The 56,382-nt window shown below is 54.3% G+C and carries 55 protein-coding genes and 1 riboswitch (2 of these 56 only partly in view); of the genes, 28 read left to right on the top strand and 27 right to left on the bottom strand.

All coding sequences use genetic code 11. The features are described 5' to 3' along the window. Positions 1-531: the 3' portion of a nicotinamide riboside transporter PnuC gene (gene pnuC, locus OGX83_RS10440; protein WP_008784161.1), read on the top strand. The gene continues 189 nt to the left of window position 1, outside the view; 531 of the gene's 720 nt are visible here — the last part of the coding sequence; the start codon falls outside the window, past its left edge; its stop codon occupies positions 529-531. Here pnuC and zitB read toward each other — a convergent pair. Beyond that, positions 528-1,469, bottom strand: coding sequence for a CDF family zinc transporter ZitB (zitB, locus tag OGX83_RS10435; RefSeq protein ID WP_032942740.1), 942 nt, complete (start codon positions 1,467-1,469; stop codon positions 528-530). The genes pnuC and zitB overlap by 4 nt on opposite strands. A gap of 113 nt (positions 1,470-1,582) precedes the next feature. After that, positions 1,583-1,957, bottom strand: a complete 375-nt coding sequence (locus tag OGX83_RS10430; protein WP_003022994.1) for a YbgS-like family protein — start codon at positions 1,955-1,957, stop codon at positions 1,583-1,585. Between the two features lie 317 nt (positions 1,958-2,274). Between OGX83_RS10430 and aroG the strand changes: the two genes are divergently transcribed. Further along, a complete protein-coding gene (aroG, locus tag OGX83_RS10425) occupies positions 2,275-3,327 on the top strand; it encodes a 3-deoxy-7-phosphoheptulonate synthase AroG (protein WP_100272745.1) in 1,053 nt (350 codons plus the stop codon). A 108-nt stretch (positions 3,328-3,435) separates the two neighbouring features. On the opposite strand, the gene gpmA is transcribed toward aroG, so the two are convergent. The 7 genes from gpmA to modE form a co-directional block, all read right to left on the bottom strand. Further along, positions 3,436-4,188, bottom strand: coding sequence for a 2,3-diphosphoglycerate-dependent phosphoglycerate mutase (gpmA, locus tag OGX83_RS10420; RefSeq protein WP_003022999.1), 753 nt, complete (start codon positions 4,186-4,188; stop codon positions 3,436-3,438). A gap of 232 nt (positions 4,189-4,420) precedes the next feature. Beyond that, positions 4,421-5,461, bottom strand: a complete 1,041-nt coding sequence (galM, locus tag OGX83_RS10415) for a galactose-1-epimerase (RefSeq protein WP_234692235.1) — start codon at positions 5,459-5,461, stop codon at positions 4,421-4,423. Continuing rightward, positions 5,455-6,603: a galactokinase gene (galK, locus tag OGX83_RS10410; RefSeq protein WP_032942744.1), complete on the bottom strand. Its 1,149-nt coding sequence runs from the start codon at positions 6,601-6,603 to the stop codon at positions 5,455-5,457. The genes galM and galK overlap by 7 nt, the downstream gene beginning before the upstream one ends. 3 nt (positions 6,604-6,606) lie before the next feature. Beyond that, positions 6,607-7,653, bottom strand: coding sequence for a galactose-1-phosphate uridylyltransferase (galT, locus tag OGX83_RS10405; protein ID WP_032942745.1), 1,047 nt, complete (start codon positions 7,651-7,653; stop codon positions 6,607-6,609). Between the two features lie 9 nt (positions 7,654-7,662). After that, positions 7,663-8,679 (bottom strand): UDP-glucose 4-epimerase GalE, encoded by a 1,017-nt coding sequence (gene galE, locus OGX83_RS10400; protein WP_286588004.1) that lies wholly within the window; start codon positions 8,677-8,679, stop codon positions 7,663-7,665. A 217-nt stretch (positions 8,680-8,896) separates the two neighbouring features. Beyond that, positions 8,897-10,369, bottom strand: coding sequence for a molybdate ABC transporter ATP-binding protein ModF (gene modF / locus OGX83_RS10395; RefSeq protein WP_204191456.1), 1,473 nt, complete (start codon positions 10,367-10,369; stop codon positions 8,897-8,899). A gap of 67 nt (positions 10,370-10,436) precedes the next feature. Continuing rightward, a complete protein-coding gene (gene modE / locus OGX83_RS10390; RefSeq protein ID WP_032942748.1) occupies positions 10,437-11,225 on the bottom strand; it encodes a molybdenum-dependent transcriptional regulator in 789 nt (262 codons plus the stop codon). Between the two features lie 129 nt (positions 11,226-11,354). Here modE and OGX83_RS10385 point away from each other — a divergent pair, with 129 nt between their 5' ends. The 4 genes from OGX83_RS10385 to modC all read left to right on the top strand — a co-directional run bounded on the left by OGX83_RS10385 (position 11,355) and on the right by modC (position 14,212). After that, positions 11,355-11,504 (top strand): AcrZ family multidrug efflux pump-associated protein, encoded by a 150-nt coding sequence (locus tag OGX83_RS10385; RefSeq protein WP_020996536.1) that lies wholly within the window; start codon positions 11,355-11,357, stop codon positions 11,502-11,504. Between the two features lie 184 nt (positions 11,505-11,688). Continuing rightward, the gene (modA, locus tag OGX83_RS10380) at positions 11,689-12,462 is read left to right on the top strand and encodes a molybdate ABC transporter substrate-binding protein (protein ID WP_003831470.1); all 774 of its coding nucleotides are present in this window, start codon (positions 11,689-11,691) and stop codon (positions 12,460-12,462) included. After that, entirely contained in the window at positions 12,462-13,151 is a 690-nt protein-coding gene (gene modB / locus OGX83_RS10375; RefSeq protein ID WP_008784169.1) for a molybdate ABC transporter permease subunit, read from the top strand. The genes modA and modB overlap by 1 nt, the downstream gene beginning before the upstream one ends. A 2-nt stretch (positions 13,152-13,153) precedes the next feature. Beyond that, entirely contained in the window at positions 13,154-14,212 is a 1,059-nt protein-coding gene (gene modC, locus OGX83_RS10370) for a molybdenum ABC transporter ATP-binding protein ModC (RefSeq protein WP_003831474.1), read from the top strand. On the opposite strand, the gene OGX83_RS10365 is transcribed toward modC, so the two are convergent. After that, on the bottom strand, positions 14,213-15,031 hold the full coding sequence (locus OGX83_RS10365) for a pyridoxal phosphatase (protein ID WP_003831476.1): 819 nt from the start codon (positions 15,029-15,031) through the stop codon (positions 14,213-14,215). 165 nt (positions 15,032-15,196) lie between these two features. Between OGX83_RS10365 and pgl the strand changes: the two genes are divergently transcribed. Beyond that, positions 15,197-16,192, top strand: a complete 996-nt coding sequence (gene pgl, locus OGX83_RS10360; protein WP_020996535.1) for a 6-phosphogluconolactonase — start codon at positions 15,197-15,199, stop codon at positions 16,190-16,192. Positions 16,193-16,274: 82 nt separating this feature from the next. Here pgl and OGX83_RS10355 read toward each other — a convergent pair whose 3' ends face one another. Next, positions 16,275-17,558 carry a putative acyl-CoA thioester hydrolase gene (locus OGX83_RS10355; RefSeq protein WP_286588002.1) on the bottom strand — a complete coding sequence of 428 codons (1,284 nt, stop codon included), beginning with the start codon at positions 17,556-17,558 and terminating at the stop codon, positions 16,275-16,277. 224 nt (positions 17,559-17,782) lie between these two features. On the opposite strand from OGX83_RS10355, the gene hutI reads away from it, so the two are divergent. The 5 genes from hutI to hutH all read left to right on the top strand — a co-directional run bounded on the left by hutI (position 17,783) and on the right by hutH (position 24,096). Continuing rightward, a complete protein-coding gene (hutI, locus tag OGX83_RS10350; protein ID WP_174770543.1) occupies positions 17,783-19,006 on the top strand; it encodes an imidazolonepropionase in 1,224 nt (407 codons plus the stop codon). Further along, positions 19,003-19,944 (top strand): formimidoylglutamase, encoded by a 942-nt coding sequence (gene hutG / locus OGX83_RS10345; protein ID WP_168978487.1) that lies wholly within the window; start codon positions 19,003-19,005, stop codon positions 19,942-19,944. Before hutI ends, hutG begins: the two co-directional genes overlap by 4 nt. An 87-nt stretch (positions 19,945-20,031) precedes the next feature. Next, positions 20,032-20,751, top strand: coding sequence for a histidine utilization repressor (locus OGX83_RS10340; protein WP_003831502.1), 720 nt, complete (start codon positions 20,032-20,034; stop codon positions 20,749-20,751). 137 nt (positions 20,752-20,888) lie between these two features. Further along, positions 20,889-22,574 (top strand): urocanate hydratase, encoded by a 1,686-nt coding sequence (gene hutU, locus OGX83_RS10335; protein ID WP_174770541.1) that lies wholly within the window; start codon positions 20,889-20,891, stop codon positions 22,572-22,574. Between the two features lies 1 nt (position 22,575). Beyond that, complete coding sequence (gene hutH, locus OGX83_RS10330) at positions 22,576-24,096, top strand: histidine ammonia-lyase (RefSeq protein WP_111465897.1); 1,521 nt, start codon at positions 22,576-22,578, stop codon at positions 24,094-24,096. Positions 24,097-24,191: 95 nt separating this feature from the next. Here hutH and OGX83_RS10325 read toward each other — a convergent pair whose 3' ends face one another. After that, positions 24,192-24,668, bottom strand: a complete 477-nt coding sequence (locus tag OGX83_RS10325; protein WP_008784178.1) for a kinase inhibitor — start codon at positions 24,666-24,668, stop codon at positions 24,192-24,194. Between the two features lie 57 nt (positions 24,669-24,725). Beyond that, a complete protein-coding gene (gene bioA, locus OGX83_RS10320) occupies positions 24,726-26,015 on the bottom strand; it encodes an adenosylmethionine--8-amino-7-oxononanoate transaminase (protein WP_286587999.1) in 1,290 nt (429 codons plus the stop codon). A 76-nt stretch (positions 26,016-26,091) separates the two neighbouring features. Between bioA and bioB the strand changes: the two genes are divergently transcribed. The 4 genes from bioB to bioD are packed head-to-tail and all read left to right on the top strand — an operon-like array spanning position 26,092 to position 29,716. Continuing rightward, positions 26,092-27,132 carry a biotin synthase BioB gene (gene bioB, locus OGX83_RS10315; protein WP_008784180.1) on the top strand — a complete coding sequence of 347 codons (1,041 nt, stop codon included), beginning with the start codon at positions 26,092-26,094 and terminating at the stop codon, positions 27,130-27,132. Beyond that, on the top strand, positions 27,129-28,286 hold the full coding sequence (gene bioF / locus OGX83_RS10310; protein WP_258735711.1) for an 8-amino-7-oxononanoate synthase: 1,158 nt from the start codon (positions 27,129-27,131) through the stop codon (positions 28,284-28,286). The genes bioB and bioF overlap by 4 nt, the downstream gene beginning before the upstream one ends. Continuing rightward, positions 28,270-29,025: a malonyl-ACP O-methyltransferase BioC gene (bioC, locus tag OGX83_RS10305; protein WP_286587995.1), complete on the top strand. Its 756-nt coding sequence runs from the start codon at positions 28,270-28,272 to the stop codon at positions 29,023-29,025. The genes bioF and bioC overlap by 17 nt, the downstream gene beginning before the upstream one ends. Next, positions 29,018-29,716: a dethiobiotin synthase gene (bioD, locus tag OGX83_RS10300; protein ID WP_071445157.1), complete on the top strand. Its 699-nt coding sequence runs from the start codon at positions 29,018-29,020 to the stop codon at positions 29,714-29,716. Before bioC ends, bioD begins: the two co-directional genes overlap by 8 nt. Here bioD and OGX83_RS10295 read toward each other — a convergent pair. Continuing rightward, entirely contained in the window at positions 29,682-30,404 is a 723-nt protein-coding gene (locus OGX83_RS10295; protein ID WP_008784184.1) for an ABC transporter ATP-binding protein, read from the bottom strand. The genes bioD and OGX83_RS10295 overlap by 35 nt on opposite strands. A gap of 768 nt (positions 30,405-31,172) precedes the next feature. Between OGX83_RS10295 and uvrB the strand changes: the two genes are divergently transcribed. Then, on the top strand, positions 31,173-33,194 hold the full coding sequence (uvrB, locus tag OGX83_RS10290; protein WP_008784186.1) for an excinuclease ABC subunit UvrB: 2,022 nt from the start codon (positions 31,173-31,175) through the stop codon (positions 33,192-33,194). 293 nt (positions 33,195-33,487) lie between these two features. Here uvrB and yvcK read toward each other — a convergent pair whose 3' ends face one another. Continuing rightward, complete coding sequence (gene yvcK / locus OGX83_RS10285; protein ID WP_003831525.1) at positions 33,488-34,396, bottom strand: uridine diphosphate-N-acetylglucosamine-binding protein YvcK; 909 nt, start codon at positions 34,394-34,396, stop codon at positions 33,488-33,490. Positions 34,397-34,725: 329 nt separating this feature from the next. Continuing rightward, positions 34,726-34,871, top strand: a riboswitch (molybdenum cofactor riboswitch). Between yvcK and moaA the strand changes: the two genes are divergently transcribed. The 6 genes from moaA to OGX83_RS10255 all read left to right on the top strand — a co-directional run bounded on the left by moaA (position 34,859) and on the right by OGX83_RS10255 (position 38,306). Beyond that, a complete protein-coding gene (moaA, locus tag OGX83_RS10280; protein ID WP_032934386.1) occupies positions 34,859-35,848 on the top strand; it encodes a GTP 3',8-cyclase MoaA in 990 nt (329 codons plus the stop codon). Its footprint overlaps the riboswitch before it by 13 nt. A 19-nt stretch (positions 35,849-35,867) precedes the next feature. After that, positions 35,868-36,380, top strand: a complete 513-nt coding sequence (gene moaB / locus OGX83_RS10275) for a molybdenum cofactor biosynthesis protein B (RefSeq protein WP_003035187.1) — start codon at positions 35,868-35,870, stop codon at positions 36,378-36,380. Positions 36,381-36,382: 2 nt separating this feature from the next. After that, a complete protein-coding gene (gene moaC, locus OGX83_RS10270) occupies positions 36,383-36,868 on the top strand; it encodes a cyclic pyranopterin monophosphate synthase MoaC (RefSeq protein ID WP_003035188.1) in 486 nt (161 codons plus the stop codon). Further along, positions 36,861-37,106, top strand: coding sequence for a molybdopterin synthase sulfur carrier subunit (gene moaD / locus OGX83_RS10265; protein WP_003831530.1), 246 nt, complete (start codon positions 36,861-36,863; stop codon positions 37,104-37,106). The genes moaC and moaD overlap by 8 nt, the downstream gene beginning before the upstream one ends. A gap of 1 nt (position 37,107) precedes the next feature. Continuing rightward, entirely contained in the window at positions 37,108-37,560 is a 453-nt protein-coding gene (moaE, locus tag OGX83_RS10260; protein ID WP_008784190.1) for a molybdopterin synthase catalytic subunit MoaE, read from the top strand. 41 nt (positions 37,561-37,601) lie between these two features. Beyond that, entirely contained in the window at positions 37,602-38,306 is a 705-nt protein-coding gene (locus tag OGX83_RS10255; protein WP_003831536.1) for a Bax inhibitor-1/YccA family protein, read from the top strand. A gap of 100 nt (positions 38,307-38,406) precedes the next feature. On the opposite strand, the gene OGX83_RS10250 is transcribed toward OGX83_RS10255, so the two are convergent. The 3 genes from OGX83_RS10250 to OGX83_RS10240 are packed head-to-tail and all read right to left on the bottom strand — an operon-like array spanning position 38,407 to position 41,368. After that, positions 38,407-39,369, bottom strand: a complete 963-nt coding sequence (locus OGX83_RS10250; protein WP_103284921.1) for a lysylphosphatidylglycerol synthase domain-containing protein — start codon at positions 39,367-39,369, stop codon at positions 38,407-38,409. Beyond that, positions 39,369-40,610 carry a cardiolipin synthase ClsB gene (clsB, locus tag OGX83_RS10245; RefSeq protein ID WP_103284922.1) on the bottom strand — a complete coding sequence of 414 codons (1,242 nt, stop codon included), beginning with the start codon at positions 40,608-40,610 and terminating at the stop codon, positions 39,369-39,371. Before clsB ends, OGX83_RS10250 begins: the two co-directional genes overlap by 1 nt. Continuing rightward, positions 40,607-41,368, bottom strand: coding sequence for an endonuclease/exonuclease/phosphatase family protein (locus OGX83_RS10240; protein ID WP_057066507.1), 762 nt, complete (start codon positions 41,366-41,368; stop codon positions 40,607-40,609). Before OGX83_RS10240 ends, clsB begins: the two co-directional genes overlap by 4 nt. A gap of 131 nt (positions 41,369-41,499) precedes the next feature. On the opposite strand from OGX83_RS10240, the gene OGX83_RS10235 reads away from it, so the two are divergent. Beyond that, the gene (locus OGX83_RS10235; RefSeq protein WP_003831542.1) at positions 41,500-41,910 is read left to right on the top strand and encodes a YbhQ family protein; all 411 of its coding nucleotides are present in this window, start codon (positions 41,500-41,502) and stop codon (positions 41,908-41,910) included. Here OGX83_RS10235 and OGX83_RS10230 read toward each other — a convergent pair. The 5 genes from OGX83_RS10230 to cecR all read right to left on the bottom strand — a co-directional run bounded on the left by OGX83_RS10230 (position 41,872) and on the right by cecR (position 47,618). Further along, on the bottom strand, positions 41,872-42,978 hold the full coding sequence (locus tag OGX83_RS10230) for an ABC transporter permease (protein ID WP_008784194.1): 1,107 nt from the start codon (positions 42,976-42,978) through the stop codon (positions 41,872-41,874). The two genes, OGX83_RS10235 and OGX83_RS10230, sit on opposite strands and share 39 nt — an antisense overlap. A 115-nt stretch (positions 42,979-43,093) precedes the next feature. Further along, positions 43,094-44,227, bottom strand: coding sequence for an ABC transporter permease (locus OGX83_RS10225; protein ID WP_003831545.1), 1,134 nt, complete (start codon positions 44,225-44,227; stop codon positions 43,094-43,096). Then, a complete protein-coding gene (locus OGX83_RS10220; RefSeq protein ID WP_060682507.1) occupies positions 44,220-45,956 on the bottom strand; it encodes an ATP-binding cassette domain-containing protein in 1,737 nt (578 codons plus the stop codon). Before OGX83_RS10220 ends, OGX83_RS10225 begins: the two co-directional genes overlap by 8 nt. Then, positions 45,949-46,944, bottom strand: coding sequence for a secretion protein HlyD (gene hlyD / locus OGX83_RS10215; RefSeq protein WP_008784196.1), 996 nt, complete (start codon positions 46,942-46,944; stop codon positions 45,949-45,951). Before hlyD ends, OGX83_RS10220 begins: the two co-directional genes overlap by 8 nt. Beyond that, the gene (gene cecR, locus OGX83_RS10210) at positions 46,941-47,618 is read right to left on the bottom strand and encodes a transcriptional regulator CecR (protein ID WP_003831550.1); all 678 of its coding nucleotides are present in this window, start codon (positions 47,616-47,618) and stop codon (positions 46,941-46,943) included. Before cecR ends, hlyD begins: the two co-directional genes overlap by 4 nt. Before the next feature lie 221 nt (positions 47,619-47,839). Between cecR and rhlE the strand changes: the two genes are divergently transcribed. The 4 genes from rhlE (at position 47,840) to OGX83_RS10190 (ending at position 53,679) form a co-directional block, all read left to right on the top strand. After that, positions 47,840-49,186: an ATP-dependent RNA helicase RhlE gene (gene rhlE / locus OGX83_RS10205; protein ID WP_060682506.1), complete on the top strand. Its 1,347-nt coding sequence runs from the start codon at positions 47,840-47,842 to the stop codon at positions 49,184-49,186. Between the two features lie 96 nt (positions 49,187-49,282). Then, complete coding sequence (gene dinG, locus OGX83_RS10200; RefSeq protein ID WP_071445151.1) at positions 49,283-51,433, top strand: ATP-dependent DNA helicase DinG; 2,151 nt, start codon at positions 49,283-49,285, stop codon at positions 51,431-51,433. A gap of 29 nt (positions 51,434-51,462) precedes the next feature. Then, the gene (ybiB, locus tag OGX83_RS10195) at positions 51,463-52,431 is read left to right on the top strand and encodes a DNA-binding protein YbiB (protein WP_048214626.1); all 969 of its coding nucleotides are present in this window, start codon (positions 51,463-51,465) and stop codon (positions 52,429-52,431) included. 162 nt (positions 52,432-52,593) lie between these two features. Then, positions 52,594-53,679, top strand: coding sequence for a malate/lactate/ureidoglycolate dehydrogenase (locus OGX83_RS10190; protein ID WP_286587993.1), 1,086 nt, complete (start codon positions 52,594-52,596; stop codon positions 53,677-53,679). Positions 53,680-53,776: 97 nt separating this feature from the next. On the opposite strand, the gene ybiJ is transcribed toward OGX83_RS10190, so the two are convergent. The 4 genes from ybiJ to OGX83_RS10170 form a co-directional block, all read right to left on the bottom strand. Beyond that, entirely contained in the window at positions 53,777-54,037 is a 261-nt protein-coding gene (gene ybiJ, locus OGX83_RS10185) for a DUF1471 family protein YbiJ (protein WP_286587991.1), read from the bottom strand. A gap of 300 nt (positions 54,038-54,337) precedes the next feature. Beyond that, positions 54,338-54,604 carry a DksA/TraR family C4-type zinc finger protein gene (locus tag OGX83_RS10180; protein WP_008784204.1) on the bottom strand — a complete coding sequence of 89 codons (267 nt, stop codon included), beginning with the start codon at positions 54,602-54,604 and terminating at the stop codon, positions 54,338-54,340. Positions 54,605-54,679: 75 nt separating this feature from the next. Further along, the gene (gene ybiX, locus OGX83_RS10175; RefSeq protein WP_174770534.1) at positions 54,680-55,357 is read right to left on the bottom strand and encodes a PKHD-type hydroxylase YbiX; all 678 of its coding nucleotides are present in this window, start codon (positions 55,355-55,357) and stop codon (positions 54,680-54,682) included. Positions 55,358-55,400: 43 nt separating this feature from the next. Next, positions 55,401-56,382: the end of a catecholate siderophore receptor Fiu gene (locus OGX83_RS10170; protein WP_071445276.1), read on the bottom strand. The gene runs 1,304 nt beyond the window's last position; the window shows 982 of its 2,286 coding nt (coding positions 1,305-2,286); its start codon lies off the right edge, out of view; its stop codon occupies positions 55,401-55,403.

Here is a 56,382-nt window from a genome sequence, read left to right as displayed (position 1 = left end):
CAGATCCAGCTCTATGCAAGCCTGTTGCTGCAAGTTTTCTTCTTTGCCGCCAACATCTACGGCTGGTATGCCTGGTCCAGGCAAACCAACCAGCATGAAGCGGAACTGAAAATTCGCTGGCTGCCGTTACCAAAAGCGATCGGCTGGCTGGCGGCTTGCGTGGTGGCGATCGGCCTGATGTCGGTCTATATCGATCCGGTCTTTGCGTTCCTGACCCGCATTGCGGTGAACATTATGCAGGCATTAGGATTGCAGGTTGTTGTGCCTGAGTTGCAACCCGATGCATTCCCGTTCTGGGACTCCTGCATGATGGTGTTGTCGATTGCGGCGATGATCCTGATGACGCGTAAGTACGTTGAAAACTGGCTGCTGTGGGTGATCATTAACGTAATAAGCGTAGTGATTTTCGCCCTGCAAGGCGTATATGCCATGTCGCTGGAGTATATGATCCTGACGGTTATCGCCCTGAACGGTAGCAGGATGTGGATTAACAGCGCGCGCGAGCGGGGTTCCCACGCGCTGTCCCATTAATGGTGATGGTGTGAATGGCCGGATACCCCCTGATACAGGTGGCAGTCCGGCCCATTACACGGCTGATACTCCATCTGGATCGTGGCGTGTTCAATCTGGTAGTGATGGATAAGGAAATGCTGAATACGCTCCAGCAGCGCGTCGTGATCGTGCGGCGGGACCACCTGCACATGCAGCGTCATTACCGGTTTTTCACCCACCATCCAGACATGGACATGGTGCACATTGCGGACTTCGGGGATATCCCGGCTGAGATGGCGCTGCAGTGCGGCGATATCCAGCGTCAGCGGGGCGCCTTCCAGTAATTCATTAACGCTATCCTTTAACAGTCGCCAGGCGCTACGCAGTACCAGCACGGAAACCAGAATCGAGAGAATCGGGTCCGCAGGCGTCCAGCCCGTCCAGATAATAATCAGCGCAGCGATGATCGCCCCGACCGAGCCGAGTAAATCGCCCATCACATGTAGTGCCGCGGCGCGGACGTTCAGGTTTTTCTCCTCACTGCCGCGGTGTAGAACCCAAAAAGCCAGCACGTTAGCCAGTAAACCCGCGACAGCTATAACCATCATCATGCCGCCAGCCACGGGGCGGGGCGTATGGAAGCGCTCAATGGCTTCCCAGACGATTAAAATGGTGATCACGACCAATGCGATGGCGTTAACAAACGCGGCCAGTGTCGTGAGCCTCAGCCAGCCGAAGGTGTGTCGTATTGTGGGCGGGCGATGGGAAAACCGGACGGCCAGCAGCGCAAAAAGGAGCGCTGCGGCATCAGTGAGCATATGCCCGGCATCGGCCAACAAGGCCAGTGAACCTGAAAGTATGCCACCCACCACTTCAACCAACATAAATCCGGCTGTAATGCAGAATGCAAACATCAAGCGGCGGGCATTATTGTCCTTGGGTTGCTCAGAAGAAGTATGAGTATGCGAGTGCGCCATTATGCCATCCCTTTGTTATTCTCATCTTTACTGTATGCCATCATACCGTTTTTGGGATGATAAAATTAAAAAGGAGAGCTATTGCTCTCCCATTATTAGCTTTATTTTCAGCGTTACTGCGTAGTGCCATCAGTTTTTGTCTCAGCATCATTGTTAATGCCGTTTCCGGTCTCAACCTTCTTATTCACATCAGGGCAGCGACCGTCCTTACACATGGTGTTTTTGTGCATCTCGTCTTTGGTCATCCCTTCATGGTTCATTGATGAACCGTTCGGGTGCAGCATTGTGCCACCCGAATTCACGTTACTGTTGTCGACATTATTTGGTGCCACGTTTTCGCGTGCGTCTGGGGCGACCTGACCGGCATCCGCCGAGGAATTTGCCTGGCCGTTATTGGACTGTGTATTGGTTTCAGCAGCCAGCGCCGCGCCGCTGGCGAGGCTGAGTGTAGCGGTAAGAAAGAGTGAAGCCAGCTTTGTCATATGCATAATATGCTCCTGTTATGGTCGATATGTCGGATAACGTCTTCCAACAGTGCATGTGCCAGTTACATCATCAATATGTGGTTAATAGTTTTGCCAGAGAAATTAAACCCAGCATAGAATCTTGAAATTTATGAAAATTAAAGCTGTTACAGTTATAAATTGTAGGTTGGATCTCGTTTTTCGCTACTTTATTGCGTTTTTTTGGCCAATTCCAGGATTAATCCGTCCAAAGTGTAAAACCCCGTTTACACTTTATGACTGAAGATATAGATTGGAGGGATTGCATTCATTTATATAAGTATGGCAACGCTGGAATAATCATGAATTATCAGAACGACGATTTACGCATTAAAGAGATCAACGAGTTATTACCGCCAGTCGCATTGTTGGAAAAATTCCCCGCTACTGAAAATGCCGCAAACACGGTGGCTCATGCCCGTAAGGCGATTCATAAAATCCTGAAAGGGAGTGACGATCGCCTGCTGGTAGTGATTGGGCCTTGCTCTATTCATGATCCGGCAGCCGCCAAAGAGTATGCCGCTCGCCTGCTGGCACTGCGTGAAGAGTTAAAAGGCGAGCTTGAAATCGTTATGCGGGTCTATTTTGAAAAACCGCGAACTACCGTCGGCTGGAAAGGGCTTATCAACGATCCGCACATGGACAACAGCTTCCAGATCAACGATGGGCTGCGCATTGCGCGTAAACTGCTGCTGGATATCAATGACAGCGGATTGCCTGCTGCGGGTGAATTCCTCGATATGATTACGCCGCAATACCTCGCCGACCTGATGAGCTGGGGCGCGATTGGGGCACGTACCACAGAATCTCAGGTGCACCGCGAATTGGCGTCTGGTCTGTCCTGCCCGGTTGGCTTTAAAAATGGTACTGATGGCACGATAAAAGTAGCGATTGATGCGATTAACGCCGCAGGAGCGCCGCACTGCTTCCTGTCTGTGACCAAATGGGGTCATTCGGCGATCGTAAATACCAGTGGTAATGGCGATTGCCATATTATTTTGCGCGGCGGCAAAGAGCCGAACTACAGCGCTCAGCACGTTGCCGACGTGAAAGAAGGTCTGATCAAAGCAGGGCTTTCAGCGCAGGTGATGATCGACTTTAGCCATGCCAACTCCAGCAAGCAGTTCAAAAAGCAGATGGATGTCGCGAAAGATGTTTGCGGACAAGTTGCTGGGGGCGAAAAAGCAATTATTGGCGTGATGATCGAAAGCCATCTGGTAGAAGGCAATCAAAACCCGGATAGCGGTGAGCCGCTGACCTACGGTAAGAGCATCACCGACGCCTGCATTGGCTGGGAAGATACCGATGCGGTGTTGCGCCAGCTGGCGGATGCGGTAAAAGTGCGCCGCGGTTAAAAAATTCATCCGGGCTACGCTCAGTAGGCCGGATAAGGCAACGCCGTCATCCGGCAATAAAAAAGCGTGGAGCATTCCACGCTTTTTTCGTTTGACCCAAGATGAAAATTACTTCGCTTTACCCTGGTTCGCAACGGCTGCTGCTTTTGCTGCGATCTCGTCAGCATTACCCAGATAGTAATGTTTGATTGGTTTGAAGTTTTCGTCGAACTCATATACCAGCGGTACGCCGGTCGGGATGTTCAATTCAAGGATCTCATCTTCGCCCATGTTATCCAGGTATTTAACCAGCGCACGCAGAGAGTTACCGTGAGCGGCGATAATTACGCGCTCACCGCTTTTCATGCGCGGCAGAATGGTTTCGTTCCAGTAGGGGATAACGCGATCGATGGTCAGCGCCAGGCTTTCGGTAACCGGCAACTCTTTGTCGGTCAACTTCGCATAACGCGGATCGTGACCCGGATAACGCTCGTCATCTTTGGTCAGTTCCGGTGGCGTTACCGCAAAGCCGCGACGCCATTGCTTAACCTGCTCGTCACCGTATTTTTCAGCGGTTTCAGCTTTGTTCAGACCCTGCAGCGCGCCGTAATGACGTTCGTTCAGTTTCCAGGATTTTTCAACCGGCAGCCAGGCCTGATCCAGTTCGTCCAGTACGTTCCACAGGGTGTGGATGGCACGTTTCAGCACAGAGGTATAAGCAAAATCGAAGCTGTAGCCTTCTTCTTTCAGCAGTTTACCTGCCGCTTTTGCTTCGCCCACGCCTTTCTCTGACAGATCAACGTCATACCAACCGGTAAAACGGTTTTCGTTGTTCCACTGACTTTCACCGTGACGTACCAGAACCAGCTTAGTTACAGCCATACACTCACTCCTATAAATCATATTGAATGATAATAATTCTCATTATATTGCCGTAAAGCGTCAGCGGCAATGCTTACGCATAACCATAGCGAAAATAGCACCACAGTGTAAGGTTCTTGTGAATTCAAGGTTGCGATTTTGTCTTTGAGTGGTGGGGATTTGAGCGGTTCTACTGTGATAAACAAATAACAGGCCCGCTACGTTACGTCATCGGGCCTGTGAGGGGAAAGGATCAGACTGGAATAAACTGATATTCCGTCACGCTGGCATACTCTTCACCCGGGCGTAAGAAGCAGTCCGGCTGCTGCCACTCTGGATGGTTTGGGCTGTCCGGGAGAAACTCACTTTCCAGCGCCAGACCTTGCCAGTCTTCGTAGGCGTCTGGCCCGCGAGATGGTGTACCGCCGAGGAAGTTGCCGGAGTAAAACTGCAATGCTGGGGCGGAGGTGTATACCACCATCTGCAGTTTTTCATCCTGGGACCACAGTCGAGCGACCGGCGTACGCGCATTGCCCTGTGCCTGAAGCAGGAAGGCGTGATCGTAACCTTTCACCTTGCGCTGATCGTCATCGGCAAGAAATTCACTGCTGATGATTTTAGGCGTGCGGAAATCGAAAGTGCTACCAGCGACGGATTTCAGCCCGTCATGCGGGATGCCCATTTCATCAACCGGCAAGTACTCGTCCGCCATAATTTGCAGCTTATGCTGGCGCACATCCGTTTTGTTACCGTCGAGGTTAAAATAAACGTGATTCGTCAGATTCACCGGACAGGGCTTATCGACCGTGGCGCGGTAGGTTATCGAAATACGATTATCGTCAGTCAGGCGATACTGCGCGGTGGCGCATAGATGGCCAGGGAAACCCTGGTCGCCATCGTCAGATGTTAAGGTGAACAGCACCTGACGGTCATTCTGATTGACTATCTGCCAGCGACGTTTGTCGAAACCGTCTGGCCCGCCGTGCAGCTGGTTGTCGCCCTGACTTGGTATCAACTCAACGGTTTCGCCGGCAAAGGTATAGCGGCTGTTGGCGATACGGTTAGCGTAGCGACCAATTGAAGCGCCGAGAAACGCAGCCTGCTCCGGGTATTGTTCCGGACTGGCGCACCCGAGCAATGCTTCGCGCACGCTACCATCGCTAAGCGGAATACGTGCAGAGAGCAGGGTTGCGCCCCAGTCCATGAGCGTGACCACCATCCCTGCGTCATTGCGCAAGGTGAGCAGGCGAAACGGCTGACCGTCCGGAGCCTGCACAGGGATTTCGTTTAACATTGTCCGGCTCCTTGAGAAGGTTTGCAGACGTAGAATGTTTCTTTGATACCGGTTTTTGCTTCGTACTGCTCGGCGACAGCCTGCTGAACGGCAGGTACCAAATCTTGTGGGATCAGCGCCACGATGCAGCCGCCGAAGCCGCCGCCGGTCATACGGACACCGCCTTTATCGCCGATGGTCGCTTTGACAATCTCTACCAACGTATCAATTTGCGGCACGGTAATTTCAAAGTCATCGCGCATTGAGGCGTGAGATTCCGCCATCAGCTGGCCCATGCGCAGCAGGTCGCCTTTTTCCAGCGCCTGTGCGGCTTCAACGGTACGCGCATTTTCCGTGATCACGTGGCGAACGCGTTTGGCGACAATCGGATCCAGTTCGTGGGCGACAGCGTTGAAGGCTTCAAGGCTGACATCACGCAGCGCTGGCTGCTGGAAGAAACGCGCACCGGTTTCACACTGTTCGCGACGGGTATTGTATTCGCTACCGACCAATGTGCGTTTAAAGTTACTGTTGATGATCACCACCGCTACGCCCTCAGGCATGGAAACGGCTTTGGTGCCCAGCGTTCGGCAGTCGATCAGTAGCGCATGATCTTTCTTACCAAGTGCCGAGATCAGTTGATCCATAATGCCGCAGTTACAGCCGACAAACTGGTTTTCAGCTTCCTGGCCATTCAGGGCAATCTGCGCGCCGTCGAGCGGCAGATGATAGAGCTGCTGGAATACCGTACCCACAGCGACTTCCAGTGAGGCAGAAGAGCTTAAGCCCGCACCCTGCGGGACGTTACCGCTGATCACCAGATCCGCGCCGCCAAAGGCGTTATTGCGCTTTTGCAGATGTTTCACTACGCCACGCACGTAGTTTGACCACTGCTGGCTGTCATGAGCGATAATTGGCGCATCAAGCGAGAACTCATCAACCTGATTGTCGTAATCAGCGGCGATCACACGGACTTTTCGATCGTCGCGTGCCGCACAGCTGATAACGGTTTGATAGTCGATAGCGCAGGGCAGAACGAAGCCGTCGTTATAATCGGTATGTTCACCGATCAGGTTCACACGACCCGGTGCCTGAATAGTATGGGTGGCAGGGTAGCCAAATGTTTCAGCAAACAGAGATTGTGTTTTTTCTTTCAGACTCATTATTTAAACTCCGGATTCGCGAAAATGGATGTCGCTGACCGCACGCAGTCGTTCAGCCGCTTGTTCTGCCGTCAGGTCGCGCTGGGTTTCTGCCAGCATTTCATATCCGACCATAAATTTACGCACGGTCGCGGAACGCAGCAGCGGCGGGTAAAAGTGTGCGTGCAACTGCCAGTGTTGGTTTTCTTCACCGTTAAACGGTGCGCCGTGCCAGCCCATAGAATAGGGGAATGAGCACTGGAACAGGTTGTCATAACGACTGGTCAGTTTTTTCAACGCCAGCGCCAGGTCAGCACGCTGTTCGTCGGTCAAATCGGTAATTCGCAACACGTGCGCTTTCGGCAGCAGCAGCGTTTCGAACGGCCACGCGGCCCAGTAAGGGACAACTGCCAGCCAGTGCTCGGTTTCAACGACCGTACGGCTGCCGTCCGCCAGCTCACGCTGGACGTAATCAACGAGCATCGGCGCGCCTTGTTCGGCGAAGTACGCTTTCTGCAGGCGATCTTCACGTTCGGCTTCGTTAGGCAAAAAGCTGTTGGCCCAAATTTGTCCGTGTGGGTGCGGGTTTGAGCACCCCATCGCTGCGCCTTTATTCTCAAATACCTGCACCCAGGGATAGGTTTTGCCTAAGTCTTCAGTCTGTTCCTGCCACGTTTTCACAATTTCTGTTAGCGCAGGGACGCTGAGTTCCGGCAGCGTTTTGCTGTGATCGGGCGAGAAGCAAATTACACGGCTGGTACCGCGCGCGCTCTGGCATCGCATTAACGGATCGTGACTGTCCGGCGCGTCCGGGGTATCGGACATCAGCGCCGCAAAGTCATTGGTAAAGACATAGGTCCCGGTGTAATCCGGGTTTTTGTCGCCGGTAACGCGCGTATTGCCAGCGCACAGGAAGCAGTCCGGGTCATGTGCAGGCAGTACCTGCTTAGACGGAGTTTCCTGCGCCCCTTGCCACGGGCGTTTGGCGCGATGTGGTGATACGAGGATCCACTGCCCGGTGAGCGGGTTAAAACGGCGATGTGGATGATCGACAGGATTGAATTGCGTCATGATTGGTCCTTAATCCGAATATCCCTGCGGGTGGCGTGACTGCCAGTGCCAGGTATCTTGTGCCATTTCATCCAGTGTGCGGGTCACGCGCCAGTTGAGCTCGCGATCGGCTTTGCTGGCGTCAGCCCAGTAGGCCGGAAGATCGCCATCACGGCGCGGGGCGAAATGGTAATTCACCGGTTTACCGCAAGCTTTGCTGAAGGCGTTGACCACGTCCAGCACGCTGCTACCGATGCCTGCACCGAGGTTGTAAATATGTACGCCCTGTTTGCCCGCCAGTTTTTCCATGGCAGCAACATGGCCGTCGGCGAGATCCATCACGTGGATGTAGTCGCGTACGCCGGTGCCATCTTCAGTAGGGTAGTCATTGCCAAATATGGCAAGAGATTCGCGACGGCCAACGGCAACCTGCGCGATGTAAGGCATCAGGTTGTTTGGAATACCTTGCGGATCTTCCCCCATATCTCCCGATGGATGAGCGCCAACCGGGTTAAAGTAGCGCAGCAGGGCAATGCTCCAGTCGGGCTGTGCTTTTTGCAGATCGGTCAGGATCTGTTCCACCATCAGCTTGCTTTTGCCGTACGGACTTTGCGGCGTGCCGGTGGGGAAGCTTTCAACGTAAGGAATTTGCGGCTGATCGCCATAGACGGTCGCGGAGGAGCTGAAAATGAAGTTTTTCACGTTGGCAGCGCGCATTGCATTCACCAGACGCAGAGTGCCGTTGACGTTGTTGTCATAGTACTCCAGCGGCTTGGCAACGGATTCTCCAACGGCTTTTAAACCGGCAAAATGGATGACCGTATCAATGGCATGATCGTGCAGAATTTCGGTTATCAGCGCTTCGTTACGGATGTCTCCTTCCACGAAGGTCGGATGCTTGCCGCCTAAACGCTCAATGACGGGCAGTACGCTACGCTTGCTGTTGCAGAGATTATCCAGGATCACCACTTCGTGACCGTTTATCAGCAACTGCACGCAAGTGTGGCTTCCAATGTAACCGCTACCACCTGTAACCAATACTCTCATAATTCGCTCCGTTAAGCCTATGGTATGCAATAACCATAGCATAACAAAGATGCGAAAAGTGTGACACGGAATAAATTAGTGGAATCGTTTACACTCCGGTGTTTTCACTCGATGCTGCCAGTTACTTTATTATAAATCATTATGTTAGGTTGTTATTTCAGCACTTGTCTGAAAAAAAAGCAGAAAAAAGGGCGTGATAAACGCCCTGGCATGAAAATTAACGCAGAGAGGTTTGTCGATAGGCGTAGATATCACCCTCGGGTACAAACTCTAGCCGATGGGTAATGCAGGCCGGGGCATCTTCGGCGTGATGAGAGACAAACAAAAGCTGAGTTTCACCTTCACCGATCAGGACATCCACAAACCGACGGATCAGTTGACGGTTGAGCGGATCTAATCCTTGCAACGGTTCATCGAGGATCAGCAACGTAGGATGTTTCACCAGTGCACGAACAATCAATGCCAGCCGCTGCTGCCCCCAGGAAAGACTATGAAATGGCGCATCCGCGGTACGTTTATCGATGCCCAGAATATCCAGCCACTGTTGTACCAGCTTGTGCTGTCTGTCGGAGACGGCCTGATAAATGCCGATTGAATCGAAATAACCGGAGAGAATAACGTTGCGAACTGTCGTACTTACCCGGTAATCCAGATGCAGGCTGCTGCTGACATAGCCAATATGTTTTTTGATATCCCAGATAGTTTCACCGCTGCCCCGGCGGCGGCCAAACAGGGTCAGGTCGTTGCTATATCCCTGGGGATGATCGCCAGTGATTAAACTGAGCAGGGTTGATTTCCCCGCACCGTTGGGGCCGATGATTTGCCAGTGTTCCCCCGGATTTACCCGCCAGCTCAGATGATGCAGGATAGGGCGATCGTTATACGAGACGGTGCCGTCGTTAAGCACAATGCGCGGCTCGTTATCTGACAACGTGTGGCGCACCGAAGGCTCATCCGGTTCGGGTAACTGGATGCCTTCCAGCCGTTCGCTATGTGCAAGCTGAGCGATTAATGCCTGTTGCAGAAGGTCGGGTTTTGCACCGGTTTCCGTCAGCGTGCAGTCGGCAAGTACGCCGGCAAACTGCACGAATTCGGGAATTTCATCAAAGCGATTAAGCACCAGTACCAACGTTAAACCGGCCTGGTGCAACTCAGCGAGCAACTCAGCTAACTGGCGACGGGACGCCACGTCCAGCCCGTCAAAGGGTTCATCAAGGATCAGCAAATCCGGTGTGGACATTAATGCCTGGCAGAGCAGGGTTTTGCGTGTTTCACCGGTGGAAAGGTATTTGAAACGCCTGTTGAGCAGGGCAGAAATGCCAAACTGCTGCGCCAGCGCAGCGCAGCGGGCGGGGTCGTGAACTTCGTCCTGAATTATTTCTGCGGTAGTGCGCCCGGTGTCGTCTTCACCGGGACTAAGAAGATCGGTGTTGTTTCGCTGCCACTCGTCGCTGACCAGCTTTTGGAGCTGCTCAAAGGAGAGTCGGGTAATACGTGTGAACTGGCTGCGGCGTTCGCCTTTCAGGAGCGGCAACTCGCCCGCCAGCGCGCGGGCCAGCGCAGATTTCCCGCTGCCGTTAGAGCCAACAAACGCCCAGCTATCACCCGCGTTTAACGTCAACGCATCTAACTGGAGCGTTTTTGTGTCGCTAAGACGAAACGTGCCTTGCGAAATTTGCAACGATGACATTTTGTATCCCATTATTTGCAGCGATGAATAACAGGGATACGTGTTCTTCAGGCTGATGTCAATTAACTCAGCACAGTGTGGCGATAATCACCCTGTCCGCATTAAAATATGCTGTGACGTTAGCGCCTTCCGTTAATGTGTGGGCCTGCTCTATCGGCAAAGTCGCGCACAGCGTCTGGCCGTCTGGCAAGGTCATCAACACTTCGCACTGCTCCGCTCCGCGTTCGATATGGCTGATTGTGCCCTGCAACTGGTTATCGGCGGCCTGAGCGATGGCGTCGTCCTGAGTGATTCCTACCCACGGCGCTTTCAACAGAATCAGTACTTCTTTGCCTTCCTCAAGCCCGAGACGCTCGCCGCTTTGTGCAGTGATTGCCACTTTCAGGCGCGTTTCGCCATCCGCCAGCAGCACGTCGACATGCTGTTGAACCTGATCGTGGTCGCGGGCGGTAATGGTGCCAAACCACTGGTTACGGGCGCTGGTTTGCAGCGAAAAGCGAGAGATCGCCGCCAGCAGGCTATTGAGCGGCAGTGCGTCGTCATCGCTCAAAACATCGAAGGCTTTCTGTTGAATTTGCGCTAATAAATCATACAACTGGATTAAGCGTTGGCCGTAGCGCGTTAACACCGCGCCGCCGCCGCCTTTGCCGCCAGTGGCGCGCTCAACCAGCGTCTGCTCGCTGAGCTGATTCATTTCGTTAATCGCATCCCAGGCGCTTTTATAGCTGATACCTGCATCCTTCGCGCCCTGACTGATGGAGCCGGAAAGCGCAATGTGCTTAAGCAGAGAAATGCGACGGGGATCGGCAAACAGTTTTTGCTGAAGTTTCAGCGTAAGAAGGATTTCGGCCTGCATCACAAGCTCCTGGCAAAAGGGGTATTGTGACGGAAAACCGCGCGCGCGCAAAGCCAACCGCACAAAAGGGGAGTGCTTTTCTGTGTTATGTGGTTAGAATACAACTAAGGACTATATCTGGAGTTGACCATGTTAGAGTTATTGAAAAGTCTGGTATTCGCCGTAATTATGGTTCCTGTGGTGATGGCTGTCATCCTGGGGCTGATTTACGGACTGGGTGAAGTGTTCAACATCTTCTCCTCTATCGGTCAGAAAGACCAGTCCAGACAGAATCATTGATTCCCCAAACGCCCGCTCAGTCGGGCGTTTATATTTTTTGCCTGCCAACTCGTTTTCTCAAGATCTTGCTTTCCCTGCCGATATTTTCTTTGTGTAACCTCTAATTGGTATCAATAACCACTGGGAAAATCCTGGTTTACTCGTTATATTTGCGCCTACATAACGAAACGCAAAGGAGTTACAGATGGCACGTACATGGTTACGCTTGTTTGCAGGGGCAACACTTTCTCTTACCGTTGCCGGGCATGCGCTGGCGGATGAAGGAAAGATTACCGTTTTTGCAGCGGCTTCGCTGACCAACGCGATGCAGGACATTGCAACGCAATATAAAAAAGAGAAGAACGTTGATGTTGTCTCCTCTTTTGCTTCTTCTTCCACACTGGCGCGTCAGATTGAAGCAGGCGCACCGGCCGATCTGTTTATTTCTGCCGATCAGAAATGGATGGACTACGCGGTAGACAAGAAGTCGATTGATACCGCATCGCGTGAAACGCTGTTGGGTAACAGTCTGGTGGTGGTTGCGCCGAAAGCCAGCGCACAGAAAGACTTCACCATTGACAGTAAAACCAACTGGACCAGTCTGTTGAATGGTGGACGCCTGGCTGTTGGCGATCCAGAACATGTTCCGGCGGGCATTTATGCCAAAGAAGCGCTGCAAAAATTGGGTGCATGGGATACCCTGGCCCCGAAACTGGCTCCTGCTGAAGACGTGCGCGGTGCGCTGGCGCTGGTAGAGCGTAACGAAGCGCCGCTGGGGATCGTCTATGGTTCCGATGCTGTCGCCAGTAAGGGCGTAAAAGTTGTTGCGACTTTCCCGGAAGATTCGCACAAAAAAGTGGAATACCCTATCGCGATTGTTGATGGGCACAAAAACGCAACGGTTAGCGCGTTCTATGATTACCTGAAAGGACCGCAGGCTGCTGAAATCTTTAAACGTTATGGATTTACGACCAAGTAATGATACTGACCGATCCTGAATGGCAGGCCGTCATCCTGAGCCTGAAAGTTTCTTCCCTGGCTGTGTTGTTTAGTTTGCCGTTTGGGATCTTCTTTGCCTGGCTGCTTGTGCGATGCAAGTTTCCGGGCAAAGCGCTGCTCGACAGCGTTCTGCATTTGCCGCTGGTTCTGCCGCCGGTCGTGGTAGGCTATCTGCTGTTGGTCGCCATGGGGCGGCGCGGATTCATTGGCGAATGGTTGTACGACTGGTTTGGCATTACCTTTGCCTTTAGCTGGCGCGGTGCGGTACTGGCTGCGGCGGTGATGTCTTTTCCTCTGATGGTACGGGCAATTCGTCTGGCGCTGGAAGGTGTCGACGTCAAGCTGGAGCAGGCGGCCCGCACGCTGGGAGCCGGACGCTGGCGTGTATTCATGACCATTACGCTACCGCTGATGCTGCCCGGCATTATTGTCGGTACGGTGCTGGCGTTCGCGCGTTCCCTCGGGGAATTCGGCGCAACCATTACTTTTGTTTCCAACATTCCTGGCGAAACCCGCACCATTCCTTCGGCGATGTATACCCTGATCCAGACTCCCGGCGGCGAAAGCGCGGCGGCGAGGTTGTGTATCATTTCTATTGTTTTAGCGCTGATTTCGCTGCTGATTTCTGAATGGCTGGCGCGTATTAGCCGTGAGCGGACGGGGCGATAATTATGCTGGAACTCAATTTCTCCCAGACGCTGGGGACGCATTGCCTGACGCTCAACGAAACGCTGCCAGCCAGCGGCATCACCGCTATTTTTGGCGTTTCCGGCGCGGGCAAAACCTCACTGATTAACGCCATCAGCGGCCTGACGCAGCCGCAGTCCGGACGTATCGTGCTCAACGGTCGGGTCTTAAACGACGTCGAGAACGGTATCTGTTTAACGCCGGAAAAACGCCGGGTGGGCTATGTTTTCCAGGATGCGCGCCTGTTCCCGCACTATAAAGTGCGCGGCAACCTGCGTTACGGAATGGCGAAAAGCATGGCCGGACAATTTGATAAGCTGGTGGCGCTGTTGGGCATTGAACCGCTGCTTGACCGTCTGCCTGGCGGTCTTTCTGGCGGTGAAAAGCAGCGTGTTGCCATCGGTCGGGCGCTGCTGACCGCGCCTGAGTTATTGCTGCTTGATGAGCCGTTAGCCTCACTGGATATACCGCGTAAACGCGAACTGCTGCCTTACCTGCAACGCCTTGCACGTGAAATCAATATTCCGATGCTGTATGTCAGCCACTCGCTTGATGAGATTTTGCACCTGGCGGATAAAGTGATGGTGCTGGAGAACGGGCAGGTCAAAGCGTTTGGTTCGCTGGAAGATGTCTGGGGTAGCAGCGTGATGCACCCCTGGCTGCCTAAGGAACAGCAAAGCAGTATTCTGAAAGTCAGCGTGCTGGAACATCATCCACACTATGCGATGACCGCGCTGGCGCTCGGCGATCAGCATCTGTGGGTCAATAAGCTGGAGCAACCGCTGCAAACCGCGCTGCGTATTCGTATTCAGGCATCTGATGTTTCACTGGTGCTCCAACCACCCCAGCAGACCAGTATTCGTAACGTTCTCCGGGCAAAAGTCGCGCAATGCTATGACGATAACGGTCAGGTGGAAGTTCAGCTTGAGGTGGGCGGTAAGACGCTGTGGGCGAGGATTAGCCCATGGGCCAGGGATGAACTGGGTATCAAACCTGGCCTGTGGCTGTACGCGCAAATTAAGAGCGTATCGATTACCGCCTGATTACAGCAGGTGGGAGTAGATAAATTTCGCGATGCTGTCTGTGGTGTTGTCGCCAATCACGATGTTGGCGCGGGCTTTGACCGCGTCATCCGCGTTGCCCATCGCCACGCCGGTACCTGCGGCTTCCAGCATGCTGATGTCGTTAAAGTTATCGCCAAAGGCAATCACGTTTTCCATTGACCCGCCCTGTGCTTCAATCCACTGGGTAAGGCGTCGTCCTTTGCTGTTGCCTTTACGTGCAATGTCGACCTGATCATGCCAGGACCATTCACACTCCAGTCCCAGCTGTTGCTCAACGTACTGGCCAAACTGCTGCAGTTTCGGAATATCTTCGTCGGTCAGGGCAAATTTCCAGACGGCGTTGACGTCATGTGCGGCCTGCGCCAGCGAAGGAACCTGGGTGAAGGTCGGGCGCTGTTCCGGCGGCAGAGTTTGCGCCCAGTTAGCGGTACGCACCACATGCCCGGTTGGGCGCTCATACAGCATGGCCTCATCCACATACATCAGCCCGTGGATCTGATGTTCATCCAGCATTTCGATCAGCTGTAATGCCTGGTCTACCGGGAGGGGATCGGATTCCAGTACCTTTTTTGCCTGATAATCATACAAGTAGGTACCGTTACAGCAAATTGCAGGTGTATCCAGCGCCAGTGCCTGATAAAAAGGATGAATAGCAACGTGATGGCGACCTGTGACAATGATAAGTTGGTAGCCTGCTTCTCTGGCGCGCGAGAGCGCTTCGAGGGAGGATGGCAGCAAGGTTTTTTTCGGGGTCAACAGGGTACCGTCTAAATCCAGGGCAATCACGCGTGCGGTCATAGTTTTTTCCAGATTAAGGTTGAGAATTTTGTCTGCTGGAATGGTACACCGAGACGGGAGCCGGACAAAATTCTGAGCCTTAATTAAGCATTCACCGTTAAAAGCGTCTACCTTAGGCGTGTGTCAGGCAATTGCAGCCACCTGCCAAAAAGCAAAGGAGTATTCATGAAGCAAACCGTTTATACCGCCAGCCCTGAAAGTCAGCAAATCCACGTCTGGAGCCTGAATCACGATGGTTCTCTGACGCTGACGCAGGTGGTTGATGTACCGGGTCAGGTACAGCCGATGGTCGTCAGCCCGGATAAGCGTTACCTCTATGTTGGTGTGCGCCCGGAGTTTCGCGTGTTGGCTTATCGTATTGCGCCTGATGACGGAGCGCTGACCTTCGCAGCAGAGTCAGCGCTGCCGGGTAGCCCGACGCATATTTCTACCGATCATCAGGGACGTTTCGTGTTCGTTGGCTCTTATAACGCGGGTAGCGTGAGCGTCACGCGTCTGGAAGATGGCCTGCCGGTGGAACTGGTTGACGTGGTAGAAGGTCTGGATGGTTGCCACTCAGCCAACATCTCTCCGGATAACCGTACCCTTTGGGTTCCGGCGTTGAAACAGGATCGTATCTGCCTGTTTGACGTTAGCGATGATGGCCATCTGGTTGCGCAGGAACCGGCTGAAGTGACTACCGTTGAAGGCGCGGGCCCGCGTCATATGGCGTTCCATCCGAATAAGCAATATGCCTACTGCGTGAACGAGCTGAATAGCTCTGTTGATGTCTGGGAGCTGAAAGATCCGTACGGCAAGATTGAGTGTGTGCAGACGCTGGATATGATGCCTGCTGATTTCGCGGATACCCGTTGGGCAGCAGATATTCACATCACACCGGATGGTCGTCATCTGTATGCCTGTGATCGCACCGCCAGCCTGATTACGGTCTTTAGCGTCTCTGAAGATGGCAGCGTGTTGACCAAAGAAGGTTTCCAACCTACCGAAACTCAGCCACGCGGTTTTAATATCGATAACAGAGGTAAATACCTGATTGCAGCCGGGCAAAAATCGCACCATATCGCGGTATACGAGATTGCTGGCGAACAAGGACTGTTGACGGAGAAAGGTCGTTACGCGGTAGGACAAGGCCCGATGTGGGTGGTTGTTAACGCGTACTAATATTGCGTCTAATGCCGGATGAGTATCCGGCACATTGCCCGGCAGAGCATGAATCTGCCGGGTTTACATCAGAGAATGACGTTTACTGCTTAGGTTCAGCAACCACTTTGCTACCGATACCGCGGTTGTTGTATTCCCACATACGGTTGAAGTTGGTGTCGTTCAGGTTACGCTGGAGTTCACCTTTGTCATCTTCCGCACCGGTATTACCGGCAAACGGGCGTTTTGCGATAACGCTGTCAGCCCATGGTTTTGCCATGTTAAAGCCTTCGTTAATCACGCTGTCACGAATCACGACCTGACCGTTAGTGTTGGAATCGACATCCAGCGAGCGGCCTAACTGCGCCACGCCATCGCCACTTGCCGTGAAGCGGCTATTAATCGCCAGGAAACCGTAGTAGATGTTTGACAGGGTAGCCGGTGCGAACACATAGGCTTCCTGCTGGGTACGGGAGTTCACTACGCGGAAATCGGTGTTATCGAACACTACGGCACCGCGACCGGAAACGATATCCACATCGCCTTCAATGTAGCTGTTGGTAACCAGCGTACGCGGCTGACGATCGTTTTCCAGACGGTTTTGTACGCCGCTATTGGTCACGAAGAAGGTATTCTGGCGGCCCAGGATATTGACCTTGTTGATCTGCACTTTATCGCCATCGGTACGCAGTGCAACGGCCGGGTGGTTACCCGCATCAACGCTGTCACCCAGGTTGTTTTCGATGGTCAGGTTCTGCAATTGCAGACCGTTATTTTGCGACCAGACGACAGCAGAACACATCACGCCAATATTCGTGCCACGTTTGTTCTGGCAATTATCAAACATATACCACGCAGGTTTACCCGGCATATATTTACCGGCTGGGTTCACCGTACGACGCCAGTCCGCGGTGCTCATGTCACCGTCAATGGCCTGGCCAATTTTCACATCAAGCGGTTTTTCGCCCATGCCGTACAGCGTCAGGCTACCTGTTGCTGCCGGGATATATACCGTACCCTGGTACTCGCCTGGCATAATCGCGATGTACTGACGTTTGTTAGTACGTTTGATGATTGCTGCATCAACAGCGGCCTGAATGCTGGTATGGGTGACGCCCTGAGTCCCTGCCGGGCCAACGACGAAGTCAGGCTGTGCGGGCAGAGAAATAGAAGAAGGGCTCCACGGCGCGGTGTTTGGCGTCAGCGCGGAAAAATAGTGCGCAGTAACGAAGTTTTTCGCTTCATTGGCCGACAAAATTGGGCGCGAAGAGGTTCCTGGCGCGGTTTGATCGGAAGGAATTTGATCGGGCGGCGTAGAGCTACAGGCGGTCAGCGTCACGCCAAAAGCCATTGCCAGCGCCAGACGGGAAACTGATGATATGTTCACAGGTTGCTCCGGGCTTTGAAAGTTATCCATTAAAGCCTGCTTTTTTATACTAAGTTGAGCGAAACGGGAAGGCGAAAAGGTAAAAAGTTGTTTTTTATCGCAGCAATGTCTGGCGCGGAGAGTCTTTATATCACAAATAGATAACAATTATGGTTCTTCAGGTTGACAACATCCCTATAATCAAAAATAAATGTCTATACAACCTATGACAAGTGGTGAGTCGAATGCAGCAATTCTTCCCTGATGATGTTATCTGGCGCAATGTTCGTCTGGCGACTATGGACCCTGAACGTGGTACCCCATATGGGCTGTTGGATGGTCACGCGCTGATCGTCCGCCAGGGCAAGATTCGCGATATCGTCCCGGAATCATCGTTATATCTCACGCATGACAATACTTTTGATATGCAGGGCAGGCTGATTACGCCTGGCCTGATTGATTGCCATACGCATCTGGTCTTTGGCGGAAACCGCGCAGGTGAGTGGGAGCAGCGGCTAAATGGTGTCTCCTACCAGCAGATAAGCGCTCAGGGTGGGGGGATCAATGCCACCGTATCGGCGACCCGCAGCGCCACGGATGAACAACTCTTACACGTAGCCCATCAGCGGATGGAACAGCTGATCAAAGAAGGTGTTACGCTGGTGGAAATAAAATCCGGCTACGGCCTGGATTTGCCGACAGAAGAGAAAATATTGCGCGTGGTGGCAGCGCTGGCGGCAGAGAATATCGTTGAAATCAGCCCGACGCTGTTGGCCGCGCATGCAACTCCAGCGGAATACCGGGATGATCCTGACGGCTATATTACGCTGGTGTGTGAGACCATTTTGCCGCAATTGTGGGAACAAGGGCTGTTTGAGACCGTCGATCTGTTCTGTGAAAGCGTTGGTTTTTCATTGGCGCAGAGTGAGCGGGTGTTTCAGGCTGCACAGGCGCTGGGCATCCCGATTAAAGGCCATGTCGAACAACTGTCATTGCTTGGCGGCGCACAGTTGGTAAGCCGCTACCAAGGGCTATCCGCCGATCATATTGAATACCTCGATGAAGCGGGCGTGGCGGCGATGAGCCAAAGCGGTACGGTCGGCGTGCTGCTGCCCGGCGCATTCTATTTCCTCAAAGAGCAGCAGCGCCCACCGGTAGCGTTGCTGCGTCAATATCAGGTACCGATGGCGGTAGCGACAGATTTTAACCCCGGTACCAGTCCGTTTATCAGCCTGCACTGGGCAATGAATATGGCCTGTGTTCAGTTTGGCCTGACGCCGGAAGAAGCATGGGCGGGCGTAACCCGTCATGCGGCCCGGGCGCTTGGGCGTCATGCCACCCACGGTCAATTGAAGGTCGGGTTTGTGGCCGATTTTGTGGTGTGGGATGCAACCCTCCCGGTCGAGATCCTGTATGAACCCGGGCGCAATCCGCTCTACCAACGCGTATTCAAAGGACAAATAGCATGACCAACTGGCAACCAGCCTCACCTGCGCTGTGGCAGGGACGTGATGACCGCGCCGAATCGCCGAATGCGCTGCGCCTGTTTCAGACTATCACCCTGAGCCCGACGTTTAGCCCAGAAATGTACCGCGAGCAGATAGCGTTGCTCGGGTTTGCCTGCGACGAAGGCGTTAAACGTAATCAGGGGCGTACGGGCGCCGCCGGAGCACCCGATGTGCTACGCAAGGCGCTGGCGAATTTAGCCAGCCACGATGGGCACAATCGGCTGGTGGATCTGGGAAATATTGTGGCGCAGGCTCCCGATCTTGAGGGTGCGCAGCAGGCGTTACGTAATGCGGTACAGCGCTGTCAGCACGAGAACATGCGTACCTTTGTTTTGGGCGGGGGACACGAAACTGCCTTTGCGCATGGCGCGGGCGTACTGGGTGCGTTCCCGCAGGCGAAAGTGGGGATAGTCAACTTCGATGCGCATCTCGATTTGCGCAAAGCTGAACAAGCTACATCCGGTACGCCATTTCGCCAGCTGGCGCAGCTTTGCGATGAACAGCAGCGTGAATTTCACTATGCCTGTATCGGCGTCAGTCGGGCGGCAAACACCCAGGCGCTTTGGGATGAGGCCCAGCGGCTCGGTGTTACCGTGGTGGAGGATCTGCATTGCGATACGGCGCAGGCGCAGTTAGCGCAGTTCATTGCCAATCTGGATGTCATCTATCTGACAATCGACCTCGACGTGCTGCCGGTGTGGGAAATGCCCGGCGTGTCGGCCCCCGCCGCGCTTGGCGTACCGTTGGCGACGCTGCTGAGACTGATTGAGCCTCTGTGTCGTAGCGGTAAACTCCTGGCGGTGGATATGGTTGAATTTAATCCACGCTTTGACGATGATGGCAGAGCAGCACGCGTGGCGGCGCGATTAGGCTGGCAAATCGCCCATTGGTGGCACTGATATACCTGATGGCGTTGCGCTTATCAGGTTCGGGTAATGCCTGTAAACTCTACCCACTCACATTTTCAGCTTAAGGAAGGCTCACGCATGCTCCCATCCCGTTCTGCTCCGGCTCCTTTTTACGAAAAGGTCAAACAGGAGATCAGCGAAAAAATTGCCAGCGGTATCTGGCAGCCTCACGATCGCATTCCTTCTGAGGCAGAGCTGGTGGCGCAATATGGTTTCAGCCGCATGACTATCAACCGGGCGCTACGTGAGTTAACGGATGAAGGTTTACTGGTGCGTTTGCAGGGCGTCGGGACGTTTGTCGCCGAGCCAAAAGGCCAGTCCGCGCTGTTTGAAATCCGCAGCATCGCGGATGAAATCAACGCCCGTCAGCATCAGCACCGGTGCGAAGTACTGACGCTGGAAAAAACCCAGGCCAACGCGCAGCAGGCTTTGGTGTTAAACGTCAAAGAAGGCACATCCATTTTTCACTCTGTCATGGTGCACTACGAGAACGATCTGCCGGTACAGATTGAAGATCGCTGCGTGAATGCCGAAATTGTGCCGGAGTATCTGGCGCAGGATTACAGTCAGACCACGCCGCACGCATACCTGTCACTGATCGCCCCGCTGACGGAAGGTGAACATATTGTTGAAGCGGTACGTGCCAGCGCTGAAGAGTGCGCGCTGCTGAATATCAAAGAACACGATCCCTGCCTGCTGATCCGCCGTAAGACCTGGTCTGCGTCGTCCATAGTCTCTCATGCCCGCTTGCTGTTCCCGGGTTCCCGCTATCGCCTGCAAGGACGGTTTATGTCCTGATGTCGGGATATCAAAACCGTGATTGCTGACGCAATATAATAAAAATGTATCTTAATTGTTAAAATCATCCTTGCGATGACTTGTATAGACAAGTATATATTTCTTATCTATCCGACGTTCGCGAGGAGTTTTCTGTCATGTCCCATAGCAAATATCGTCAGCAGGATATTCGTGCCCCACGCGGCACCACCTTAACGGCCAAAAGCTGGCTGACCGAAGCGCCGCTGCGCATGTTAATGAATAATCTGGATCCCGATGTGGCGGAAAATCCGCATGAGCTGGTGGTATACGGTGGGATTGGCCGCGCCGCGCGGGACTGGGAATGTTATGACGCCATCGTCAATGCGCTGACCAAACTGGAGACCGATGAAACTCTGCTGGTCCAGTCTGGTAAACCGGTAGGCGTATTCAAAACTCACGACAACGCACCGCGCGTGCTGATTGCCAACTCCAACCTGGTGCCACATTGGGCTACCTGGGAACACTTCAACGAACTGGACGCCAAAGGGCTGGCGATGTACGGCCAGATGACCGCCGGGAGCTGGATCTACATCGGCAGCCAGGGCATCGTGCAGGGGACTTATGAAACTTTCGTTGAGGCCGGGCGTCAGCATTATCAGGGTAACCTCAGCGGACGCTGGGTGCTGACCGCCGGGCTGGGCGGCATGGGAGGAGCACAACCGCTAGCCGCTACACTTGCGGGTGCGTGTTCGCTGAACATTGAATGCCAGCAAAGCCGAATTGATTTCCGTCTGCGTACCCGTTACGTCGACGAGCAGGCGACATCGCTTGACGATGCGCTGGCGCGTATCGACAAATACACCCGCGAGGGTAAAGCCGTCTCCATTGCGCTGTGTGCTAATGCCGCCGACGTTGTGCCGGAACTGGTGAAGCGCGGTGTGCGCCCGGATATGGTCACCGACCAGACCAGCGCCCACGATCCGCTGCATGGTTATCTGCCGTGCGGCTGGAGTTGGGAAGAGTATCAGGCAAAAGCGGTGTCCGATCCTCAGGGCACGGTGCAGGCGGCGAAACGTTCAATGGCAACGCACGTTGAGGCGATGCTGGCGTTTAGCAAAATGGGTGTGCCGACGTTTGATTACGGCAACAACATTCGCCAGATGGCCAAAGAGATGGGCGTGGAAAATGCCTTTGATTTCCCGGGATTCGTACCTGCTTATATTCGCCCCCTGTTCTGTCGCGGCATAGGCCCGTTCCGTTGGGTGGCGCTGTCGGGCGATCCGCAGGATATTTATAAGACAGATGCCAAAGTGAAAGAGATCGTGGCTGATGATAAGCACCTTCATCACTGGCTGGATATGGCGCGTGAGCGGATTAACTTCCAGGGCTTACCAGCGCGTATCTGCTGGGTCGGCCTGGAGTGGCGACAAAAGCTGGGGCTGGCGTTTAATGAAATGGTGCGCTGCGGTGAAGTATCCGCGCCGATTGTTATTGGCCGTGATCATCTGGACTCCGGTTCTGTTGCCAGCCCAAACCGCGAAACAGAAGCTATGCGCGACGGTTCAGACGCCGTATCCGACTGGCCGCTGTTGAACGCGCTGCTTAACACCGCCAGCGGAGCAACCTGGGTGTCGCTTCATCATGGCGGCGGGGTTGGCATGGGCTTCTCTCAGCATGCCGGGATGGTGATTGTTTGCGATGGTACCGATGAGGCCGCGGCGCGCATCGCCCGGGTATTACATAACGATCCGGCTACCGGGGTGATGCGCCACGCCGACGCCGGGTATGACATTGCGGTGGAGTGCGCCGTTGAAGAAGGGCTGAATTTGCCAATGATTGCTGCGACGCAGGAGAAACACTGATATGAACACCATGACACTCACCCCGGGCCATCTGAGTTTTACCCAGCTACGTGAAATCTGGCAGCAGCCGGTCAAACTGAACCTGGATGCCGGGGCGATTGATGCAATCAACGCCAGCGTCGCCTGCGTCAATAATATTGTCGCTGAAGGCCGTACGGCGTATGGCATTAATACCGGCTTTGGCCTGTTGGCTCAGACCCGTATCGCCACGGAAGATTTGCAGAATTTACAGCGTTCGCTGGTGCTTTCCCATGCGGCAGGCGTTGGCGAGGCGCTGGATGACGCAATGGTTCGCCTGATTATGGTGCTGAAAATCAACAGCCTGGCGCGCGGTTTTTCCGGCATTCGTTTGAGCGTGATTGAAGCGCTGATTGCGCTGGTGAATGCCGAGGTGTATCCACTGATCCCGGCGAAAGGGTCGGTGGGCGCATCGGGCGACCTGGCGCCGCTGGCACATATGTCGTTGACGCTACTGGGCGAAGGTAAAGCGCGCTGGCAGGGGGAATGGCTCCCGGCTACCGACGCGCTGAAAAAGGCCGGACTGGAGCCGATCACGCTGGAGGCGAAAGAGGGACTGGCGCTGCTCAACGGCACTCAGGCTTCCACCGCCTTTGCACTGCGCGGGTTAATTGAAGCTCAGGAACTGTTTGCGTCTGCAACGGTGTGCGGGGCGCTGACCACAGAAGCCGTGCTGGGCTCCCGTCGTCCGTTTGACGCGCGTATTCATGCCGCGCGAGGGCAGCGTGGGCAGATTGATGCCGCAACGCTATACCGTCATGTGTTGACCGACTCCAGCGCGCTTTCGCAGTCGCATCATAACTGTGAAAAGGTGCAGGACCCGTATTCTCTGCGCTGTCAGCCACAGGTGATGGGGGCGTGTCTGACACAAATGCGCCAGGTGATGGATGTTCTGCTGGTTGAAGCCAACGCGGTTTCCGACAACCCGCTGGTGTTTGCCGAAGAGGGCGATGTGATCTCCGGTGGGAATTTCCATGCTGAACCGGTGGCGATGGCGGCAGATAATCTGGCGCTGGCGATTGCGGAAATCGGCTCGTTGTCAGAGCGGCGCATTGCGCTGATGATGGACAAACATATGTCGCAGTTGCCGCCGTTCCTGGTGAAAAATGGCGGGGTTAACTCCGGTTTTATGATTGCTCAGGTAACCGCCGCCGCGCTGGCGAGCGAGAACAAAGCGCTGGCGCATCCGCACAGCGTGGACAGCTTGCCGACATCCGCCAACCAGGAAGATCATGTTTCTATGGCTCCGGCGGCGGGACGCAGACTGTGGGAGATGGCAGCAAATACGCGCGGTGTGATTGCCGTGGAGTGGCTGGCGGCGTGTCAGGGGATTGACCTGCGTGAAGGGTTAACCTCCAGTCCGTTGCTGGAGCAGGCGCGACAGGCGCTGCGCGAGCAGGTTGCACACTACACGCAGGATCGCTTTTTTGCCCCGGATATTGAGTGCGCGACCGAGCTGTTAGCGCAAGGAACGTTGCTGCAATTGCTGCCTGAATTTCTGTAGAAAATTGCCTGATATCGACGCTGACGCGTCTTATCAGGCCTACGGTCTGCTTTGTAGGCCGGATGAGGCGAAGCCGACATCCGGCACAACACAGCTTAGCTAAACATCGCCGTAATCGAGGCGCTGGCGAGCGAGTGGAAATGGACGTTAAATCCAACCATCGCGCCGCTGGCACCTTCATCGACATCAATACGCTCCACATCCAGGGCGTGAACCGTAAAGATATAGCGGTGGGTTTCACCCTTCGGCGGCGCAGCGCCGCCATAACCGGCTTTACCAAAATCTGTACGGGTCTGAATCACCCCATCCGGCAGTGCAACCAGCCCGGAGCCGAATCCTTGTGGGAGTACGCGGGTATCAGCCGGCAGATTTACCACCACCCAATGCCACCAGCCGGAGCCGGTTGGCGCATCAGGATCAAAGCAGGTCACGACAAAGCTTTTGGTTCCTGCGGGTACGTCATCCCACGCCAGGTGGGGGGAAATATTATCCCCGTCATACCCCATGCCGTTAAAGACGTGGCGATGCCCAAGCTTATCGCCATCGCGCAAATCGTTACTGATTAGTTTCATGCTGACTCCTCTCGTTAGCCAAAAAGTGTAGCCAGAAACCGCAGAGCTTACCGCTGATTAATCGCTAAAAAATGTTGCATTGCGCACAGCCTCGTTCACGGCCTGCGTCAGGCGACGTAACTGATCGGGCTGGATAATGTACGGCGGCATCAGGTAGATGAGCTTGCCAAACGGTCTTATCCACACGCCCTGTTCGACAAAGAACTTCTGTAACGCTGCCATATTCACCGGATGGGTGGTTTCGATGACGCCGATGGCGCCGAGCACGCGTACGTCCGCGACCCAGCAGGAATCTACCGCCGGGGCGAGTTCTGCCCGCAGTTGCGCTTCAATGGCCGCTACTTGTGCGCGCCACTCGCCGGTTTCGATTAACGACAGGCTGGCGGAGGCGACGGCGCAGGCCAACGGATTGCCCATAAAGGTCGGGCCGTGCATGAAGCATCCGGCTTCACCGTTGCTGATGGTTTCCGCAACCTGGCGGGTGGTGAGGGTTGCAGAAAGGGTCATCGTTCCGCCGGTTAACGCTTTGCCCAGGCATAAAATGTCCGGAGTGATGTCGGCATGCTCGCAGGCAAACAGCTTGCCTGTACGACCAAATCCGGTGGCGATTTCATCGGCAATCAGCAGGATCCCTTCACGGTCGCACATCTTACGGATGCGTTTTAACCATTCGGGATGATACATGCGCATACCGCCAGCGCCCTGTACGATTGGCTCTAGGATCACCGCCGCAATTTCGTGGCGATGCGCGGCCATCAGACGGGCAAAAGGCACCATATCCAGTTCGTCCCACTCGCCGCCTATGCGGCTTTGTGGGGCTGGGGCAAACAGGTTCTCCGGCAGGTACCCCTTCCACAGACTGTGCATTGAGTTGTCAGGATCGCAGACCGACATCGCGCCGAAGGTATCACCATGATAACCATTACGAAATGTCAGGAAACGCTGGCGGGATTCGCCTTTAGACTGCCAGTATTGCAGCGCCATTTTCATTGCAACTTCTACTGCGACCGACCCTGAATCCGCGAGAAAAACGCACTCCAGCGCCTCTGGGGTCATCGCCACCAACTGGCGGCACAGCGCAATGGCCGGGGCATGGGTAATGCCGCCAAACATTACATGCGACATGGCATCAATCTGCGTTTTCATCGCGGCGTTCAGCTGCGGGTGATTGTAACCGTGGATTGCCGCCCACCAGGATGACATGCCGTCAATCAGCTTCTCACCGCTGGCTAAGATCAGTTCGCAACCTTCGGCACGCGCCACCGGATAAACCGGCAACGGGGAGGTCATGGAGGTGTATGGGTGCCAGATATGGCGTTGGTCAAACGCAAGATCGTCCGTTGTCATAATCGACTTGTAAACCAAATTAAAAAGATTTAGGTTTACGAGTCTACACCAAACTAACAACGAAACGTATACCAATATGGCTCATTCTTCTCGCTGGACAATGTCGCAAGTCACCGAATTATTTGAAAAACCGCTGTTGGATCTGCTGTTTGAAGCGCAGCAGGTTCATCGTCAGCATTTCGATCCGCAGCAGGTACAAGTTAGTACGCTGCTGTCGATTAAGACCGGTGCTTGCCCGGAAGATTGCAAATACTGCCCGCAAAGCTCCCGCTATAAAACCGGTCTGGAAACAGAACGGTTGATGGAGGTTGAACAGGTACTGGACTCGGCACGTAAGGCGAAGCAGGCCGGTTCAACGCGGTTTTGCATGGGCGCGGCGTGGAAGAACCCGCATGAGCGCGATATGCCGTACCTGGAACAAATGGTTCAGGGCGTGAAAGAACTGGGGCTGGAAGCCTGTATGACGCTGGGCACGCTGGACGAATCTCAGGCCCAGCGCCTGGCCAATGCGGGTCTGGACTACTACAACCACAACCTCGACACCTCGCCGGAATTTTACGGCAATATCATCACCACCCGCTCGTACCAGGAGCGCCTGGATACGCTGGATAAAGTGCGCGAGGCGGGCATTAAAGTTTGCTCCGGCGGGATTGTTGGGCTGGGCGAAACGGTGACCGACCGCGCGGGTCTGCTGCTGCAATTAGCGAATCTGCCGACGCCGCCGGAAAGCGTGCCGATCAACATGCTGGTGAAAGTGAAGGGCACGCCGCTTGCCGATAACGACGACGTAGATGCTTTTGATTTTATTCGTACTATCGCCGTGGCGCGTATCATGATGCCGACCTCATACGTGCGTCTTTCTGCCGGGCGCGAGCAGATGAACGAACAAACCCAGGCGATGTGCTTTATGGCCGGGGCCAACTCGATTTTCTACGGCTGCAAACTGCTGACCACTCCGAACCCGAACGAAGATAAGGATTTGCTGTTATTTCGCAAGCTGGGTCTTAACCCGCAGCAAACGGCGGTACTGGCGGGCGATAACGAACAGCAACAACGTCTGGAGCAGGCGCTGCGTACCCCGGATACCGACGATTACTACAACGCGGCAACCGTATGACCTGGCAGCAAAAAATTGACGATGCGCTAACAGCGCGTCGTCGTGCTGATGCGTTGCGTCAGCGCTATGCAGTGACGCAGGGTGCCGGGCGCTGGCTGCAGGCCGACGGTCGCCAGTATCTGAATTTCTCCAGCAACGACTACCTCGGCTTAAGCCACCATCCGCAGATTATCTGCGCGTGGCAGCAGGGCGCTGAGCATTTTGGCGTCGGCAGTGGCGGCTCGGGCCATGTCAGCGGTTATTCCGTTGCTCATCAGGCGCTGGAAGAAGACCTGGCGCAGTGGCTCGGCTATTCCCGGGCGCTGTTGTTCATCTCTGGTTTTGCCGCCAATCAGGCGGTCATTGCCGCACTGATGGGAAAAGATGACAAGATTGTTGCCGACAGGCTCAGCCATGCCTCGCTGCTGGAGGCTGCCAGTCTTAGCCCTGCCGTGTTACGTCGCTTTACTCATAACGACTCGCAACATCTGGATCGTCTGCTGACAGCCCCCTGTCCGGGGCAGCAGCTGGTGATCACCGAAGGCGTGTTCAGCATGGATGGCGACAGCGCGCCGCTGGCAGAAATCCACGTGGTGGCGAAACGGCAGGGCGCGTGGCTGCTGGTGGATGATGCGCATGGGATTGGCGTAAGCGGTGAGGAAGGGCGTGGTTCGTGCTCCCGACAGCAGGTGAAACCTGAGCTGTTGGTGGTGACATTTGGCAAAGGGTTCGGCGTCAGCGGTGCGGCGATCCTGTGTTCTGATAGCGTGGCCGATTATCTGCTGCAGTTTGCCCGTCATCTGATCTACAGCACCAGCATGCCGCCAGCCCAGGCTCAGGCCTTGCGCGCCGCGCTGGCGGTGATCCGCAGCCGCGAAGGCGATGAGCGCAGAGAAAAGCTGGCGATGCTGATCCAGCGTTTTCGCGCAGGAGTGAATACTACGGATTTGACGCTGGCACATTCAGACAGCGCTATTCAACCGCTGATCGTTGGCGACAATCATAAAGCCTTGCAACTGGCACAGACGTTACGGCAACAGGGGTGCTGGGTGACGGCGATTCGTCCACCGACGGTGCCGGTTGGGACGGCCAGGCTGCGGATTACGCTGACCCAGGCGCATGAAGTCCAGGATATCGACAACTTACTGGAGGTGCTGCATGGCGCAGGTCAATAAGCAGGCGATTGCCGCTGCGTTTGGTCGCGCGGCCACGCACTATGAGCAACATGCGGAGCTTCAGCGTCAGAGCGCCGATGCGTTACTGGCGCAACTCAATGGCCGGGCGTTCTCACGGGTTTTGGACGCGGGCTGTGGGCCTGGGCGTATGAGTCGTTACTGGCGGGAGCAGGGGAGCGAGGTCTGTGCGCTGGATCTGTCGGCGCAAATGCTTACGCAAGCGCAGCGTCACGATGTCGCCCATCACTATCTGCTGGCGGATATCGAAGCCATTCCGCTGGCCGCTGCCACTTTCGATCTGGCCTGGAGCAATCTGGCCGTGCAGTGGTGCAACGACCTGCGCGGCGCGTTACGCGAGCTATACCGGGTGGTGCGTCCTGGCGGGACGGTGGCGTTTAGTACGCTGGCGCAAGGGTCGATGCCGGAACTTCGTCAGGCGTGGAGAGCGGTTGATGATCGGGAGCACGCCAACCGTTTTTTGCCCGTGGAGCAACTGGAAAACGCTCTGTGCGGCTGGGACGTTGAATACCAGTCTCATGCCGTCACGCTGTGGTTTGACGATGCGCTGAGTGCCATGCGCTCGCTAAAGGGCATTGGCGCGACGCATTTGCATGATGGACGCGAGCAGCGTGTGCTGACCCGCTCGCAGTTGCGCCAGTTACAGCTCGCCTGGCCCTGTCAGCAGGGTAAATATCCGCTGACCTATCATCTTTTTTTGGGAGTAATTCAACGTGACTAACACATATTTTGTCACCGGGACGGACACCGAAGTAGGTAAAACTATCGCCAGCTGTGCGTTGCTTCAGGCGGCGGGACAGCTGGGGTTGCGAACGGTCGGCTATAAGCCGGTGGCGTCAGGCAGTGAAATGACGGCTGAAGGTCTACGAAACAGCGATGCGCTGGCTCTACAGCGCAACAGCGTTGTGGCAGTGGATTATGCGGCCATCAATCCGTATACCTTCGCCGAACCTACCTCACCGCATATCATCAGTGCTGACGAAGGACGCCCCATTCAGGCTTCAGTGATGTCTGCGGGTTTACGCTTGCTTGAAGAACAGGCTGACTGGGTATTGGTGGAAGGAGCAGGCGGATGGTTTACGCCACTTTCACCAACGCTGAGTTTTTCTGACTGGGTAAAAGCGGAACAACTGCCGGTGATTCTGGTGGTTGGCGTTAAGCTCGGTTGTATCAACCATGCCATTTTGACCGCCCAGGCGGTGCAGCAGGCCGGGCTGACGCTCGCCGGATGGGTTGCCAATGATGTGATGCCACCTGGCAAGCGTCATGCTGAATATATGGCGACGCTAAAGCGTGCGCTTGCGGCTCCGCTACTGGGGGAAATACCCTGGCTGGCAGAAGAGCCGGAACGAGCATCGACAGGTCGTTATATCGATCTTAGCGTTTTGTCTCTGGCATCCACCAGTCGTTGATTAGCGGGTCGCTGAATTGTGTTATTTGTCCTTGAGCCACGTTGCGGCCACGATGTAACAAGCAATAGCAGTCGGCGACCCGACGAATGAACGGCAGGCTCTGCTCCGCGAGCATAATGGCGATGCCAAGCTCCTGGCTTAGCCTCACAATCAGATTCCCCAGTTTGTGGATATACGCCTGGCCACTTCCTCGTGTCGGCTCATCGAGAATCAGCAGGCGCGGGCGAGTGACCAGCGCACTGGCGAGTGCAAGCTGGTGCTGATTTTCCTCTGACAATGCCACCCCTTTGGCCTGACGCAGTACAAACAGCTGCGGAAACAGGCGGTAAATATCGCTGCTGTTCATCGCTTCGCTTTCCTCGACCGCCTGGCGCGCAATGTGCAGATTTTCCTCTACCGTCAGCTGCGAAAAAATTCGCCGTTCCTGTGATACACAGTTAATACCCAGCGCAATGCGCTTTGCCGCCGGAATCTGAAGCAGATCGCAAGGTGGTGCGCCAGCCTGATGCCAGAACATGGTTCCGCTCTCAATCGGTAAATTGCCGATGATGCAATTGGCCAGCGTGGTTTTTCCCATCCCTGGAAGACCCAGCACGGCGGTACATTTACCGGGCAACAGGTCGAGATCGACATCCCAAAGCGAGTGTTGATTACCGTAATAGTGATTCACTGCACGAAGACTCAACATAGATTTCTCCCTCATGATGATATCCGCCTTGCGGGCTGATGGTCGGGAGAAAACTGCAAATCTCTTGCCAGAAGCGGAATTAGGGGAAAATACAGCAGAATAGCGTATTGAGCGGGTTGCGGTATCCGGCTTGTTGTGGATGAGCGCCGCAGTGTGCACATTGTCAGTGCCTGGTGGCGTTGTGATGGTGCAGGCAGGAAAATGATGAAAATGCGAGCAAGATCTCGGCCATCCCAGGTCGCTTCGTTAGCTGATAAATATCAAAAAATAGCGATAATTTTTTTTTATCCCACCAGAAAAGATCATCAGGACGTTTTTGCCAGGCTACAGTCCGTACGGGCTGGAGGCAGTTATCCACTATTCCTGTGGATAACCTTGTGTATTAGAGTTAGAAAACACAAGGTAAGCGAGAGAAGACGCGGCCTGCGACTAAATTGATGCGAAAGACGGCTTGAGATAATAGTCATTAAATTACAGTGTGTTAGATAAATGCAATGGCTGTCGCAGAAGTGTCATGTGTTGCCACAAAACTTTCATCGGGTAGCTTGACAAATGTTAAAAAAGTCATTGGTTTGGGGATAACACATTTTTGCTGGTGTTTTATCTCGCCTGCGGACAAATTTTAGCCTGTAGTCACGGCCATTTTGCTGGCGTAACAGAAATATTCTGGCGCGTTACTGTTTTTTCATCCAGTATATTTTACTGGCAAAATATACTGCTGCGAGTAAAATTACACACCTGCCCGCCCATTGCTTCAGGTAGCTGCTCATGAGTAAACCGTTCAAACTAAATTCCGCTTTTAAACCCTCTGGCGATCAGCCTGAGGCGATACGTCGCCTGGAAGAAGGTCTGGAGGATGGTCTGGCGCATCAGACGTTGCTGGGGGTGACGGGGTCGGGGAAAACATTCACCATCGCGAACGTGATTGCGGACCTACAGCGCCCTACCATGGTGCTGGCCCCCAATAAGACGCTTGCCGCGCAGTTGTACGGTGAGATGAAAGAGTTCTTCCCGGATAACGCGGTGGAGTATTTCGTCTCCTACTACGACTATTATCAGCCGGAAGCCTACGTGCCAAGTTCTGACACCTTCATCGAGAAGGATGCTTCGGTTAACGAACACATTGAGCAGATGCGTCTGTCAGCAACCAAAGCGTTGCTTGAGCGACGGGATGTCGTCGTCGTGGCGTCGGTTTCCGCGATTTATGGTCTGGGTGACCCGGATCTATACCTGAAAATGATGCTGCACCTGACGGTAGGGATGATTATCGACCAGCGCGCGATCCTGCGTCGTCTGGCGGAGCTGCAATATACCCGTAACGATCAGGCATTCCAGCGCGGGACCTTCCGCGTGCGCGGTGAAGTGATCGACATATTCCCGGCGGAATCTGACGACATCGCGTTGCGCGTGGAACTGTTTGATGAAGAGGTCGAACGTTTGTCGCTGTTTGACCCGCTTACCGGACAGGTCGAATCCACTATTTCGCGCTTTACCATCTATCCCAAAACGCACTACGTGACGCCGCGCGAACGTATCGTTCAGGCGATGGAAGAAATTAAGGTTGAGCTGGCAGAGCGGCGAAAAGTCCTGTTGGCAAATAACAAACTGCTGGAAGAACAGCGCTTAAGTCAGCGTACCCAGTTCGATCTGGAAATGATGAACGAGCTGGGTTACTGCTCGGGGATTGAAAACTATTCCCGCTATCTGTCCGGGCGTGGTCCGGGCGAGCCGCCGCCGACGCTGTTTGATTACCTGCCTGCCGATGGCCTGCTGGTGGTGGATGAATCTCACGTGACTATCCCGCAAATTGGCGGCATGTATCGCGGTGACCGGGCGCGTAAAGAAACCCTGGTTGAATACGGATTCCGTCTGCCGTCTGCGCTGGATAACCGTCCGCTTAAATTTGAAGAGTTTGAAGCGCTGGCCCCGCAAACCATCTATGTTTCGGCGACGCCGGGCAACTATGAGCTGGAGAAATCCGGTGATGATGTGGTCGATCAGGTCGTAAGACCGACCGGCCTGCTGGATCCGGTCATTGAGGTGCGCCCGGTGGCTACGCAGGTTGACGATCTGCTATCTGAGATCCGCACCCGTGCGGCGATTAACGAACGTGTGCTGGTCACCACGCTGACCAAACGGATGGCGGAGGATCTCACCGAGTATCTTGAAGAGCACGGTGAACGGGTGCGTTATCTGCACTCTGACATCGATACCGTGGAACGTATGGAAATCATTCGTGACCTGCGTCTGGGCGAGTTTGACGTGCTGGTGGGTATCAACCTGTTACGTGAAGGTCTGGACATGCCTGAGGTCTCCCTGGTGGCGATTCTGGACGCAGACAAAGAAGGGTTCCTGCGTTCTGAGCGGTCACTTATTCAGACCATTGGTCGTGCGGCGCGTAACATCAACGGTAAGGCGATTCTTTACGGTGATAAAATTACCGCCTCTATGGCTAAAGCGATTGGTGAAACCGAACGTCGTCGTGAGAAACAGCAGCTCTATAACGAAGAACACGGTATTACGCCGCAGGGGCTGAACAAGAAAGTGGTCGATATTCTGGCGCTGGGTCAGAATATTGCGAAGACCAAAGCGAAAGGCAAAGGGAAGTCACGCGCAGGCGCGAAGTCTGAGGTTGTCGAACTGGATATGACGCCAAAAGCGCTGCAGCAGAAGATTCACGAGCTGGAAGGGCAGATGATGCAACACGCGCAGAATCTCGAGTTTGAAGAGGCCGCGACAATCCGTGACCAGTTGCATCAGTTGCGCGAGTTGTTTATTGCGGCATCGTAAGGCGGTGTCGGATACGGGGTAAACCCCTTATCCGACCTACGGGGTAGATTGCGTACGTAGGCCGGATGTCGGAGCAAATCGATTTGTAGGCCTGATAAGCGAAGCGCATCAGGCATTGTTTGATGCCGGAGCAAATCGATTTGTAGGCCTGATAAGCGAAGCGCATCAGGCATTGTTTGATGCCGGAGCAAATCGTTTTGTAGGCCTGATAAGCGCAGCGCATCAGGCATTGTTTGATGCCGGAGCAATTCGTTTTGTAGGCCTGATAAGCGTAGCGCATCAGGCAAATCCGTTCAGCCCAGCGCCTGCACCGCTTTCTCCAGCGCACTATGCAATAGCTGGCGGTCATGACGGTAGGGAATATCGCTGGCTTCCAGCACTTCCTGGATCACAACGCGGTCGGTAACGGCGGAAGCATCCACTTTCGGCCCCACAACCACCGCATCAATCACTTTCTTCCCGACGTACTGTTCAATAATGGCCAGCTTATCGCTAAGCGTCAGGCTGGCTGCTGGCAGGCTTAATTCGCGCCCAAGATTGCCTATGTAGACCATCGGAGCCGGTGTGCGACGTAATGCCTGTGACATTTCATCGAGTAAAAGAATCGGCATCAGGCTGGTGTAAAAACTTCCGGGGCCTATCAAAATTAAATCCGCTTCAGCGATAGCCTCAACGGCCTCCCGTGTAGTCGGGACTTTTGGCGAAAGCATCAGTTCCTGAGGTGGGACGGTGAGCTGATCGATATTCACTTCGCCATAAACTTCGTGTCCCTGGTCATCAATGGCCATCAGATCCACCGGCAGCTCCGACATCGGAATTAAATGTGCGTCAACTTTCAGCAGGCTACGAATTAAATTGATAGCTTCCAGAGGCCGCACGCTGAGGTGATCGAGCGCCTTTAACATTAGATTTCCGAGGTTATGCCCGGAAAGTTCGCCATTACCGCCAAAACGATACTCAAACATAGCGGATGCAACGCTGGGTTGGGTAATTAACTGGTTCAGACAGTTACGCATGTCTCCCCAGGCAATCCCTCCTTCAGAGCGACGAATACGACCTGTCGACCCGCCGTTATCGGTGGTGGTGACGATACCCGTCAGGCGGGAACCTAATGGGGAAAGAGAGGAGAGAACGCGTCCTAATCCATGCCCTCCGCCGAGAGCGACAACGCGGTCCAAATCTGCCAGCGTGCGAGTGCGCATATATTTTCCTGATATCAATTGATCGGCGCTACAGTAACGTAAATAGCGTGTTTTCAGCAATTATTCAGTCGGCATCTGCCGTAATTTTTTTCTGCGATCTACTCCTTTCTGACGACACTCACCTGATGGCAAGATGATGTATATCAATGCAAAACTGTGATTTTTGCTTATTCTGTAGCGAAATTGCACGATCATGTCGCTATATACATATTTATACAGCGAAAGTGTACATGGCAAAAGCGCCATTTACACGCTAGTATCGGCATAACCACAAAGTACTCTTAAAAATTTGAGTTGCCGGAAGCCAACGCATCTGCAACTCGAAGTATGATGAGTATAAACACTCTAGCCTCTGCACCTGGGTCAAATGATACGGTGCTTTGGCCGTGACAAGACTTGAAAAAGTTTGTCACCAGGGCGCAGGAAGAAATGACTACGTCTCCCGTATTTGGAAAGGTGTACATGGGCTCTCAACTTACCGATGCTTTCGCACGTAAGTTTTACTACTTACGTTTGTCGATTACCGATGTGTGTAACTTTCGTTGCACCTACTGCCTGCCGGATGGCTATAAGCCCGGCGGGGTCACCAATAACGGCTTTTTAACCGTTGATGAAATTCGCCGTGTCACGCGTGCGTTCGCCAGTCTGGGAACGGAAAAAGTGCGTCTGACGGGGGGCGAACCTTCACTGCGTCGCGACTTCACTGACATTATCGCCGCCGTGCGCGAAAACGACGCCATTCGCCAGATTGCGGTAACCACCAATGGTTATCGTCTGGCGCGCGATGCCGCCGCCTGGCGCGATGCCGGACTGACCGCGCTCAACGTCAGCGTCGACAGCCTCGACGCCCGTCAGTTTCACGCCATTACCGGACAGGACAAGTTTCAGCAGGTGATGGCAGGCATTGATGCTGCCTTTGATGCCGGTTTTGAAAAAGTGAAAGTCAACACCGTGCTGATGCGCGACGTAAACCATCATCAACTGGACACCTTCCTGGCGTGGATCCAACCTCGACCAATCCAACTGCGTTTTATTGAACTGATGGAAACGGGCGAGGGCAGCTCTCTCTTCCGTAAACACCATATTTCAGGACAGGTACTGCGCGATGAGCTGCTGCGTCGCGGCTGGATCCACCAGATCCGACAGCGTAGCGACGGCCCGGCTCAGGTTTTCTGTCATCCTGATTATGTTGGCGAAATTGGTCTGATCATGCCTTATGAGAAAGACTTCTGCGCCACCTGTAATCGTCTGCGCGTTTCCTCTGTCGGCAAGCTTCATCTGTGTTTATTTGGTGAAGGCGGCGTAAGCCTGCGTGATTTGCTGGAAGACGATGCTCAGCAACCGGCGCTGGAAGAACGTATTTCAGCCGCGCTGCTGGAGAAAAAGCAGACCCATTTCCTGCATCAGAACAATACCGGTATTACGCAAAACTTATCTTACATTGGCGGCTGATCGCTAAAAGGAGTTTTTCATGAGTCAGGTAAGCGCTGAATTTATCCCGACACGCATTGCTATTCTTACTGTTTCCAACCGTCGCGGCGAAGAAGATGACACCTCCGGCCATTATCTGCGTGACTCGGCGCAAGAAGCGGGTCATCAGATTGTCGATAAGGCGATTGTCAAAGAGAACCGCTACGCCATCCGCGCCCAGGTTTCTGCCTGGATTGCCAGTGACGATGTACAGGTGGTGCTCATTACCGGTGGCACTGGCTTAACCGAAGGGGACCAGGCGCCGGAAGCGCTGCAACCGCTGTTCGACAGAGAAGTCGAAGGGTTTGGCGAAGTATTCCGTATGCTGTCGTTTGAAGAGATTGGCACCGCGACGCTGCAATCCCGCGCGATTGCCGGGGTGGCCAATAAAACGCTGATTTTTGCCATGCCGGGTTCGACCAAAGCGTGTCGTACTGCCTGGGAAAATATCATTGCGCCGCAGCTTGATGCCCGTACGCGTCCGTGTAATTTCCACCCACATTTGAAGAAATAAGTATGTCGCAACTGACTCATATTAACGCCGCTGGCGAAGCGCATATGGTGGATGTCTCCGCCAAAGCGGAAACCGTACGCGAGGCGCGTGCAGAAGCATTTGTAACCATGCGTAGCGAAACGCTGGCGATGATCATCGACGGCAGTCACCATAAGGGTGATGTTTTCGCCACGGCGCGTATTGCCGGTATTCAGGCTGCCAAACGGACCTGGGATCTTATCCCTCTGTGTCACCCACTGATGTTGAGCAAGGTCGAAGTCAATTTGCACGCCGAGCCGGAGCACAATCGCGTACGTATTGAAACGCTGTGTCGCCTGACCGGTAAAACCGGCGTTGAAATGGAAGCGTTAACGGCAGCCTCCGTGGCGGCGTTGACCATCTACGATATGTGCAAAGCGGTGCAAAAGGATATGGTGATTGGTCCGGTGCGTTTGCTGGCAAAAAGCGGCGGCAAATCGGGTGATTTTAAGGTGGATGCACATGATTAAGGTTCTTTTCTTTGCTCAGGTACGGGAACTGGTGAACACCGATGCGTTAGAAGTTGCCGCCGAGTTTGCAACGGTAGAAGCGCTGCGCAAGCATCTGGCGGCGCAAAGCGATCGCTGGGCGCTGGCGCTGGAAGACGGCAAGCTGCTGGCGGCGGTGAATCAGACGCTGGTCAGTTTTGACCATCCTCTTAACGCGGGTGATGAAGTCGCTTTCTTCCCGCCGGTAACCGGAGGCTAAAATGGCTGAAACGCGAATTGTTGTTGGCCATGCGCCGTTCAGCGTCGGGGATGAGTATCCCTGGCTGGCAGAGCGCGATGAAGACGGCGCGGTAGTCACTTTCACCGGTAAAGTGCGCAATCACAATCTCGGTGACAGCGTTAAGGCGTTAACGCTGGAACACTATCCGGGAATGACCGAAAAAGCGCTGGCGGAGATTGTCGACGAAGCGCGTTCGCGCTGGCCGCTGGGTCGGGTGACGGTGATCCATCGCATTGGCGAACTGTGGCCGGGTGACGAGATCGTTTTTGTTGGCGTAACCAGCGCGCATCGCAGCAGCGCGTTTGATGCCGGGCAGTTCATTATGGATTACCTGAAAACCCGCGCGCCGTTCTGGAAACGCGAGGCCACGCCGGAAGGTGAGCGCTGGGTTGATGCCCGCGACAGCGATAAGCTAGCAGCAAAACGCTGGTAGAGTACAATTGTTGTAGGCTCATACTGATTCAGGAGATTGTCATGGACCGATTCCCACGATCCGATTCTATTGTACAGGCCCGTTCCGGCCTGCAAACGTATATGGCGCAGGTGTACGGCTGGATGACCTGCGGACTATTGCTGACGGCGTTTATCGCCTGGTATGCGGCAAATACGCCCGCGGTGATGATGTTTGTCTTCTCCAGCAAAATCACCTTCTTTGGCCTGATCATCGCTCAACTGGCGCTGGTGTTTGTTCTGTCCGGCATGGTGCAAAGGCTGAGCGCGGGTATGGCGACCACGCTGTTTATGCTCTATTCGGCATTAACCGGGTTGACGCTATCAAGCATCTTTATTGTCTATACCTACTCGTCTATCGCCAGCACCTTCGTGGTCACTGGCGGGATGTTCGGGATCATGAGTTTGTATGGCTACACCACCAAACGTGATCTGAGCGGCTTCGGCAATATGCTGTTTATGGCGCTGATCGGTATTGTGCTGGCTTCGCTGGTTAACTTCTGGCTGAAGAGCGAAGCGCTGATGTGGGCGGTGACCTATATCGGGGTGATTGTGTTTGTCGGTCTGACCGCCTATGACACGCAGAAGCTGAAAAATATCGGTGAGCAGATCGACCTGCGCGACAGCTCCAATCTGCGTAAATACGCAATTCTTGGGGCCCTAACGCTGTATCTGGACTTCATCAACCTGTTCCTGATGCTGCTGCGTATTTTCGGCAATCGTCGTTAATTGTCTGTTGCCGGATGGCGCTGCGCTTATCCGGCCTACAGTTGTGTATCGAAAGTAGGCCGGATAAGGCGTTAAGCCGCATCCGGCACTATAAGCACCATCATTTCGCCATCGCCTTCTCGTTTTTTACCCGCAGCTTTTTCGCCCGACTCTCCAACAGCAAATAACACATCAGCGCCAGCAGTAGCGGAATAAAATAGTACAGCACGCGATACGCGAGCAGGGCAGCAATGATCGTGCCCTGAGACGTATTCTCTCCCGCCAGCAGCGCCATAAACACCGCCTCCAGCACGCCGATCCCTGCCGGAATATGCACAATAACCCCGGCAATACTGCTTACCAGCAGCACGCCAAGCACGAAGAAATAGTTAATATTCTGACCCAGCAACAACCAGATAATCGCCCCCATAACCATCCAGTTAGTCCCGGATATCGCCATCTGCGCGAGGGCAAATTTCCAGGAGGGGAGCACCAGCTTTTGGCCCTTGATGGTGATGTGACGATGTTTAGCGAAGGTGCAAAACCACAGATAAACAACAATAATCAGCAGCAGCGCTATGCCTAAAATGCGCAATGTGCCTTCATCGATATACCAGTGAGCGGGCAGTTCGACGACGCCGAAGGTAAATATAAAACCGCCCAGCAGAATATAGCCCAGCCAGTTAGTGGTAATACTCAGCGAAAAAATCCGCGTTATTGTGCCCCCCGGCAACCCGAGACGCGAGTAGAGCCGATATCGCATCCCAATACCGCCCACCCAGGTGCTTAACGTCAGGTTGAACGCGTAACAGATAAACGACACCAACATGACCTGGCGTTTTGCCAGCTTGTGCCCGCAGTAGTAGCGCCCGAGCAGATCATAACAACCGTAAAGTAAATAACTGACGATCACCAACCCCACGGCGCTGAGCAGGGCGATCCGGTTGTAATCGCGAATTACCGTCCACACTTCCTGCCAGTTGACTTTGCTGGCATAAACGACCAGCAACACGATCACCGCAATAAAAAATAACCATGTGAGGATCTTTTTCGCTAACCGCCAGCGTCGGTGATTTTTTGCCATCAGGGTTTCCCTCCTGCATCCTCAGTTTGTATACGGTCCTGAGTTTCCAGAGCGGGCTGCGCGGGCGGCTCTACCTCGGCCAGATGCGGGGTATGCGCCGGAAGCCAGCCGACCAGCGCCGGGAAGTGGCGTAAAAAGTGGAAGGCCAACACGCTTTTAGTCAGGTTCCACCAGGTGCGTTTTGGCAGCATGGATTCATCTACCCGCTTGCAGTCCTGCGCAATAATAGGGTTCAGGTTGTCGCGCAGGGTCTGGTTAAACGTGCGGTCATGAATAATCAGATTCGCTTCCAGATTCAGCGACAGGCTCAGCGGATCAAGATTGCTGGAGCCCACCGTCGCCCAGTGATCGTCCATCAGCGCCACTTTGCCATGCAGAGGTTTACGGCGGTATTCGTAGACATGGACGCCACCTTTAACCAGATAGTTGTACAGCAGGCGGGCACCCACTTTCACAATCGGCATATCCGGTTCACCCTGCACAATGAGTTTTACCCGAACGCCGCGTCGTGCTGCTTTACGCAGGGCATGCAGCAGGCGATAACCGGGAAAGAAATAGGCATTGGCAATGATCACTTCCCGTCGGGCCTGGGTCAGCATTTTAAGATAATGGCGTTCAATATCATCGCGATGCTCTTCGTTATCGCGCCAGACAAACAGCGCCTGCGCTTCGCCGGGGCGATGATTGTCGATTGCCCGGTGATGACGTCGCCACCAGCGTCGTACGGCGCTTTGCCCGGGCAGGTTTTCCAGTACAAAGTTCAGAATGTCAGCAACGACTGGACCTTCAACGCGCACGGCGTAATCCTGCTTGGCCTCCGGGCCGTAATCCGACATATGTTCAGCGGAGTAATTGATGCCGCCGACAAAGGCAACACGGTCATCAATGACCACTATTTTTCGATGCATACGGCGAAAGAGATTGGTGCGCATTCCAAAAAGACGCGGACGCGGATCGTAGTAGCGGAAAACAACACCGGCTACGGTCAGCTCTTCAACAAAACTGTCGCTCAGATCCGGCGAGCCGTAGCCATCCAGCAGCACCTCTGCTTTGATTCCTCGTCGGGCGGCTTCGAGCAACGCGGCATGCAGCTGTTTTCCTACCGCATCTTCAAACCAGATAAAAGTCTCAAGGATAATTTTTTGCTGTGCCTGCTCAATGGCGTCAAAGACGGCGGGGTAGAATTGATCGCCGTTTTCCAGCAGTTGAATTTGATTGCCTTCACGCCAGCCATATTTCATAAATGAATCTCCGCACTCAGGGGGGCATGATCGGACAAATGTCGCCAGTGACGCAGCGCAAGCGTCGTTGGGGTACTGGCATTCGCGTTTTTCACATAGATCCTGTCCAGGCGCAGCAGGGGAAACTGCACTGGAAACGTTCGCGCCGGGCGACCGTGGGCGCGGGTAAAAATCTCGTCAAGGCCAGCTTTGGCTTTCAACGGGCGATTGGCCGTTTGCCGCCAGTCGTTAAAATCTCCAGCAATCACCACGGGCTCCGCGTTGGGCAGGGCGTTAACCCAGTCTGCCAGCATCGAGAGCTGAGCCTGACGGTGAGCTTCACGTAGGCCGAGATGCACACACATCACATGAATGGGGAGGGAGAGCATTGGCGGTACGATGCGGCAGTAAAGGACTCCGCGCTTTTCACTCGCGCCGACTGACACATCACGATTTTCATAATGCTCAATGGGATACCGCGACAGCACCGCATTACCGTGATGTCCCTGCGGGTACACGGCGTTACGCCCGTAGGCGAAGTCGCTCCACATTGTGTCTGCCAGAAATTCGTAGTGGCTGGTATCCGGCCAGTTCTCAATGTGCAGCGAATGCGCTTCGTGCGCCCCCATGACTTCCTGCAGACACACAATGTCTGCGCCGACGGTTCTGACGGCTTCCCGTAGCTCAGGCAAAATAAAACGCCGGTTGAAGGCGGTAAACCCTTTGTGAGTATTAATGGTGAGCACATTGAATGAAAATTGAACTCTCGATCCGCTCATGGACCTCCCGTTGGCGTCACTTCCTAAATAAAATAGTGTAGTCGTCGTCACAAAAAGATGCGGTGTTACGGAATTTTCCGTAAAGTCCGGTACTCTGAACAATTAGTCGAAAATCCTTCAGGAGAATAGCCATGAGGTGGCAACAACGTGTTCGTGTCGCAACGGGTCTAAGTTGCTGGCAGATAGTGTTGCATTTACTGGTAGTGGCGTTGCTGGTAATGGGCTGGATGAGCGGCAGACTGGTGCATGTCGGCCTGGGATTGTGCGTCGTGTACGGCGTTACCGTTTTATTGATGCTTGCATTGCAACGTCACCACGAACAGCGCTGGCGCGACGTGGCTGATGTGCTGGAAGAGTTGACCACGACGTGGTATTTCGGTGCCGCCATGATCGTGCTGTGGCTGCTGTCACGCGTGCTGCAAAACAACGTCTTGCTGGCACTGGCGGGGCTGGTCATCCTTGCCGGACCCGCCGTGGTCTCGCTGCTGGCGAAAGACAAAAAGCTACATCACCTTGCGTCTAAACATCGCATACGCCGCTGATCCGGTCGTGGCCGCTATCACTAATAGCGGCCACAAGCTTCCCCAGACAATCTGCAGACTCGCATCTTTCAGGTAAATCTGTTTCGTGATGTCCGTAAAATGGCGGATCGGGTTTATCCACGTCAGATTCTGCAACCAGACCGGCATGTTTTCTACCGGTGAGACATAGCCCGAGAGTAAAATCGCCGGCATCATAAACACAAACACCCCGATAAACGCCTGCTGCTGGGTGGCGCACAGTGACGAAATCAGCAGACCAAAGCCGACCAGCGACAGCCCGTAAATCACCATTGTGAAATAGAACAGCCCCAATGAACCGGCAAACGGAATGTGATAAGCCCAGATGCCGATCGCCAGCACAATGGTGGCCTGAAAAGTAGCCACAATTAACGCAGGCACCGCTTTACCGATAAAAATCTGCCAGGTGGTAAGCGGGGAAACCAGCAGTTGATCCAGCGTGCCTTGCTCGCGCTCGCGGGCAACCGAGAGTGAAGTAACGATCATTACGCCGATGGTGGTGATCATGGCGATCAGCGACGGAACCACAAACCATTTGTAATCCAGATTCGGGTTATACCAGTTACGCACCACCAGCTCGCTGTTGTTCGGTTTCGGCTTGCCGTCCATCAGCTCCTGCTGATACTCCTTAACGATTTGCTGCAGGTAATTCGCGGCAATTTGCGCGCTGTTTGAGTTTCGCCCGTCGAGGATAATCTGCATGGGAGCCTGCTGGAAGGTATCCAGATTACGAGAAAAATTGGCCGGGAAACGCACCAGTAGCAGGGCTTTTTGCGTGTCGATGGTGGGCTGGATCTCCTGCGGGCTTTTCAACAGCAGAACATGCGTAAAGGCGCTGGCGCGGGCGAAGCGCTGGGTTAGCTCTACCGAATGTTTACCGTTGTCTTCGTTATAGATAGCGATAGTGGCGTTGGTGACTTCCAGCGTTGCCGCGAACGGGAACAGGATAACCTGAATCAGCACCGGTAAAATCAGAATAGCTCGCGTCTGCGGTTCGCGTAACAGCGATTGCAGCTCTTTGCGAATTAATGTCCATAAGCGATGAAACATGCCTGTCCTCTCAGTCCAGTTTGTAGGCCTGATAAGCTAAGCGCATCAGGCATAATGCCGGATGGCGACGTGAACGCCTTATCCGGCCTACGGCTACAATTATCCATACACGAATTTAATCCAGCCGACGTTTGGTTTTAAGCCACGTCAGGCCAATAAACATCACCGCCGAAGCGATTAAAAACAGCACGTTGATAATCAGCACCACCGGAATATTTCCCGCCAGAAACAGGCTTTGCAGGGTGCTGACGAAATAACGCGCCGGAATAATGTAGGTTACCGCCCGGATAATCGCGGGCATGCTGTCTATCTGGAAGATAAATCCCGACAGCATAATCGAGGGCAGGAAGGCGGCGTTCAGTGCGACCTGCGCGGCGTTAAACTGGTTGCGGGTGATGGTGGAAATAAGCAACCCCATACCGAGCGTACTGAGCAGAAACAGGCTGGTAATGAAAAACAGGATCAGCAACGAGCCACGGTAGGGCACGCCAAGAATAAACACCGACACCAGCATACACAGCAGCATCGCCAGCATGCCCAGAAAGTAATACGGGATCAATTTGCACAGCAGCAGCTCGACGCGGGTGACTTCGGTAGACAGCAGCGCTTCCATGGTGCCGCGCTCCCATTCGCGCGCCACCACTAATGAGGTGAGGATGGCGCCAATGACCGTCATGATGATGGTGACCGCCCCGGGAATAATAAAGTGCTGGCTGATGGCCGCCGGGTTAAACCAGTAGCGGGTTTGCACGTCGATCAAAGGTTTGAACGATTCCCCACGATCTTCTGCCCGCTGTTGCTGCCAGATTTGCCAGATGCCTTCGACATAACCCTGCACAAAGTTGGCGGTATTCGGTTCGCTGCCGTCGGTGATCACCTGGATCGGGGCGACATCGTTAGGTCGCGCCATCTGCTGGGCAAAATCCACTGGGATCACCACCAGACCGCGAATGCGCCCGGCCTGCATTTTCTCAATCAGTTCCTGACGATTATCGCTGATGGTGGCGTCAATATACGGCGATCCGGTCATGGTATGGGTAAAATCCAGCGCTTCTTCGCTCTGCTGTTCGAGCAAAATCCCTACCCGCAGCTTGCTGGAGTCGAGGTTGATCCCGTAGCCGAAGATAAACAGCAGCAGCAGCGGGATCACCACAGCAATCAGCCAACTGCTGGGATCGCGGACGATCTGGCGCGTCTCTTTCACGCACAGCGCGCGGACGCGACGCCAGGAGAGAGCGGAGTTACTCATGCGTATGCTCCTTATCCCAGTCATTGATTAGCGTGATGAACGCCTGTTCCATGGTCGGGTCCGGCGTGTCGCTGTCGGCAGCCTGAGCCTTCAGGTCGTCTGGCGTACCGCTGGCTATCAGTTTGCCGCGATACACCAGCCCGATGCGATCGCAGTATTCTGCCTCATCCATAAAGTGGGTGGTCACCATCACCGTGACGCCTTTTTCCACCATGCTGTTGATATGCAACCAGAACTCACGACGGGTGAGGGGATCGACCCCGGAAGTGGGTTCATCAAGGAACAGAATGTCGGGTTCATGCATCAGCGAGCAGGCCAGCGCCAGACGCTGCTTAAAGCCCAGCGGCAGTTCATCGGTGGCATGGGAAGCGATACTCTTCAGGCCAAATGCCTCGCTCATACGATCGATTTTCTCTTTCTGCGCCCGACCGCGCAGGCCGTAGACGCCGGAGAAAAAGCGCAGATTCTGTTCAACCGTCAGGTTACCGTACAGGGAGAATTTCTGCGCCATATAGCCCAGATGCTGACGCGCTTTACCGGAGCTAACTTTCAGGTCCATATCCAGCACCAGCGCTTTGCCGGAAGTGGGGACCAGCAGGCCGCACATCATTTTAAAGGTGGTGGATTTGCCAGCGCCGTTGGGTCCTAACAGACCAAAAATCTCGCCGCGCTGCACGGCAAAGTCTACGTGGTCGGTAGCGGCAAAATCGCCAAATTTCTTGGTCAGCGCTTTGGCTTCGATCACCGTTTCGCCAGGCGTGCCTTCCACGGTATGCAGGATAGCGCCCAGTGGGGACTCCGATGTTCCGGCTCCGCCGAGTAAATCGATAAAGGCATCTTCGAAGCGGGGGGCTGTTTCGTTGATGGTTATCTCCGGCATGCCGTCAGCGTTTTGGATCTGCTGAGCAGTAGCCTCTTTTTTCAGGATTAAACGGACGGATTTGCCCTGAATCATTCCGTCGCTGACCAGCGGCAGTTTTAACGCGCGTTGCAGCAGTCGGCGGTTGTTTTCCTGTGGACTGCTCATCAGGAAGCTGCGACCCGCCATGGTTTGCGTAAGCTGAGTAGGATCGCCCTGGTATAACAGCTCACCTTCGTTCATCAGCAGCACATCACGGCATTGCTCTGCTTCATCCAGATACGACGTACTCCAGAGGATCAGCATGCCGTCCCCGGCCAGCTCGTGGACCATTTGCCACAGTTCGCGACGGGAAATAGGGTCGACACCCACGCCTGGCTCATCCAGCAGCAACACTTTGGGTTCGCCAACCAGCGTACAGGCAAGCCCGAGCTTCTGCTTCATGCCGCCAGAAAGCTTGCCAGCCAGTCGTCCGGTAAATGGTCCCAGCGAGGTGAATTCCAGGAGTCGGGCAAAGGTTTTTTCTCGCGCTTCACCGGTGACGCTGCGTAAGTCGGCATAGAGATTGAGGTTCTCCATGACGGTTAAATCTTCGTACAGACCAAATTTCTGCGGCATATAGCCCAGCACCGCATGTAGTGCGCTGTCGTCTTTGATGGGGTCAAAACCAATCACTTCAGCACTTCCGGCATCAGGTTTTAATAATCCCGCCAGCATTCGCATCAACGTAGTTTTGCCCGCGCCGTCCGGCCCGACAAGCCCGGTCACGTAGCCTGCATGAACGGTACAGTCGAGCGGGGCGACGGCCGGTTTTTCCATTCCGGCAAAGTTTTTCGTCAGCCCTTTAAGCGTAATGACGGCGTCATTCATGCCGTGCCTCATCGCCAAACTTTATCGTTACCGGCATTCCCTGACGCAGCGCATCGTCCGCGTCGGTCACCACAATTCGCAGGCGATAAACCAGGTCGGTACGCAGGTCAGGAGTCTCGACCGTTTTCGGGGTAAATTCGGCGGTAGGAGAAACGAAGCCGATTTTGCCGTGATACGGTTTGTCCGGGCGGCCATCGGTATAGAGCAGGATCTCACGTCCTGGCTGCGCCTGGCTCAGATTTCGTTCGTCAACGTAAGCACGAACCCAAACCGGACGCGTGAGCGACAGCGTCAGTACCGTGCCCCCTTCGTTCAGCATGCTGCCGGGTTCAACTGCACGGGTGAGAAGCGTGCCGTCAGACGGCGAGGTCAGCGTGGTGTCATGCAAATTAAGCTCTGCCTGTGCCAGCTCGGCCTGAGCTTGTTCGAGCGTGGCTTTTGCCTGCTCGATGTCCTGCACACGATTACCGCTGCGATACTGCGTGAGTTTATCCTGTGCGGATTTCAGCGAAGCTAACGCCTGATCGCGAGATGAACGGGCGTTTTCCAGATCGTTGGCTGAAATGGTGCGGCTTTTCCACAATCCGACCTGCCGATTGTAAAAGTTCTGCGCGTAATCATAGGCGGCCTGTGCCTGTTTGACTGCCGCCGCGGTTTGCGCGATCTCTTCTTCGCGATACCCTGCCAGCATCAGATCGTATTGTGCCTGTGCGGCGGCAACGTTGGCTTTTGCCTGCATCAATGCGTTTTCATACGGTGCGCGGTCCAGTTCACCCAGCACCTGACCGGCGGTAATCGCATCGCCTTCGTCAACCGCCAGCGAGGCCAGCCTGCCGCCGACACGAAAACTCAGGTTGACGCTACGGATATCGACATTGCCGTATAGCGTCAGGCCGTTATCTTGCCGACTCTGATACCACCACGTTCCACCGGCAATCACGGCAACGAGGGCCGCGATAACCAGCCCGAGAACGACAGGTTTTTTCATGACTCCAGACTCCTTTGCGTTAAACCTTGCAGAATAAGATCGATGTGACAGGTGATCGTTTGGTCAATCAGCGCGGTTTTATCCTCATCAAATTGTGACCAGCCTGTACGCAACAGAATGGTTTCTTTCCCCAGACGAAAAGCCAGCACCTCGCCGAGTATGGCGTGGGTATGCAGAATCATCTGGGTATCGTTGGCATCGCCACCGGTATAGGCGGCAATCAGGCGCGTCAGATGTGTATGCAGCGGATTGATAACCTGGTCGTGCACCAGTTGATAAGCCGCGGTGGGGGAAAGCTGTTCGCGCGAGATAAATTTGCTCAGGTTAACGGTGTCGTCCTGAGTTAACAGCATGATCATATTTTTGCAGGCGCGCAGGATCAGTTCGCGCATCGCGCCACGGTCCGGCTCTGGTTGGGCGAATAAACGCTCGGCCTCTTCAGCGTGCGGGCGGAACTGTGCACCGATAAAATCCGCAATCCACTGGGCGCAGGCGAGATATAAATCCTCTTTTGAGCCAAAATAGTAGGTGATAGCCGCAATGTTTTGCCCGGCCTGTGCAGCGATATCGCGCGTCGTGGCGTGCAGACCATACTCGCCGAATTGCGCCAATGCGGCGGCAATGAGCTGGTTCTTCGCCTGTTCACCTTTGGTTGTCATGGTGGGTGTATTCATGGCACGACTCTGATATTAATCAATCGATTGATTAAGATTATGACTGATGTGCAGCCTTGTCCAGTCCGAAGCATTATTTTCCAGTGAAGGGATAATTTATGCGGCACATCACAAAAACTGCTACACTCCGCCCCTTCATGACATTGTGGTTTTTGTCATCTCTATTGTATGTATCTCCCTGAAAACGACACCGGTAACGGTCAGGGCGGTTCGGAGTTGTTATGTCTTTTGATTCCCTTGGTTTAAACCCTGAAATTTTACGTGCCGTTGCCGAGCAGGGTTACCGTGAACCTACCCCTATTCAGCAGCAGGCTATTCCTGCCGTGCTGGAAGGCCGAGATCTGATGGCCAGCGCCCAGACCGGTACGGGGAAAACGGCAGGTTTTACCTTGCCGCTGTTGCAGCACCTGATCACCAATCAGCCGCATGGTAAAAGCCGTCGTCCGGTTCGTGCGCTGATCCTCACGCCAACCCGCGAACTGGCGGCCCAGATTGGCGAAAACGTCCGTGATTACAGTAAGTATCTGAATATTCGCTCGCTGGTGGTCTTCGGCGGCGTCAGCATTAACCCGCAGATGATGAAGCTGCGTGGCGGCGTAGATGTGCTGATCGCCACTCCGGGTCGTTTGCTCGATCTGGAACACCAGAATGCGGTGAAACTGGATCAGGTTGAGATCCTGGTACTGGATGAAGCTGACCGCATGCTGGATATGGGCTTTATTCACGATATTCGTCGCGTTCTGGCAAAACTGCCGGCAAAACGTCAGAACCTGTTGTTCTCGGCAACGTTCTCTGATGACATTAAATCGCTGGCCGAAAAACTGTTGCACAACCCGCTGGAAATCGAAGTGGCGCGTCGTAATACCGCGTCAGAGCAGGTTACTCAGCACGTTCATTTCGTTGATAAAAAACGTAAACGCGAACTACTGTCGCAGATGATTGGTCAGGGCAACTGGCAGCAGGTGCTGGTGTTTACCCGTACCAAACATGGCGCGAACCATCTGGCAGAGCAGCTGAATAAAGACGGCATCCGCAGTGCGGCTATCCACGGTAATAAATCTCAGGGTGCGCGTACGCGTGCGCTGGCTGATTTTAAATCCGGTGATATTCGCGTGCTGGTAGCGACCGATATTGCCGCGCGAGGTCTGGACATTGAAGAGTTACCGCACGTGGTGAACTACGAGCTGCCAAACGTCCCGGAAGACTACGTGCACCGCATTGGTCGTACCGGTCGTGCGGCCGCTACCGGCGAAGCGTTGTCTCTGGTGTGCGTCGATGAACACAAGCTGTTGCGTGACATCGAGAAGTTGCTGAAAAAAGAGATCCCGCGTATTGCAACGCCAGGCTATGAGCCAGACCCGTCCATTAAAGCTGAGCCGATCCAGAACGGTCGTCAGCAGCGTGGCGGCGGCGGTGGTCGCGGGCAGGGAGGAGCAGGGCGCGGACAGCAGCCGCGTCGTCAGGATGGCGGTGCGCCAAAAGCGAAGCCGCGTAATGGCGAAGGCAAACCGGCAGGTGATAAACCTCGTCCACCGCGCCGTCCGCGCAAACCGTCTGCAGCGCAGTAATTGCGAGCCCGGCCGAAAGGTCGGGCTTTTCTTTTTGCGACACGGGATAGAAAGTGCCACAATAGTGGCTGTTTATACAGTATTTCAGGTTTTCTCATGGCACTTACCGCCGCGCTAAAAGCGCAAATCGCCGCCTGGTACAAGGCGCTTCAGGAACAGATCCCCGACTTTATCCCCCGTGCGCCGCAGCGGCAGATGATTGCTGACGTCGCGAAAACGCTCTCCGGGGAAGAAGGGCGGCATCTGGCGATTGAAGCACCGACCGGGGTGGGGAAAACCCTGTCGTATCTGATTCCCGGTATTGCCATCGCGCGTGAAGAACAAAAAACGCTGGTGGTCAGTACCGCCAACGTCGCTTTGCAGGACCAGATCTACAGCAAAGATTTACCGCTGCTGCGCAAAATTATCCCCGATCTGCGTTTTACCGCTGCGTTTGGTCGCGGACGCTATGTCTGCCCGCGTAACTTAGCGGCGCTGGCCAGCACTGAACCCAATCAGCAGGATCTGCTGGCTTTTCTCGACGATGACCTGACGCCCAACAACCAGGAAGAACAAAAGCGCTGCGCCAGGCTAAAAGGCGATCTCGACAGCTACAAGTGGGACGGGCTGCGCGACCACACCGATATCGCTATCGACGACGGACTCTGGCAGCGTCTGAGCACCGATAAAGCCAGCTGTCTGAATCGCAACTGTCACTACTATCGTGAATGCCCTTTTTTTGTCGCCCGCCGGGAGATTCAAGAAGCTGAAGTGGTCGTGGCTAATCATGCGCTGGTAATGGCGGCCATGGAAAGCGAAGCCGTTTTGCCGGAGCCGAAAAACCTACTGCTGGTACTTGATGAAGGTCACCATTTGCCGGATGTCGCGCGCGATGCGCTGGAGATGAGCGCAGAAATCAGCGCCCCCTGGTATCGACTTCAGTTGGATCTATTTTGCAAATTAGTGGCTACCTGCCTGGAGCAGTTTCGCCCGAAGACCACGCCGCCACTGGCAAATGCCGAGCGTCTGAACGGTCACTGTGAGGAACTGTATGAGCTGATTTCATCGCTCAATAACATTCTTAATCTGTATATGCCCGCTACCCAGGAGGCAGAACACCGCTTCGCGATGGGCGAATTGCCTACGGAAGTGATGGAGATTTGTCAGCGTCTGGCAAAGCTAACAGAAATGCTGCGCGGTCTGGCGGAACTGTTCCTCAACGATCTCAGCGAAAAAACCGGCACTCACGATATCGTGCGTCTGCATCGGGTTATTTTGCAGATGAACCGGGCGCTGGGCATGTTTGAGGCGCAAAGCAAACTGTGGCGGCTGGCATCGCTCGCGCAGTCGTCAGGCGCGCCGGTGAGTAAATGGGCGACGCGCGAGGTGCGTGACGGGCAGATCCACGTCTGGTTCCACTGCGTGGGGATCCGTGTGAGCGATCAGCTCGAACGACTGCTGTGGCGTAGCGTCCCGCATATTATTGTCACTTCCGCAACGCTGCGCTCGCTCAACAGCTTCTCGCGTTTGCAGGAGATGAGCGGTCTGAAAGAAAAAGCAGGGGACCGGTTTGTCGCGCTGGATTCACCGTTTAATCACGTTGAACAGGGCAAAATCGTCATTCCGCAGATGCGCTACGAACCGTTAATTGATAACGAAGAGCAGCATATCGCGGAAATGGCCGCCTATTTTCGCGAACAGCTGGAGAGTAAAAAGCATCAGGGCATGCTGGTACTCTTTGCCAGCGGTCGCGCGATGCAGCGTTTTCTTGAGCATGTTACCGATCTGCGCCTGCTGTTGCTGGTGCAGGGCGATCAGCCGCGCTACCGTCTGGTGGAGTTGCACCGCAAACGGGTGACCAACGGCGAGCGCAGTGTGCTGGTTGGGCTGCAATCTTTTGCTGAAGGTCTGGACTTGAAAGGCGACCTGCTGACTCAGGTGCATATTCACAAAATTGCTTTTCCGCCTATCGACAGCCCGGTGGTGATCACCGAGGGCGAGTGGTTGAAAAGTCTGAACCGCTACCCCTTCGAGGTGCAGAGCTTGCCTGCGGCGTCATTCAATTTGATCCAGCAGGTTGGGCGACTCATCCGTAGCCATGGCTGCTGGGGAGAAGTGGTTATTTATGACAAGCGTTTATTGACCAAAAGCTATGGCAAGCGTTTACTGAACGCGTTACCCATATTTCCGATAGAGCAACCTGCTGTGCCAGACGTTATAGTAAAACCAAAAGAAAAAGCGAAACCCACGCGCCGCCGTCGGCGTTAACGATGCGAGCAACAGGCAAGGAGTTATCGATGGATTACCGCAAAATCATTAAAGAGATTGGGCGAGGAAAAAATCACGCGCGTGACCTGGATAAGGATACTGCTCGCGGACTGTATACCCATATGATGAACGGCGACGTACCTGACCTTGAGATGGGAGGGGTACTGATTGCGCTACGTATCAAGGGCGAAGGTGAAGCGGAGATGCTGGGCTTTTACGAAGCGATGCAAAACCACACCATTCGCCTGACTCCGCCGGTAACCAAACCCATGCCGATTGTCATTCCCAGCTACAATGGCGCGCGCAAGCAGGCGAATTTGACTCCGCTGCTGGCGATTTTACTGCATAAACTCGGTTTTCCGGTGGTGGTGCACGGCGTCAGCGAGGATCCAACCCGCGTACTGACTGAAACCATTTTCGAACTTATGGGGATTACGCCAACGCTGCATGCCGGGCAGGCGCAGGCAAAGCTGGATGGTCATGAGCCGGTGTTTATTCCGGTGAGCGCGCTGTGCCCTCCGCTGGAGAAACAGCTGGCGATGCGCTGGCGCATGGGGGTGCGTAACAGTGCACATACGCTGGCTAAATTAGCCACGCCGTTTGCTGAAGATGCCGCGCTGCGTCTTTCCAGCGTGTCCCACCCGGAATATGTTTCGCGCGTGGCGAAGTTCTTCGGCGATATCGGTGGGCGCGGCCTGTTGATGCATGGTACCGAGGGCGAAGTGTATGCCAACCCGCAGCGCTGCCCGCAGATAAGCCTGATAGATTCATCCGGTGTGCGAGTGCTACAAGACCGACAGAGCGAGATGCCTGACGAGCCGGTACCGCTACCGGTAGCAAAAGATCCGGAAACCACCGCGCGCTGGATTGAGCGTTGTCTGGCTGGCAGTGAGCCTGTTCCGGCATCGTTGAAAATCCAGATGGCCTGCTGCCTGGTGGCAACCGGTGAGTCCGCCTCACTGGCTGAAGGACTTGCCCGCGTCGAGCAAAGTTTCTAAACCATTTGTTATCCCGACGGGCCTGTTGCCTGGCCTGTCGGTTCTCTCTTTTAGGCAATGTGAAATTTCTGCACGTTTATTGACCTCCAGCGCACCGTGGCGCAGCATAGTTTGTTGAAAAATAAGAAACACAACAAACACGCGACACAACAGGAGATAACAATGAACAGTGGACATCGCTTCCATGTGCCAACGCTGCACGCCTTTATCCAGGCCGTTTTTCATCAGATGGGAAGCAATGATCAGGAGGCGCGGCTGGTGGCCGACCATCTGATAGCCTCTAACCTCGCCGGTCACGACTCCCATGGCATCGGTATGATCCCAAGCTATATTCGTTCATTCTCGCAGGGGCATCTGCAGATCAACCGTCATGCCAAAGTGGTAAAGGATGTGGGGGCGGTGATTACGCTTGACGGCGACTGTGCGTTTGGTCAGGTGGCGGCGCACGAGGCAATCACGCTTGGAATCGAAAAAGCGCGTCAGTACGGAATCGCTGCCGTGGCATTACATAATTCGCACCATATCGGCCGTATTGGCTACTGGGCGGAGCAATGTGCGGCGGCAGGTTTTGTCTCGGTACACTTTGTGAATGTGGTGGGGATCCCGATGGTCGCACCGTTTCATGGGCGCGATAGCCGTTTTGGCACCAATCCTTTCTGCGTCGTGTTTCCACGTAAAAATACCTTCCCACTGTTGCTGGACTATGCAACCAGCGCCATCGCGTTTGGCAAAACCCGTGTGGCATGGCATAAGGGCGAGCCGGTGGCTCCAGGATGCCTGATTGATGTGGCGGGTGTTCCCACTACCGATCCTGCGGTAATGCAGGTTTCTCCGCTGGGGTCGTTGCTGACCTTTGCCGAGCACAAGGGGTATGCGCTGGCGGCGATGTGCGAAATTATGGGCGGTGCGCTTTCTGGCGGTAAAACCACACATGAAGAGAGCCTGCAGACCAGCGCGGACGCCATCATTAACTGTATGACCACCATCATTATGAATCCACAACTGTTCGGCGCGCCGGACTGCGACAACCAGGTCGCGGCATTTGCTGAGTGGGTGAAAGCGTCGCCGCATGCTGAAGATGCCCCGATCCTGTTGCCTGGGGAGTGGGAGGTGAATACTCGCGAGGAACGGCTGGAACACGGTATTCCGCTGGATGCCGGAAGCTGGCAAGCGATTTGTGAGGCAGCACTGCAAATTGGGATGCCAGACGCCGTGTTGCAGGAATTCTGCCAACGGCTGGAAAAATAGGCAAAAAAAAGCCCGTCCAGTGGCGGACGGGCAAACAAAGGGTAACAAACAGGGTCAATGAGGGTTGGAGCATTGGGTCGTACAGGTAATCTTTCGGTTATTTATAGATAACCGCGGTGCCGCTCATTTTATCTTTGCCGATAGCGGAAGTGATGCTGTACCCAGTTGCGCCAGCAGCATTCGCTTTCTCAGCCAGTTTGGCTTCCAGGCCGTCCAGCGTAGTGGCGCCGTCAGCAGATACCACACCAATTTTGTTCATGTTTTGCGCCTGAGTAGAGGAAACCGGCTCGGCAGCGAAAACGCCAAATGACAGGGTAGACAGGGTGATGGCAGCAACAGCAAATTTGATATTTTTCATGATTAATCTCTCGCAGGGTTGTTCTGTTAGTCAGTGTTCTTTAAGAAGACGTTGTTCCGTCGATGTGATAAGTATCACGTTTTTTTTGGTGAGAGAAAATCGAATAGAATTGACGACATCAATCAAAAAAATTGAATGACAAATAACTTATTGAATATTAATAAATTCGAGTGAGGGATTTACAGTTCTTGTCATTGCGCTTTACAGAGAAGGCGACAACGGCACATTTTGCTACACAGGGTGCAAAAAAGCGTGCTCGTAAAGGAAATCGTATGCGCTGAAACTTTTGGTAAAGATAAGTCAACGTAGCTGGCTGTCTTTCGAACCTCTGCGGTTATATCCTGAAAATGATGCGCTATGTGAATCTTTATCCTGTTGGCAGGTGATGCACAAGCGTACCCCTGGCACGGCCTCACGTCTGGCCTGAGGGATAGGATTGCCGCATTCTTCGCATTCATACAGACTTTCCCCCGTCGGTAACTCACCGCGAGCGCGGGCAACAGCATCTTCAATAGTATTGTTGATCTGTTCGTTAACCGCGTCGTCATTTGCCCATCCGGATGCCATGTGTACCTCCTGCTGATGTCTACAGACTAAGTATAGCGAAGGTGATGGCTGAAAAACGACCACGCGCCAGCAGTATCAGATTTCAGACCATTCGCGCAGCAGGTTATGGTAGAGATTGAGTAATGACAGGATCTCGCTGCTCTCCCCATGGCGAACCTTCAGGGATTGAATGTTTTTATCCAGTTCAAAAAGCATGGCGCGATTTTTGTCGTCACGGACCATCGACTGTATCCACATAAAAGACGCTACACGAACGCCATGGGTCACTGGCGTGACGCAATGTAGGCTGCTGGAAGGGTAAAGCACCAGATCGCCTGCCGGAAGCTTCACCGCATGCTGGCCGTAAGTATCATTGACCAGCAGTTCTCCCCCTTCATAATCATTCGGGTTACTCAGGAATAAAGTTGCGGAAAGGTCCGTGCGCATCCAGCCGTTTTGCGGATGGCTACGCACCGCACCGTCAACGTGAAAACCGTAGGTCTCGTTGTCCTGGTAGCGATTAAACAGCGGTGTGGAGAGCGTTTTCGGTAGTGCTGCGGCGAAGAAAAGCGCGCTGTTATTTATCGCAGTCTGTACCGCCTGTTGTAAAACGCCGTAGCGTTCACTTTGCGTATTCACCTGCTGGTTGTTTTTAACCTGCGCCCCCTGAGCGCCGGTGGTTGCGCGGCCATCAACCCAGTCGGCAGCGTCCAGTTGTTCGCGAAACCAGGCTACATCCTGCACCGACAGAACGCCGGGAATGTGGTACATCATCAGTGTTTCTCCTGAAAGTGGGGCTTACGCCCCACGCGATGGATTAGAAATGCATATTGGCGGTGAGCAGGAAAGTTCTTGGCTCGCCCGGATGATAGCGGTATCCACTCTTGTTTATGGAGGATACATAATCGGTGTCGAACAGGTTATAGACGTTTAGCTGGAAATCGAGATTGCGATTCACGCGATAGCCCAGTTTGGCGTCAGCGACCCAGTAACCTTCAGTGTAGGATGGCGTACCCACCGCACCGTCGGAACCGCGATGCATACTGCCCACGTAGCGAGCGCCTGCGCCAACGGAGATATCATCGGTAGCCTGATACTGGTTCCACAGCGTGAATGCATGTTCCGGTGTATATGGCAGGGAAGAGGATCCATCCTGAGCAACGTTTTTACCGCTGTGGATGGTCGCGCGTTGCTGGGTGTAACCCCCAATAATCTGCCATGCGGGAGTGATGTTACCTGCTACCGAGAGCTCGTAGCCTTCAACGCGTTTCTCTCCGTACTGGGAATAGGTACCGTCGTCGTTCTGCTCAACTTCATTCTCAATATCTGTGCGGAAAATCGCGGCGGTTAACAGCAGGCGCTTATCCAGCACCTCCCATTTGGTGCCGATCTCGCTGGTTTTCGCTTTCTGCGGTTTGAAATCGGTACGGTTCGCACTGTTACCGCTGCCGCCCTGAGCAAGAGCAAAGTTGCTGCCGCCCGGTGGTTGCTGAGAAACGGCATAGTTGATGTACACGTTACCGTTATCGGTCAGGTGATACAGCGCGCCAGCTTTCCAGTTCACCAGATTGCCTGATTTGGCTGTATCCACAGTGGTGACCGGGGAACCTTTAGCCACGCCTGTCGGGCACGCGACTGCGCCGCGACCGGAAGCGCCACAAGCGGTGGCGCTGTCATATTCAGTGCGGTAATTGTCGAGGCGAATACCACCGTTCAGTTCGAATTCACGGGTAATTTGTAGCGTATCAAAAGCGTATACACCGAAGGTATCTGTTTGCCCGTTAGCGTTGGCGCCATTA

This window comes from Citrobacter sp. Cpo074 (genome assembly GCF_030332745.1).
Taxonomy (GTDB): domain Bacteria; phylum Pseudomonadota; class Gammaproteobacteria; order Enterobacterales; family Enterobacteriaceae; genus Citrobacter; species Citrobacter portucalensis.
This window is presented reverse-complemented; position numbering and strand designations above follow the sequence as displayed.

Bases quoted from the DNA above. Each gene is read 5' to 3' on its own strand.
- zitB (WP_032942740.1), bottom strand. From the start codon at position 1,469: ATGGCGCACTCGCATACTCATACTTCTTCTGAGCAACCCAAGGACAAT.
- OGX83_RS10430 (WP_003022994.1), bottom strand. From the start codon at position 1,957: ATGCATATGACAAAGCTGGCTTCACTCTTTCTTACCGCTACACTCAGC.
- aroG (WP_100272745.1), top strand. From the start codon at position 2,275: ATGAATTATCAGAACGACGATTTACGCATTAAAGAGATCAACGAGTTA.
- gpmA (WP_003022999.1), bottom strand. From the start codon at position 4,188: ATGGCTGTAACTAAGCTGGTTCTGGTACGTCACGGTGAAAGTCAGTGG.
- galM (WP_234692235.1), bottom strand. From the start codon at position 5,461: ATGTTAAACGAAATCCCTGTGCAGGCTCCGGACGGTCAGCCGTTTCGC.
- galK (WP_032942744.1), bottom strand. From the start codon at position 6,603: ATGAGTCTGAAAGAAAAAACACAATCTCTGTTTGCTGAAACATTTGGC.
- galT (WP_032942745.1), bottom strand. From the start codon at position 7,653: ATGACGCAATTCAATCCTGTCGATCATCCACATCGCCGTTTTAACCCG.
- galE (WP_286588004.1), bottom strand. From the start codon at position 8,679: ATGAGAGTATTGGTTACAGGTGGTAGCGGTTACATTGGAAGCCACACT.
- modF (WP_204191456.1), bottom strand. From the start codon at position 10,369: ATGTCATCGTTGCAAATTTCGCAAGGCACGTTTCGTCTTAGCGACACA.
- modE (WP_032942748.1), bottom strand. From the start codon at position 11,225: ATGCAGGCCGAAATCCTTCTTACGCTGAAACTTCAGCAAAAACTGTTT.
- OGX83_RS10385 (WP_020996536.1), top strand. From the start codon at position 11,355: ATGTTAGAGTTATTGAAAAGTCTGGTATTCGCCGTAATTATGGTTCCT.
- modA (WP_003831470.1), top strand. From the start codon at position 11,689: ATGGCACGTACATGGTTACGCTTGTTTGCAGGGGCAACACTTTCTCTT.
- modB (WP_008784169.1), top strand. From the start codon at position 12,462: ATGATACTGACCGATCCTGAATGGCAGGCCGTCATCCTGAGCCTGAAA.
- modC (WP_003831474.1), top strand. From the start codon at position 13,154: ATGCTGGAACTCAATTTCTCCCAGACGCTGGGGACGCATTGCCTGACG.
- OGX83_RS10365 (WP_003831476.1), bottom strand. From the start codon at position 15,031: ATGACCGCACGCGTGATTGCCCTGGATTTAGACGGTACCCTGTTGACC.
- pgl (WP_020996535.1), top strand. From the start codon at position 15,197: ATGAAGCAAACCGTTTATACCGCCAGCCCTGAAAGTCAGCAAATCCAC.
- hutI (WP_174770543.1), top strand. From the start codon at position 17,783: ATGCAGCAATTCTTCCCTGATGATGTTATCTGGCGCAATGTTCGTCTG.
- hutG (WP_168978487.1), top strand. From the start codon at position 19,003: ATGACCAACTGGCAACCAGCCTCACCTGCGCTGTGGCAGGGACGTGAT.
- OGX83_RS10340 (WP_003831502.1), top strand. From the start codon at position 20,032: ATGCTCCCATCCCGTTCTGCTCCGGCTCCTTTTTACGAAAAGGTCAAA.
- hutU (WP_174770541.1), top strand. From the start codon at position 20,889: ATGTCCCATAGCAAATATCGTCAGCAGGATATTCGTGCCCCACGCGGC.
- hutH (WP_111465897.1), top strand. From the start codon at position 22,576: ATGAACACCATGACACTCACCCCGGGCCATCTGAGTTTTACCCAGCTA.
- OGX83_RS10325 (WP_008784178.1), bottom strand. From the start codon at position 24,668: ATGAAACTAATCAGTAACGATTTGCGCGATGGCGATAAGCTTGGGCAT.
- bioA (WP_286587999.1), bottom strand. From the start codon at position 26,015: ATGACAACGGACGATCTTGCGTTTGACCAACGCCATATCTGGCACCCA.
- bioB (WP_008784180.1), top strand. From the start codon at position 26,092: ATGGCTCATTCTTCTCGCTGGACAATGTCGCAAGTCACCGAATTATTT.
- bioF (WP_258735711.1), top strand. From the start codon at position 27,129: ATGACCTGGCAGCAAAAAATTGACGATGCGCTAACAGCGCGTCGTCGT.
- bioC (WP_286587995.1), top strand. From the start codon at position 28,270: ATGGCGCAGGTCAATAAGCAGGCGATTGCCGCTGCGTTTGGTCGCGCG.
- OGX83_RS10295 (WP_008784184.1), bottom strand. From the start codon at position 30,404: ATGTTGAGTCTTCGTGCAGTGAATCACTATTACGGTAATCAACACTCG.
- uvrB (WP_008784186.1), top strand. From the start codon at position 31,173: ATGAGTAAACCGTTCAAACTAAATTCCGCTTTTAAACCCTCTGGCGAT.
- yvcK (WP_003831525.1), bottom strand. From the start codon at position 34,396: ATGCGCACTCGCACGCTGGCAGATTTGGACCGCGTTGTCGCTCTCGGC.
- moaA (WP_032934386.1), top strand. From the start codon at position 34,859: ATGGGCTCTCAACTTACCGATGCTTTCGCACGTAAGTTTTACTACTTA.
- moaB (WP_003035187.1), top strand. From the start codon at position 35,868: ATGAGTCAGGTAAGCGCTGAATTTATCCCGACACGCATTGCTATTCTT.
- moaC (WP_003035188.1), top strand. From the start codon at position 36,383: ATGTCGCAACTGACTCATATTAACGCCGCTGGCGAAGCGCATATGGTG.
- moaD (WP_003831530.1), top strand. From the start codon at position 36,861: ATGATTAAGGTTCTTTTCTTTGCTCAGGTACGGGAACTGGTGAACACC.
- moaE (WP_008784190.1), top strand. From the start codon at position 37,108: ATGGCTGAAACGCGAATTGTTGTTGGCCATGCGCCGTTCAGCGTCGGG.
- OGX83_RS10255 (WP_003831536.1), top strand. From the start codon at position 37,602: ATGGACCGATTCCCACGATCCGATTCTATTGTACAGGCCCGTTCCGGC.
- OGX83_RS10250 (WP_103284921.1), bottom strand. From the start codon at position 39,369: ATGGCAAAAAATCACCGACGCTGGCGGTTAGCGAAAAAGATCCTCACA.
- clsB (WP_103284922.1), bottom strand. From the start codon at position 40,610: ATGAAATATGGCTGGCGTGAAGGCAATCAAATTCAACTGCTGGAAAAC.
- OGX83_RS10240 (WP_057066507.1), bottom strand. From the start codon at position 41,368: ATGAGCGGATCGAGAGTTCAATTTTCATTCAATGTGCTCACCATTAAT.
- OGX83_RS10235 (WP_003831542.1), top strand. From the start codon at position 41,500: ATGAGGTGGCAACAACGTGTTCGTGTCGCAACGGGTCTAAGTTGCTGG.
- OGX83_RS10230 (WP_008784194.1), bottom strand. From the start codon at position 42,978: ATGTTTCATCGCTTATGGACATTAATTCGCAAAGAGCTGCAATCGCTG.
- OGX83_RS10225 (WP_003831545.1), bottom strand. From the start codon at position 44,227: ATGAGTAACTCCGCTCTCTCCTGGCGTCGCGTCCGCGCGCTGTGCGTG.
- OGX83_RS10220 (WP_060682507.1), bottom strand. From the start codon at position 45,956: ATGAATGACGCCGTCATTACGCTTAAAGGGCTGACGAAAAACTTTGCC.
- hlyD (WP_008784196.1), bottom strand. From the start codon at position 46,944: ATGAAAAAACCTGTCGTTCTCGGGCTGGTTATCGCGGCCCTCGTTGCC.
- cecR (WP_003831550.1), bottom strand. From the start codon at position 47,618: ATGAATACACCCACCATGACAACCAAAGGTGAACAGGCGAAGAACCAG.
- rhlE (WP_060682506.1), top strand. From the start codon at position 47,840: ATGTCTTTTGATTCCCTTGGTTTAAACCCTGAAATTTTACGTGCCGTT.
- dinG (WP_071445151.1), top strand. From the start codon at position 49,283: ATGGCACTTACCGCCGCGCTAAAAGCGCAAATCGCCGCCTGGTACAAG.
- ybiB (WP_048214626.1), top strand. From the start codon at position 51,463: ATGGATTACCGCAAAATCATTAAAGAGATTGGGCGAGGAAAAAATCAC.
- OGX83_RS10190 (WP_286587993.1), top strand. From the start codon at position 52,594: ATGAACAGTGGACATCGCTTCCATGTGCCAACGCTGCACGCCTTTATC.
- ybiJ (WP_286587991.1), bottom strand. From the start codon at position 54,037: ATGAAAAATATCAAATTTGCTGTTGCTGCCATCACCCTGTCTACCCTG.
- OGX83_RS10180 (WP_008784204.1), bottom strand. From the start codon at position 54,604: ATGGCATCCGGATGGGCAAATGACGACGCGGTTAACGAACAGATCAAC.
- ybiX (WP_174770534.1), bottom strand. From the start codon at position 55,357: ATGATGTACCACATTCCCGGCGTTCTGTCGGTGCAGGATGTAGCCTGG.